Here is a 47,231-nt window from a genome sequence, read left to right on the forward strand (position 1 = left end):
CTCGACCCGATCCCCGTCTACGAACCGACCGACGACCCACCCGACGGCTTCCAGCGATTGCTCTACGGCCGCCACCCGGCCCACACCTTCGCGAAGACGCAGAACACCCCGGCGCTGCGTGCGCTCGCCCCCGACAACGAGGTCTGGGTGGCGAGCGCCGTGGCGTCCGAGCGAGGCATCGAGACCGGCGACCTCGTCACGCTCCGCAACCAGGACGGCATCCGCTCGCTCCCGGTCCGGGCCCTGGTGACCGAACGGATCCGGCCCGACGCGGTCTACATGGTCCATGGCTTCGGCCATGACGCCCCGCTGATGACCGGAGCCCATGGCGTCGGCGCATCCGACACGGCGATGCAGAGCCGCTACGCGCTCGACCCGATCTGCGGCGGCGCCGGCCTGCGGGTCAACTTCGTGCAACTGGAGGCAGCGTCATGACCCGCTACGCGATGGCGATCGACCTCGAACGGTGCCTCGGCTGCGAGGCGTGCATGGTCTCGTGCGCCGCCGAGAACGAGGTGCCGCTCGGCACGTTCCGGCTGCGGCTCCAGACGACCGTCGCCGGGCGCTTCCCCGACCTCGCGGCCGAGCACCGCATGGAGCAGTGCTTCCAGTGCGAGGACTCGCCGTGCCTCGGCGTCTGCCCGACCGGTGCCAACCACAAGACCGACGACGGCATCGTGCTCGTCGACCGCAACCAGTGCATCGGGTGCAGGGCCTGCGTCGTCGCCTGCCCCTACGGCATGCGCTACATGCACCCCGACGGCTACGCCGACAAGTGCTCGTTCTGCGACCACCGCGTCCGCCAGGGCCGCGACCCGGCCTGCGTCGAGACGTGCCCGACCGGCGCACGCGTCTTCGGTGACCTCGAGGACCCGCAGAGCGACCTGCGACGGGCACTCGGCGACGCGAAGCAGGTCACCCAGCTGCGACCCGAGACCAAGACCCACCCGCGGGTCTTCTACACCAACCCCACCCTCGGCGACCGGACCGGTCTGCGCACCGCGCCCGAAAGTGAGTGGTCATGACCAGCCTCATCGTCACCGGCACCGGCACCGACCGCGCCGACGACCTCGTCGTCGACATCGTCGGCGGCAACGAAGCGGTCTACCCGCACCTCGAGGCGTGGGAGTGGCCGATCGCGGCGTACCTCTTCATCGGTGGGCTCGCCGCGGGGCTGATGATCTTCGCCGGCGTCCTGGGCCGGAGGAGCACGCAGTTCCGCCGGTCGATCGCCATCGCCGACCGCTGGACGCCGTTCGTCCTCGTCGTCGGCCTGCTCCTGCTGTGGGTCGACCTTGCGAACCGCTGGAACGTCTGGCGGCTCTACCTGACGTTCCGCACGTCGAGCGCGATGTCGTGGGGCAGCTGGATCCTCGCCGTCGCGGTGATCGTCGCGGCCGTGCGGTTCGCGCTCCACGCCTTCGACCTCGAACGGGCGCCGAAACGGGTGCGTGGACGGCTGACGAAGCTCCGGCATTGGGGCGCACGATCGCGCCGGGCCCTCGACCTCGTGACGATCGCCGTCGGCATCGGCGTCGGCCTCTACACCGGTGTGCTCCTCAGCTCGATCTCGGCCCGGCCGCTGTGGGACTCGTCGCTCCTCGCGCCGCTGTTCCTCGTCAGCGGCACCGCGGCCGGTGGCGCGCTCCTGCTCGCGATGGCCGACGCCGACACGCGTCACGTGCTCGCACCGGCCTCGATCGCGCTCGGTGGCGTCGAGCTCGCCCTGCTCGCCGCCTACCTGTTCACGACCGGCGCCCGCGCCGGTGTCGCCGACTCCGCGCTCGACACCCTGTCGAGGGGCGGGTACGGCCTCGCGTTCTGGGGGCTGGTGGTCGCCGCCGGCCTCGTGATCCCCCTGTCGATCGAGATCTTCGATCGATTCCGCCCGCTCGCAGCGGCCTGGTCGCGCACCGCATCGGCGCTGACGCTGACCGGCAGCGCGGCGTTGCGGGCCGTGATCCTGTTCGGCGGCCTGGCGAGCGTCGCATGAACGACATGTTCCACCAGACGGTCCACAAGGAGGGCCAACCATGACACGCACACTGCTCCGCGCCGCTGCCCCCGTGGTGACGGTTGCGCTCCTGCTCGCGGCATGCGGTGATTCGGACGAGGACACGGCCGAGGCCGTCGACGTCGCCGACCCGCCGGCCGCGGCCGTGGAGGACGCCACCGATGATGCGACCGACGCGGTCACCGACGACGCGGCGGCGGTACCGGCTGTCGACGTGGCCACCGAGGTCGATTCCGTGATGGCGGGGCTGCCCGAGGGGTGGCTGGCGCTCAAGACGGTCGAGGACTTCGACACCGCCGTGACCCAGACCAGCCCGCTCGTGATCGATGTCCGCGAGGTGAGCGACTACGAGGCCGGCCACATCCCCGGAGCGGTCAACATCCCGATCCGGTCACTCGCCGACCACGTCGACGAGATCCCGATGGATCAGCCCGTCGTCGTCTACTGCGCCAGCGGCTACCGCGCCGCGATGTCGACGATCGCGCTCCGCTCGCTCGGGTACGACAACGTGCGGGCCTTCGGCGGCAGCTACAAGGCGTGGACCGCCGCCGAGCGCGAGGTCTCGACCGATCCGGTCGCCCTCCCCGCCGGCACTGCCAAGGACATCGCCCCAGAGATGCTCCTCGCCGTGTCGAACTTCCTCGTGCCGATGCCCGAGGGCTACCTCAACATCGGCGAGATCGAGACGATGCAGGGCGCCATCGACGCCGGCGCGTACGTCGTCGACGTCCGCGAGACCGGCGAGTTCGCCGAGGGTCACATCCCTGGCGCCGTCAACGTGCCGCTGCGGACCCTGATGGACGGCGGCCCCGACTTCCCGACCGACCGCCAGGTCGTCGTGTACTGCAAGTCGGGCTATCGCGCCGCGATGGCCAACGCCGCCCTCGGCGTCGCCGGCTGGGACAACATTCAGGCGTTCGCTCCGAGCTGGAACGCCTGGACCGAGGCGGGACTCGAAGTCGAGCTCTGACCTGGTGAGCCCGGCCGAGCCGGGCCGTCACCAGGCCACGCCCGGTGGGATGCCGAGGGTCGCGACGGAGGCCGTCAGGCACCCACCGGGTTCGACTGCGCTCAGGCGCAGGCGGCTCGTCGGCTCACGACAGCCGTGGCAGCGGCACGACCGCCCTGACCTGGCACGGGTGCATGCGTACAGCGTGGGTCGCCGGACCGACACGGCCGTAGGGTCACCTACATGGGAGTGACCTTTCAGATCTTCTCGATCACGCCTGATCGCCTCGATGAGTTCCAGTCCGACGCGGCTGCCGCTGCGGCGTTCACCATGGAGCACTACCTCCGGGACGTCACCGGTGACGACTTCGAGGCCGTGTGGCTCGACAAGACCGGGCTCGGCATCCTCGAAGCGTTCGGGATGGTCGACGGGAGTGCCGAGCCGCCCGCCAAGTGGTGTCTGGGCGCGGATGTGCTATCGCTCGGCGAGGAGATGGTCTGCCCGTTCCTGACTCCCGAGCAGACCACGGCCTTGGCCGCGTGGATCGCAACGGTGTCCGACGACGACTTCAGGGCGCGCGCCGGCTCGAACATCATGGACACCGACGTCGAGTACCTGGCAGGTGGGTTCGCTGCGTTGCGGGCGTTCTACGAGCGAGCGGCAGCGGCAGAGCGAGCCGTGCTCGTCTACGCCTCGCCCTGAGTCAGGTCAGCTGCGGCGGCGGCGGACTTCTTCGGTGATGGCGGGGAGCATCTCGTGGAGGTCGGCGATGACGGAGTAGCCGGCCTTCGTGACCATGTTGGCGGAGGCGTCGGTGTTGATCGCAAGGATGTTCTTCGCCGCCTTGGCGCCGACCCAGTGCTGGATCGCACCGCTGATGCCGCACGCGATGTACAGCTGCGGCGCAATGCGTGTGCCGGTCTGGCCGACCTGATCGCTGTGCGGTCGCCAGCCGTTGTTGGTCACGGCGCGGCTGCAACCGACGACGCCGCCGAGCTCCTTGGCGAGCTCCTCCAACGCGGCGAAACCCTCCTGGCTGCCGACGCCGCGGCCGCCGCCGACCACGACCGGCGCGGTCGCCAGCGTGACGCCACCCTCGACCACGTCGCGGTCGGTGATCTGCGTGCGCAGGCCGGACTGGTCGAGCTCGAGGTTCAGGGTCGACACGTTTGTCGCGACCGGAGCCTCGGCGGCTTCGACCGCGTGGTGGGCGATCGACACGATCGGCGTCGGCGAGGTGAGCGCCGCGTCTTCGTTGAGCGAGCCACCCCACTGGACGCGGGTCATCTCCCAGTCGTCGGCCACCTTCACGTCGAGACAATTGGCGACGAACGGCAGGTCGAGCACGGCGGCGGCATGGGCGAGCATCTCGTTGCCGCGGTCCGTGCCGCAGGCGACGATGCCGGCCGGCGATAGCTCCTGAGCTGCGGCGGCGATCGCGTCCCCGCACACCTCGGGGCTGTAGTCCGTCAACCAGTCGACCGGGACGACGTGGACCGTCTCGGCCCCGTACCGGGCGCACTCGTCCGCGAGCGACTCGTCGACGATCAGCAGCGCTTCGCACGTCGTGCCCAGTTGGGTCGCGAGCGAGCGGCCGAACGTCAGCGCCTCGCGTGACGCATCGGCCATCGTGCCGCGGTCGTGTTCGATGACGACGAGGAACCCTCCGCTCATGACAGCACCCCCAGCTCCTCCATCAGGTCGACGACCTTGGCGGCGGCGTCGGGGCCATCACCCAGCTGCACCGTCTCGGACACCTTCTCCTCGGGGCGCACCAGGCGCACCTTCGACTGGCCGCCCGGCTCGGCGTCGGACGACACCACCGACACGTCGAGCTTCTTCGACGCCAGCCGGCCCCGCATCGTCGGGTAGCGGGGCCAGGTGATGCCCTCCTTCACGCCGACCACCGCCGGCGGCGGCAGCTCGTAGACCTCCGAACCGGTGTCGATCTCGCGGCGGCACACGAACGACGAACCGTCGTCGGACAGCTCGACGCCCTTCAACCCCTGCACGATCGGCCGGCCGAGCGCCCGAGCGACCCGGATCCCGACCTGGAAGCCGCCGGTGTCGGCCGACTCGTTGCCCATGACGATGAGGTCGAACGGGCCGTCCTCGGACTCGATCGCGTGGATGGCTTCGGTGAGAGCCTTGGCCGTCCGCTGTGGGTCCCAGTCCATGGCGTCGACCTCGACCAGGGTGGCCTGGTTCACGCCGATCGAGGCGGCGTAGCGGCACTGCTCGTCGGCCTCGGGGATGCCGAGGGTGAGGACGTGGGATTCGCCGCCGTGCTGTTCGATCAGCTGGACGGCGAGCTCGACGCCGCACTCCTCGTGGGGGGACATGGTGAACCCGAGGTTGGCGGTGTCGACCTGCTGGCCGTCGGGGGTGACGTTGATCTTGGCGCCCGGCGCAGGGACTCGCTTCACGCAGACGAGGACGCGCATCAGGGCTGTCCTCCCAGGTCACGTTGTGTCAGACACAACCTGAACGGTCGCAGGCGTGGTCTGGCTTCGCTGGCACTTTCAGGTTGTGTCTGACACAACGTGACGGCGCGCGGCCTGACACTCACTTCTTCATCCGTTCGTTCGTCGGGTCGAAGGGGCCGTCCACTCCGACGACCTTCACGGGGAACTTCTCGTTCATGTACATGGCCTGCAGGTCTGTTCCGGGCTTGGCGAGATCCCTGGGCAGGTAGGCCATCAGGACCTGCTTGCCGACGCTTGGGCCGTAGCCGGCCGTCGTCACTCGGCTCACCCTTCCGTGGCTGTCGAGGATCACCTCTCCGTCCATCGTCATGATGGGTTCGTTGCCGCCCTGGAACCACCTCCGGCGGCCTTGGGAGTCGTGGTCGTCCTCGACCGTCAACGTGCACATCAGGACCTCGGGGTCGCCCTTCTCACGAGCGGCGACGTACGCCTCCTTGCCGATGAAGTCGGCGGCCTTCACCCTCGGCCGCGCCAACCCCGCCTCGAGCGGGTTGTACTCGCTCTCGAGCTCGGCGCCCTGGAGGCGGTAGCCCTTCTCGATCCGGCCCGACACGGCGTACACGCCCATGCCCGTCGGCCGCAGGCCGAACTCGCCGCCATTCGCCATCAGTGCGTCCCACACCTTCACGGCCTCGTCCCACGCGACGTAGAGCTCCCAGCCGGCGTCACCGACGTACGAGATCCGGAACAGCGTGACCGCGACGTCCTCGTCACCACACCGCAGCGTCACATCCACGAGCCCGCCGTACGGCGAGCCCTCCTGGCTGAGGTCGGCGTCGGTCAGCGTCGCCAGTAGCGCCGGCGCGTTCGGGCCCCACAGGCCGATCGTCGCGATGTCGCGCGACAGGTCGGTCACCGTGACCGAGCCGTCCTTCGGCATGTACTTCTGGATCCACGCCAGGTCGCGCGGCCCGTCGAAGGCGCCGGTCACCACCTGCACGACGTCCTCCGACACCCGCTGCATCGTCAGGTCTGAGTGGAACCCGCCGTCGGGCGTCAGGAACGGTGTGTACGTCGCCCGCCCCACCGGGCCGATCTTGTTCACGCACAGGTAGTCGGCGAACTCGACCGCGCCCGGCCCCGTCAGCTCGAAGATCTGGAACGCCGACAGGTCGAAGATCCCGCAGTTCTCCCGCATGTTGAGGTGCTCACCGACCGTGATCGGGCTCCACCAGCGGTTGTCCCACTCGACCTCCCGCTCCTCCACGCCATAGCGCTCGACCAGATCCGCATTGCTCGTGAACCACTGCGGCCGCTCGAACACCCGCGCCTGGAAGAAGAACGCCCCCAGCTCCTCCTCCCGCTCGAAGAACGGCGACACCACCATGTTGCGGCGCGACTCCCACTGCTCGGCGGGGTGCACGATGCCGTACGTCTTGTTGAAGTGCTCGCTGGCCCGCGCCCAGATGTGCTCGTCCGGCCGCTCCTCCGGATAGAACCGCGAGATGTCGGCGCCGTGGGCGTCGATCACCCGGGGGTACCCGTACGTCATCCACTCGGCGACGACCTGGGCCATGCCCGGCCCCTCCTTCACCCACACCGCGGCCGCCGACCACAGGTTGCGGACCTCGACCGTCTCACCGAGGCACGGCATCGCATCCGGCGTCAACGACAGGAGCCCGTTGATCGCGTACTTGATCTCGGCATCGCCGAGCATGTCCATCAGCTCGATCGCCTGCTCCATCTGCGGATCGAAGTCGTCCTGCGTGAACGGCATCTCGGTGGGGGAGAGCGCCGCCTCGTCGTTGGACGGGATGCTGTCGGGGTGATGGAGGATCGGCCGGTGGGCATACGAGCCGACCTCCATCGACCCCGACGACTGGCGCTCGTAACAGAACGTGTCCATGTCCCGCACGATCGGGTAGCCGATCTCGTTGTTGGTCTCGGCGAGGATGTCGATCGGACCGACGTCGGCCATCTGGTGCACCGCCGGCACGAGCGGGATCGTGGCGCCCGCCATGTTGGCGATCCGGTTCGACCACACGCCGCAGGCGATCACCGCGTACTCGCACTCGATCCGACCCTTGTCGGTGACCACCGCGGTCACCTTCTGGAGGCCGGTGCCTGGCTCGGGCTCGGTCTCGACGTCGAGCACCTCGGTGTTGGCGAACACCTGCATGCCCGTCTTGTCGATCGCCTCCTGCCGGAACAGCGTGCCCGTGTCGAGCGAGTCGACCACCGACACGGTGGGGCAGTAGAAGCCGCCGAGGATCACGTCCTCGCTGATGAACGGGACGAGCTCCTTCACCTCGGCCGGCGTCAGCAGCTTCGCCTCGACCCCCCACGCCGTGGCGCTCGTCATCCGCCGCTGCAGCTCGTCCCACCGCTCCTGCGTGCGGGCGACCTCGATGCCGCCGCTGTCGACGCTGCGGTCGAGGTCGCGGTACTGGTTGGCCGACTGCACGCCGAGCAGCGCCATCTCCTTGTTGTGGTCGACCGGGAAGATGAAGTTGCTCGCATGGCCCGTCGAACCGCCCGGGTTGGGCAGCGGCCCCTTGTCGAGCAGCACCATGTCGGTCCACCCCAGCCGGGCGAGGTGCCCGGCCAGGCAGTTGCCGACGATGCCGGCCCCGATGATCACGCACTTCGCAGAACTTGGCACCTCGCTCACCGTGAGCCTCCCCTCGCACGTTCAAGTTGTGTCAGACACCACGTGACACTTCGTTCACGTGGTGTCTGACACAACTTGAAAGTTGGACTGATATATCATGAATGTATCACGAGCAAGTCCTTGAGTGCACAGGCCTACGAGCGCATCCGGCGGATGATCGTCCGGCTCGAGCTCGCGCCCGGCGACATCGTCCGGGAGGACGCGCTCCAGGACCTGCTCGGCATCGGGCGCACGCCGATCCGCGAGGCGCTCCAGCGCCTGGCCCGCGACCAGTTCGTCACCGTCATCCCCCGGCGCGGCATGTTCGTCTCGTCGATCGACGTCGACGAGCTGGCGATGCTCTACGAAGCCCGCGCCATGCTCGAGCCCTACGCCGCCCGCCTCGCCTGCGTGCGCGGCACCGCCGATCACTGGCAGGAGATGGCCGACGTCATCGAGCGCTCACTGCGCGCCGGCATCCCGCCCGAGGACCTCCTCGCCGTCGACCGCCGCTGCCACGAGATCATCTGGAACGCCGCCGGCAACCGCTTCCTCACCGACACCCTCGACATGCTCTACGCCCAGAGCGACCGGGTCTGGCACATGTACCTCGCCGACGTCGCCGACACCCGCCACGCCGTCGACGAGCACATCGAGATCCTCGACCTCCTCCGCACCGGTGACCCCGACGCGTGCGCGGGTGCGCTGGAAGCCCACGTCCAGTCCTTCGACGACCAGGTGCGCGCCGCGGTCACCGGCCGCCTGGGTTCCCCCCTCGCCGGCTGATCTCGGCCGGACCGTTCGGTCAGTCGTGCCTGCTCGACGCCGCCCGCAGTTGTTCGATCTCGCGTTGCACGAGGTCCTCGCGGAGCGGATCGCGCCGGTAGACCTCGAACCACTGGCGGAGCACGAACATCCCCCAGATCGCCATCACGAGCACCGGCCACGGGAACACCCACTCGTCGGTGAAGCCGCTGACGATCCAGAGCGCCCAGAGGCCGATGTTGACGACCACGTAAGCGAACAAGTGTGTCATGAAGTCGCGCTTGGCCTTGACCCGCTTGACCGCAACCGCACGCAGCTCGTCGTCGGTGGGTTCGGGGACCGACGTGCCACCCGTCGGCATCGCCCTGGTGTTGGTTGAGACGTCGCTCATCTGCCTACCTCCTCCCGGAGTTCCGAGCTCGGATCCGTGGATCCATCTCCAGCGTCCGGCGTGAAACGTCGTCGCGTCCAGAGTCCTACGGCTCTTGGTCGATCGGCCGGCTCCTCTCACCCTCGCCGGCCGAGTTTGTCCTGGCGGGCCTCAGCTCCTGCCCGACGCCGCGAACCGGATCGTGCCGGTGAACCGGCGCTCGACGCCGACTGCCGGATCTTCGGCTCCGTTGCCGTCGCCCACTCCGTGAAGGAGCTGGTGGTGATGGCTTCCTGCACCCCGGTCCCCCGTTCGGTCTCACCCGATGAGTGCCGTGAACGCCGCCGTCGCACCACCACGAATCCAGATCCTTGCCGAGACGCCCGTCAGGAGTGACGAGATGTGCCACGGGGCCCAGCCGAGAGGCGGGGCGACCCAATCGTTGCGGTGCACGGAGTCGCCTGCGAAGCACGGCGATGAGCAAGCCGCTCGCCGCGCAAGGCGTACCTATCCGCTGAGCCCCTCGCGCGCATGCGCCTCGCGGGCAAACGCGATGGCCGGGCTGATCCGGTTCACCACCGACAGGAACCCGAGCGATGCCGTGGCCGGGTGCTCGGTACGCTCGCCCGATGGCCGAGCCGTTCGTCCCCGACGACTTCGAGGTGCCCGTCCATCTGACCGGGCCCGGCTTCCGGCTCGAACCGCTCGGGCCCGAGCACAACGAGCGCGACCACGACGCGTGGATGTCGAGCATCGACCACATCCGCGCCACGCCGGGTTTCCCCGACGGGTCGTGGCCGTCGCCGATGTCCGTGGAGCGCAACCGAGCCGATCTCGTCCGGCACGCCGACGACTTCGAACGTCGCGTCGGATTCACGTACTCGGTGCTGGACGGCGACGAGGTGATCGGTTGCGTCTACATCTACCCGAGCTCGCACGCCGACCACGACGCCGCCGTGCAGTCGTGGGTGCGAGCATCACACGCCGACCTCGATGCGGTGCTGGCCGGCGAGGTCGCGGCCTGGCTCGATCGCGACTGGCCGTTCACCCGCGTGGACGACCGCGGGCGCACCTGAATCGCCCGCCGACTCGCAATCGGCACCGCCATCACGGATCGCTCCGCTCTGCGCGCCACCGATCCGCTCACCGACATCGAGTTGCGAGATGTGCCTGGGGCTTCAGCGGATAGGTACGCCTTGCGCGGCGAACGGCTTTCTCGTCCCCTGCTTCGCAGGCGACTCCGTGCACCGCAACGATCGGGTCGCCCCGCCCATCGGCTGGGCTCCCTGGCACATCTCGTGACCAGTGCCGCGCCCGCCAACGTTGCCCTGTTCGCCGGCCGGACGCACCGCTGGCGTCGTTCCGGTTTCCTCGAGAGTGCGCACGGCAAGGCCGCCGGCACTTCCTTCGTCGCCGCGCCTTGCCAGCGGCACGTTCGACTCGGCGCGCAACAGCGCAAACGTTGCCGGTCGCGGCACTACGTCGCCGTCAGGACTGCGAGCAGGTTGCGCTGCTCGAAGGCGAAGCCGGCGGGGTGCGGCTCGGCCATGCGGTGGAAGCGGTCGCGCAGGTCGTCGCCGAGCTCGACGACGCGCTCGGCGCGGGCAGGGACGATGCCGACCAGTACCTCGACCCACGTGTCGAAGTCGTCGTAGACCGCTTCGCCGACGAACTCGCTGCGAGCGATCGGGCCGAACCCGGCGACGCCGTCGAGTGCCCGCTGCGCTGCCGCCCGCTCGAGCCGCTCGTCGACGACCGGCATCGCGACGATGTCGTCGGCCGCATCGGGGTCGGGTTCGACGACGTACAGCGTGCCGCCAGGCCGGAGCACGCGCCTGGCCTCGCTGAGCGCATCGGGCATCGCGTGCTCGGGGACGTGGTGCAGCGAGTAGACGAAGATCACCAGGTCGAACGACGCATCGGCGAACGGCAGGTCCTCGCCGGGAGCATCGACGTAGGCGTCGGGGTGCTCGGGATCGGCGGCGATGGCACGCTGCCGCATCACGTCGCCGCACTCGGCCCCGACCGGGCGTGCGCCACGTTCGCGCAGCCAGCGCACGAGCGCGCCGGCGCCGCACCCGACGTCGAGCACGTCGAGCCCGGCGACGTCGATCGTCTCGGCGAGCACGTCGGTCTGGGTCCGCGCCCCGCTCATGTTCCAGCGCCCGTCGCTTCGGGGCCCACGAATCGCCAGGCCTGCAGCTCGGCGCGGTACGGGTAGTCGAACCGGTCGCCGAGCGGCTCGACGACGGCTCGCACGTCGGCCACGACGCGAGCCTGCTCGCCACCGTCGAGCGCTCCGATGAAGCTGGTCGACAGCGTGCGAGCGACCACCCCGTCGGCGTCGGTCGCGACGGGATGGTCGCAGTGCCAGTCGTCGGCCAGCTCGAACCGCGCATCGCCCTCGATCGCGCGCCGCCACACCATGGACACATGACGCGGCGTGTCGCCGGCATGGCGCTCGATGATCTCGGTGACGGCGGCGACCCACGGCACCGACAGGTCGCGGACGTTCCACGCGGTGACGAGGTGGCCGCCCGGCACCAGCACGCGGGCGATCTCGTCGAGGGCCACGGCGTGGTCGAACCAGTGGAACGCCTGGGCCGCCAGGACGGTCGCGGCCTCGGCGTCGCCCACCGGGATCCGCTCGGCCGTGCCGTCGAGCACCTGGACGCCCGGTACGTGCTGCTCGAGCTCGTGCCGCATCTCGGCCACCGGCTCGACGGCCATGACCGCGACGCCGCGCTCGGCGAGGGCCCGGGTGAAGATGCCGGTGCCGGCGCCGAGCTCGATCGTGCTGCCGCCGCGATAGCGCTCGACGAACCGGTCGACGAGCTCGGGCGGGTACCCAGGTCGCGCGTCGCGGTACGTCTCCGCCCGCGCCGAGTACCCGCCGGCCGCCGAGCGATGGATCGTCTCGGTCACGCGCCCTCCAGGGGGCCGTGGGCGGAGCCGCGTGCGACGTCGAGCTCGACCAGCTCGCCGTGCGGCAGGCGCCATTCGAGCGCGGCCGCCGGTTCGAGTCGGAGCAGGTGCATCATCAACATCCTCGCGATCATCTCGTGGGCGACCACCAGCGGCCGGCGGCTGCGATCCCCGATCTGCTCGATCGCCTGCGCCGCCCGCCCGGCGGCATCGGCGTAGCTCTCACCACCGGGGAACCGCCAACGGTACTTGTCGCGGGTGCGCTGAGCGAGCACCCCGGGGAACCGCGTCTCGATCTCGGCGTCGGTGAGTCCGCTCAGGTCGCCGTGGTCCAGCTCGGCGAGATCGTCGAGCATGGTCACGCCGACGCCGATCCGATCGCCGACGATCACCGCGGTTGCGTGCGCCCTGCCCAACGGGCTGCTCAGCACCCGATCGACGGCGCGTCCTGCCGCCAGAGTAGCGATGCGCTCGGCGTCACGGTGGCCGTCAGGCGTCAGCGGCGAGTCGAGCCGGCCCTGCCGCCGGCCCTCGACGTTCCACTCGGTGCGCCCGTGCCGGGCGAGCAACCAGGTCGGCACGAGCCCACCCTGTCACGTGCGGCTCGTCCGACTCGCCATGGGAAGTCGGATGGACGCTCGATCGACGGGTGCGGCGATCGACCCCGACGCCGTCAACCCTGCAGCTCGGGCACCGATGCGACGATGGTGATGGCTGCGGTGAGACCCCAGAGCGACAGCGCGACGAACGCGATGCGAACGTCGCTCGGCGTGCCGATGCGGATGCCGCGGCGCATCGCGGCGACCCTCGTGCTGATGCCGCGGCCGGCGAAGTACAGGAACATCCCGCCCCCGACGAGCCCGAAGTAGGGCCAGGCCGGCGAGTCGACGATCAGCAACACGCCGGCGACGACCAGCGTCCAGAGGCTGAACGCGTCCCACCGCGCCTCGCCACGCACGTCGGCGTAGAAGGCCGGGTCCACGTCGGCCTCGGCGTCGGTCAGCGAGAGCCGCTCGGCGGTCGGTGGTGCGAGCCAGGCGAGCGTCTGCCCGGCCCACGCCAGCAACGCCAGCGCCAGCACCACGATGCCCCACACGATCGTCATGACACCTCCAACGAGATCGACGGACGGACCGGTCCACGTTCCACTCCAGTCCCGGAGAGCCGCGACGGCCAGGGTCGGAGGTCCTCGCCCGCCGGCCGACCTCTCAGCGGATGCGAACGGCGAGCGATCGGTCGGGTTCGCCGCAGCGCTCGGGATGCAGGATCGAGGCGATCGTCTCGACGCCGTCGACGACCCGCGGGCCCGGTCGCACGACGACGGCATCCGCGTCGATCGCCCAGACCTCGGCCTCCGGTGGCAGGTGCCCGCGTTCGATCACGTCGAGCGCGAGCCTCGTCGCACCGTCGAGCCGGTAGCCGCACGGCGAGACGATCACCACGTCCGCCCGGGCGGCCTCGATGACCTCCCACTCGAGCATCTCGGAGTTCGCTCCCGGGAAGCCGAGCACCGAGTCGCCGCCTGCCGAGACGACCATGTCGGGGACCCAGTGGCCGCCCGTGAACGCCGGATCGGTCCACTCCAGGACCATCGTCGGTCGGGCCGTCACGCCCTCGAGCCGCTCGGACACACCGTCGAGTCGCTCCCGCAACCCCGAGACGATCCCCGCCGCCCTCGCCTCGGCGCGTGTAACACGTCCCGTCTCGGTGATCGTGTCGAGCACCTCGTCGAGCGACATCGGATCGAGCGTCAACACGTCGGCCGAGCAGGCGAGGAACGCCAGCGCATCGTGGACCTCGCTCACGTCGACGGCGCACACCGCGCACAGGTCCTGCGTGACCACCAGATCGGGGTCGATGTCGGCGAACGCGCCACGGTCGAGCCGGTACAGGTCTTCGCCGGCGGCGATCCGCTCCCTCACGACACGGTCGATCTCGGCGGGGGAGAGGCCCTCGGGGAGCGCCGACGTCGACACGATCCGCTTCGAGCGGGCCTCGCCGGGGAAGTCGCACTCGAACGTCACGCCGACCACGTCGTCGCCGAGCCCGAGCTCGAAGAGGATCTCGGTGGCCGAGGGGAGCAGCGAGACGATCCGCACGGGCGGGATCGTACGGCCCGCTGCGTCGTCAGATCCGGTCGAGCAGCCGACCGAGCGGCGGCGGCAGGTCGGCCGGGTCGAGGAGGGCGGCCAGTGCCGCCGCCAGGCGCTCCTTGCGCCCGCTGCGGATCCCGAGGAAGCGGTGCAGCTGCTCGTCGACCGGGCGGCCGCGCTGAGCGGGCTGCTGCTGCATGACGCGGAACGTCCGGAGCTCGTCGTGCGCCTCGAGCACCCCGAGCGTGGCGTCGACGCCGACGGCGCGCAGCAGCTCGTCCTCCAGGTCCCGGTGGCAGACGAAGTAGGCACCGTCGCCGAGGGCACGGTCGAAGTAGGCGACCTCGGCTTCGTCGCACAGGCCGATCACGGCCACGGAGCCTGCGTACCGGCGGACGTGGTGGCCGACGTTCGTCGCGCCGCCCATGGCGACGACGGCGACACCTGCCAGATCGCGGCCGACCCGCCGCGCCAGCGCCTCGACCGCGGCGCGGTCGCTGACCCCCTCGACCAGGACGGCCGTGCGGATCCCAGGGTCGAGGTCGGGGACGTTCACGATGCGATCATCGCGTGCTGCCCGGCCGGATGCTGATGTGACACACGTCGATGCGCGGCCGCGGCGTGAACGCGCTGCGCGGCATGCTCGTCTCGACGTCCAATTGCCACGGCGATCCGCGTCGGAGCCGCTCCTGCCATCGTCGAGCGACCGCCCTCGGCACGATCAGGTCGGCGCGTTCGAGCCGGCTGGCCGGATGCGTCAGGCGGTCGAGCACCGCCGAGACGCCGTCGAACGGCGGGTTGGCCACCACGCGGAACGATCGGCCCGGCAGCCTGAGGTCGGTGATGTCGGCCCCGACGACCTTCACCCGGTGGTCGGCGAACCGGTCGCGGAGTCGCGCCGCCCGCGACGGGTGCAGCTCGAAGGCGATGACCCGTGCGCCGACCCGCACGAGATGGCACGTGATGGCACCGTCGCCGGCGCCGAGGTCGAGCACGAGGTCGCCCGGGCCGACGCCGCTCGTCACGACGAACCGGCGGGCGTGTGCGTCATCGAGCCGGTGCCACCCCCACTGGCGCCGGGACCGCGGAGCGCGCGTTGAGCGAGGTGTGCCCGGGGAACGGGGCGCGGCCCGCGGCCGTCGACCGGACACGGCGGACCATCGCTGCGAAGATCATGCGACGATGTTGGCCGCCCGAGCGGGCCGGAGTGAACCGGGTTTCGCGGCGCGGGGCTGCTGTCGTCAGCGCACGCAACCGGTGGCCATCGCGACGACCGGGTCGTCGTCGGCGCACGTGTCGCGGCCACGGAGGAGTGATTCGGCGAAGAACGACGCACCGGGCGGCGAGTACGACCCGCGGATCGTGACCTCGTAGCCGTCGCCGACGTGGCGCAGGACGGTCACGGTCACGCCGTGCACCGTCACCGACTCGCCCACGTCGACGACGTGCTCGAAGCCGTACGGCGCGCCGAGCGCCTGGCGCTGGATGCGCGCCGTGCTCAGCCCGCTCAGGCCGCCCGTGCGGTCGAGCTGGTCGACCACGTGGATCGCGACGCCCTCCGAGGCGAGGAAGTCGTCGTTGCCGACGGCCGGCTTCGCCTCGACGGTGAGCAGGCTGAGCGGTTGCGCCGGATCGGGGAGCGCCACCAGTTGCAGGCCGTCGCCGTTCGGCCGTTCGAGCACGTAGTTGGCCGTGCCGGAGGGGTGCGTGACCATCTGGCCGTCGCCGAGCCAGTCGCTGGCGAGGCGGTTGAACGCGAGCGTGTTGCCCGGGATGCACGGGTAGCTGACGTTGCCGACACGGCACCACCCCATCCCGTCGCTCATGACGTCGACCGGATTGTCGTACTCGTCGTCGGGCCCGATGTACGAGTGCGGCCAGTGGAGCGTGTGGCCGATCTCGTGCGCGATGACGCCGGGGTTCGGTCGGACCGAGATCGTGGCACCGCCCAGCCAGCTGCCGCGGCTCGATTGGTTCGGTGCCCAGTCGAGGACGGCGACGTCGGGCGCGCCCGACCCGGTGAAGATCGTGCCCGGCCCGGCGAAGCCGCCGCCGTCGAGCGTGGTGCCGGCGACGAGCACGTTGGTGTACGGGGCACCTGTGAGCTCGCTGGCTGCGTCGAGGCAGTCGAGGGGATCGCCGTTGCGGCCGACGGAGACGTTGCCGCGGGCGGTGAACACGACGTCGTAGCGGCCACCCGAGAGCTCGTCGAAGTACGGCTCGAGCTCGGCCTGGGCGAACGCGGCGAAGTCCTGCGACGTCGTCGTGTGCTGCTGCGAGCCGTCGAAGACGTTCGAGTCGACGGGGATCTCGCACACGTACACGGCGATGCGGTCGGTGCCGACCGCCCGGTGGAGGTCGGGCCGGCGGACGTGTGCGTTGCGGTACTGGGCTGCCGACGCATCCGCGGCCCGCGCCGGGCAGCCGGCGTCCGAGCCCGACGGTGCCGGTCCGGTCAACCAGCCGGCGATGTCGACGACGAGGTGGGTGGGGTTGCGGTTGAAGAGGCAGATGTCGCCGTCCGGTCCGAGCGCGGCGATGACGAGGTTCGCGGTGGTGCGCCCGGCCGTGAAGTTCAGGTTGGACGAGCCCGGCAGCGTCGAGCCCTGCGGGTGGCTGGTCACGAACCCGGGCAGGCTCGAGCCGGTGCTGGTGACGTTGAGCACGACGGCCGCCGCGTCGGCCGGGATGCCGGCCCGCCCGGCCACGTCGAGCTGCAGCGAGGCGCCGTCGGGCTGGATGCCGCCGCCCGCGAACCCGCCGTCGGCGGTCGGCTCGCCGTCTCGGGTGTCGAGCAGGCGGGTCGGTGCGGGCAGCGGCCGGAAGACGGTGTCGGGCAACACACCGGCGATGTCGACGACGAGATGGACGGGCGCCAACGTGTAGACGCAGACGTCACCGTCGGGGTCGAGTCTCGTCATCACGGCGTTGGGCGTCGTGAGGCCGGGCGAGTAGTTCACGTTCGATGCGTTCGGGCGTGGTGCATCGCACGGGAACACGGTCAGGAAGCCGTGGGCGCCGATGTCGGTCGCCGTGACGTTGAGGGCGACGGCGGTCGCGTCGGGCGGGACGCTGCCGCGCCCGGCGACCCGGATCTCGTACGTGGTGCCTGCGCCACGGCGCCCGGCGCCGACGAACCGACCGTCGACCGTGGCCTCGCCCGGCCGCGTGTCGGCGAGTCGCTCGGGTGCGGCGAGCGCCTCGAACGTCCCGGCCGGGAACTCGCCCGCGACGTCCGCGATCAGGTGTGACCCCGCGAGCGTGAACAGGCACACCGTGCCGTCGTCGGCCACCCGGGTCAGCACCGCGGCCGCGACGGTCTGGCCGCCGACGTGGTTGAGGTTCGACGTGTTGGGCTGCGGCTCGTCGCAGGGCCACACGGTGACGAACCCTGCGCCTTCGGGTTGGTCGACCGTGACGTTGAGCACGACCGAACCGACCGGAGCGGGCAGGCCGGCGCGGCCGGCGACCGCGAGCTGGAGCACCGAGCGGGCCGGCCGCTTGCCGATGCCCGAGAGCGCGCCGTCGACGGTCGGGCCACCCGCTCGGGTGTCGAGCAGCCGCTGCGGCGCGGGGAGTGGCTCGTACCCCGCCGCGGCGGCCGCGGGTTGTGCACCGGGCGACACGAACACCGCCGTCGTCGCTGCGACCAGGGTCGCGCTGACGAGTGCGAGGAGCCGACGCATACGGCTCCTCGTTGTAGCAGCGCCGACGTGCGACCGCTCCGCGGGACACGAATTCGGCGACGCGCCGGATCGACCACGGAACGCCGTCGTCGATTCGCGAGACTCCGGCGATGGATCCGCTCGGACTCTTCCGACTCGACGGCCAGGTGGCGGTGGTGACCGGCGCCTCGTCGGGTCTCGGCGCCCGGTTCGCACGGGTACTCCATGCGGCAGGTGCCACGGTCGTCGCCACCGCCCGACGCGGCGACCGTCTCGAGGCGCTGGCCGGCGATCTGCCCGGCCTCGTCACCCGCGTCGCAGACGTGGGCCTGGCCGGTGATCGCGAACGCCTCGTCGCCGACACCCTCGCGAACGAGGGGGCGATCGACGTGCTCGTCAACAACGCCGGCGTCTCGTTCACGGTCGGCATCGAACACGAGACGCTCGAGCAGTTCGAGCAGGCCATGCAGGTCAACACGACCGCGGTCTGGCACCTCACGAAGCTGGTCGTGCCGCACATGGTCGGGCGTGGTGCCGGCGCGATCGTCAACGTCGCGTCGATGCTCGGCCACGTCGGCTCGGCGCCGATCAAGCAGGCCAACTACTGCGCGAGCAAGGGGGCGGTCGTCAACATGACCCGTGAGCTCGCGCTCCAGCTCGGACGCAAGGGCGTGCGCGTCAACGCACTCTGCCCCGGCTACTTCCCGTCGGAGATGACCGAGAACATGGTCGGCGACGAGGGCAGCGAGCAGTACATCCGCACGTACTCGGCGATCCCGCGGATGGGCGAGGAGCACGAGCTCGACGGCGCCCTGCTGTTGCTCGCGAGCCGCGCCGGCTCGTACATCACCGGCCAGTCGCTGCTCGTCGACGGCGGCTTCACCGCCCGCTGAGGCAACGACCGGGCTCCAACCGTGCCGGGAGGGCGTTGATCTCGCCGGTCGACCGCGTCGGAGCCCGGTCGCGACCGGCGACGCCTGGCCGACCGCGCGGCTCGACGGTGGTGGGTGAGCGTCGAAGCGGCGGCGCTGTTGCGCCGCTTGCGGAGGCGGTGAGCTCGGTAGGCGCAGTCGGTCCGGCTTGGCCGGCCGGCGAAGCCCGTTCGAGAACGGTCGATTCAAGCCGACAGGCGCCGATCCCGATGATCTGACAGCATGAGTGCCGGTATGGACGTCTCCCTGCAGCCCGCCGCGGTCGAACGCGGGTCCGATGCGGTCGCCGCCGGGCAGACCGCCGACACAGCGGCGCGCATCACCGGCTCGGTCGGCGGCGTGCTCGCCGGTCGCACCGAGGCGATCGAGACCGCCGTTGCGTGCCTGCTGTCGGGCGGGCACCTGTTGATCGAGGACATCCCGGGTGTCGGCAAGACGCTGCTGGCGCAGGCGTTGGCGGCGTCGGTCGGCGGGTCGTTCCATCGCATCCAGGGCACGCCCGACCTCCTGCCCGGTGACGTGACCGGCACGATGTTGCCCGCCGGCGACGGGTTCGAGCTGCGCTTCCGCCCCGGTCCGATCTTCTCGAACATCGTCGTCTTCGACGAGCTCAACCGCGCCAACCCACGAACGCAGTCGGCGCTGCTCGAGGCCACCGAGGAGGCCGCGGTCACCGTCGACGGCGCCACCCGCGAGCTGCCCGCACCGTTCCTCCTGATCGCCACGCAGAACCCCGTCGAGATGACCGGCACCTACCCCCTCGGCGAGGGCGCACTCGACCGGTTCGCCGCGGTCGTGACACCCGGAAGGGCGGCAGCCGACGACGAGGTCGACGTGCTGACCGGCCGCCGCGGCCGCACCGTGCTCCAGGCCGTCGAACCCGTCACCGACATCGGCGACCTCCTCGCAGCGCGCCGTGTGGTCGCCGATGTCTACGTGGCCGACCAGATCGCCCGCTACGTCGTCGCCCTGCTCGAGGCGACCCGCCAGCATCCGCGCGTGCGCCTCGGCGCATCGACGCGCGGCGGTGTCGCACTCGTCGGTCTCGCCAAGGCGCGTGCGGCGATGGCCGGCCGCCACTACGTGGTGCCCGACGACGTGGTGCGCGTCACCGAGTCGGCGTTGTCGCACCGCGTGATCGTCAACGACGCCGGGTCGGTCGGCGCCGGCCGCGACATCGTCGCCGAGTGCCTCGACCGGGTACCCGCGCCGACCGCATGATCCGTCCTGTCGGGGTCTCGGCAGGCGGCCTCGGTCTGGCCGTCTCGTGGCTTGGCGGGTTCGCCATCGTCCGGATGACCGGCTCGACGCCGGTCGCGATCGTGCTCGCAGCGGGGTTGATCGCCTTCCTCGGCGCAGCCGTGGTCGGCGCGTTCGGCCTGCGCCACGTCTCGATCGGGCGCGTCTCGCTCCCCGACCTGTCGACGCAGGGCGACGAGGTCCCGATCGCGGTCGAGGTCGAGGCGCCGAGGCCCGTGTGGATCGTCGTGCGGCACGGCTCGGCGAAGGTCGCCTCGGGGTGGGCCGGCACGCACGGCTTCCGGGGGCCCGCATCGTTCCCACGACGTGCGGTGGTCACCTCGCTTCGCATCGATGTCCGCTCGGCGGGCACGTCGGGACTGGTCTGGTGGCGGCGGCGCTTCGAGGTCGACGTCGACGAGCACCTGGTCGCGCCCGAGCCCGCCGACGGGTCCGTGCCGGTCGAGCGGCGTTCGCTCTACGGCCGGGGCGAGCTCTCGGGGGCCGCCGGCGCGGTCGCCGGGCAGATCGACGGTGTCCGCCCATGGCGTGAAGGGGACAGCGAGCGGCACGTGCACTGGGCCTCGTCGATGCGGGCCGGCGAGCTCGTCGTCCACGACCGTCGACGCGACGTCGATCAGGAGTGGGTCGTCGAGGCCACGCACGGTCGACCCGAGCCCGACGCCGAGGCGGCCGCTGTGCTCGCCAAGCTCGAACAGGTGCTGCGAGCCGGCGGCGACGTGAAGGTTGCGATCGGCGACGGCCGGCCCGAACCGATCGCGAGCGTCGACGACGCCGCTCGGTGGGCGGCGCGGGCCGATCTCGGTCCCCGGCCGGCCCGACGCCGGACGCTGCGCGAGATCCGGTGGCGGACCGAACCCGAGACGTCGGCGTCGCTGTCCGCCCGCTGGTGGGCCGCCGGCGCGACAGCCGTCTCGATCGCGATGCTCTCGCTCACGCTCGAGCTCGGTCTCGTCGTGACCGTGCTCGGGCTCGCCGGGATCGCGGCCGGCGCCCTGGTCTCGGGCCGAGTGCTGGTGTCGGGCGAACCGGCGTCGCTGACGTTGCGATCGTTCGTCGCCGTCGGTGCGCTCGTGGCGTTCGTGATGGTGCTGGCTGCCGGCGGCCGGCTCGAAGGTCTGCTCGACGTCCTGCGCGGCCCACTCCCGATGCTGCTGGTGATCCTGATCGGGCTCCACGGCTTCGAATGCCACGACCGGCGCACCATCCGCGTGTCGCTCGGCATCTCCGGTGTGGTGATGATGTACGCCTCCGGCTTCCGGGTCGACGACTCGATCATCTGGTGGCTGCTGGCCTGGGCCCTGTGCTTCGGCGTCTCGATGGCCAAGCTGGCCGGTCCGACGGCGCGGATGCCGCTGACCCGAGCGAAGACCGCATGGCCGACGCGGGCGGCATCGATCGGCGTCGGCGCCGTTGCCACGGTCGGGCTGCTCGCGATCGTGCCCGTGCCGCGCGGCCCCGCCCATCTCACCCTGCCGACGTTCATCGATCCGATCCGAGACGTCACGACTCCGGGCGCGATCGTCGGCCCCGACGGCGACGTGCGCGACCAGGACTTCGACGCCGGTTCCGACACCGACGGCCTGCGTGCACCGCCCGGGCAGGCCGGCGGATACACCGGCTTCGCGCAATCGATGGACACGTCGGTGCGCGGCGATCTCGGCGACGAGATCGTCATGCGAGTGCGGGCGCCCGAGCCCGACTTCTGGCGCGGGCAGACCTTCGGCCGATTCGACGGACGCCGGTGGTACGCCGACGAACGCATCGGCAGGCCTCGGCGGGGCCCCAACATCGATGTCGCTCCGACGCTCGGCGACCGGCCCGACCCGGACGCGGTCGACGTCGAGCGCTTCGTGCAGACCTACTACGTCGAGGCCGACATGCCGAACGTCGTGTTCCATGCGAACCGCCCGGTCCAGGTGATCATCGACGCCGACGTCTGGACGCGCGAGGACGGCGCGATCCGGGCGTCGACCGTGCTGGGGGAGGGGTCGGTGTACACGGTCGTCTCCGCCAAGAACCGCGTCGATGCAGCGAGCCTTCGTGGGCAAGGCCTCGTCGGCGATCGGCTGACGCAGCTCGGGCGTGAGGTCTTCGCCCAGTACCTCGAGGTGCCCGAGTCGACGTCGCCGGCGACGATCGCACTCGCCGACGAGCTCGCTCGCGACCGGACGTCGACGTACGACGTCGTGCTCGCCTACGAGGCGTGGATGAACCGCAACGTCGAGTACGACCTCGATGCGCCCCTGCCCGACCCCGGGGAGGACGCCGTGCACGACTTCCTGTTCGACACGCAGCTCGGCTTCTGCGAACAGATCGCCTCGTCCCTCACGATCATGCTGCGCACCCAGGGTGTGCCGGCCCGCCTCGCCACCGGCTACGTCTCGGGGACCCGCGACCGCGTGGCGGGTGTGTTCGAGGTCCGTGCCAGCGATGCGCATGCGTGGGTCGAGGTGTGGTTCCCCGAGACGGGGTGGCAGGCGTTCGATCCGACCGCCGCCGTGCCGCTGGCAGCCGACGCCGAGATCGACTCGGTGGGCGCCGACCTGATCGAGGGTGCTGCCGGCTACGTCGGCGACAACACGACGACGCTGGCGCTGATCGCAGCACTCGGCGTCGCCGGCGTCGGCTCGCTCCGCGTGGTGCAGGTCGTCCGGCACCGACGCCGTCGCGGACGATGGGGGCTGCTCCAGGACCGCTTCGCGGCGGTCGCGACGGAATCCGGCGCCTCGGCCGGCGTGCCGAATCCGCAGCTCGCAGCGATCTGGAAGCAAACCGACGACGCCCGAGTCGCACGCGAGGTCGCCGAGCGCCTCGACCGCGTCGCGTTCGACCCGACGTTCGATGACGCCGACGATCATGCATACGACGAGACGCGCAAACTCGTCGGGATGCTGAGCGCACTCGACCAGTAGCCTCGCCGCGTGCCTCGATCACGCGTCCTCACGTTCGGGCTGATGACCGGCCTGCTGGCGTCGGGATACGGCGTGATGTTCACGGTGCTCGACGACTTCCGTGACGAATACGGCATCGAGGCCTACTGGCTCGGCCTGATCGTCGGGCTCGGCTTCCTCTCGGCGTTCCTCGCGCAGATCTTCCTCGCGCCGATCGCCGACCGCGGCCGCGCCCGGCAGCTCGTCGTCGTCGGGCTCCTGCTCAACACGGCCGGGCTGCTGGTCATGGCGGCGGGCGAGACGCTGATCCCTCTGCTCGCCGGCCGGTTCGTGTCGGGGATCGGGATCGGCATGGCGTTCCCCGCGATCCGTCGCATCGTCATCAACGCGGATCCCGCGAACCTCGGCAGCAACGTCGGCCTGCTGCTCGCAGCCGACGTGGCGGGCTTCGCCACCGGCCCGGTCGTGTCCGCGATCCTCGTCCCCGCGTTCGGCATCCCCGCGCCGTTCATCGTGATCGCCGCGCTGAGCGTCGTGTGCCTACCGGTCGTGTTCATCGTCCCGATCGTCGAGGCCGACGTCCCACCGACCTCCCGATTCGCGTTCGACCTGCTGCGGAGCCGCCCGATGGTCGCTGCCCTGATGATGGGGTCGGCGGTGTTCCTGATGATCGGCACGTTCGACGCGCTGTGGGTGATCGTGCTCGACGACCTCGACGCGAGCGAGTTCGTCGCCAACGTCGGCATCTCGATCTTCGCCCTGCCGCTGATCTTCCTCGGGTCGTACGGCGGCCGGCTCGCACAGCGGATCGGCCCGTTCCGCTGGGGGCCGTTCGGCCTGGTGCTCGGCGCCGTCTTCATGTTCCTGTACGGGGTGCTGCCGGCGGCATGGGCGATGCTGACGGTCGGGACGGTGCATGCCGTGTTCGACGGGCTCACCGTGTCGAGCACCGGCGTCGCCGTCGGGATCTCGGCGCCGCCCGACCGCCAGGCGGGCGCGCAGGGGATGCTCGGCGCGGCCGAGACGCTCTCGGGCGGCGTCACCGCCGTGCTCGCCGGGGTGCTCTACTCGGTGGGCGGGCGGACGCTCGCCTACACGGTCTGCGCGGTCATCATGGTCGGCCTGGCCGTCGGCGCGTACGCGATGGCCGGCGAGCAGTACCGGTCACGGACCGGCGGCACCCGGCCGATCGACCCCGATCCCGCCACCGCCGTGACCGGCCACGCGTGATGATCGGGCTTCGCCGACCGGCCAAGCCGGCTCGGCTTCGCCTGCCGAGCTCGCCGCCTCCGCGATGGCGCTTCGCGCCATGCTTCGACACTGCGAGCCGTTCGGGCTCGGCCCACCTCCGCCGTGCGACGCGGCCGACCGGCGAGACGGGCGCCTCACGACGGGGCGGCACGCACGGCCGCGAACTCAGCCCGAACGTTGCGCGGCGAGGAGGCTGCGGCGGACCTTGCCGGCGTCGTCACGGACCGGCTCGTCGACGAACTCGTACGTCGACGGGCACTTGTAGGACACGAGCCGCTCGGCCATGTGGGCTCGCAACCCGGCCTCGTCGACGCCGGCCGGCGCATCGACGATCGCGTGCACGCGCTCGCCCAGGTCCTCGTCGGGGATGCCGATCACGGCGCAACTCCGAACGGCCGGGTGTTCGTCGACGGCGGCTTCGACCTCGGCAGGGTAGATGTTGGCACCGCCGCGGAGGATCATGTCCTTGCGGCGGTCCGCGAGGTACACGTAGCCGTCCTCGTCCATCCAGCCCATGTCGCCCAGGCTCTCCCAGTCGGTCGAGCCCAGCTGCTTGGCTTCGGCGCCGAGGTAGCGATACGTCGAGTGGCGACCCCCGTCGGCGAGCATGTAGATCTCGCCCACTTCGCCCGCCGGGAGGTCGTTGCCGTGGTCGTCGACGACCTTCATCTTGCCGACGATCGGTCGGCCGACCGAGCCGCGGTGCTCGCGCCACTCCCGGCCGGTGATCCACGTGATCGCCTGGACCTCGGTACCGGCGTACAGCTCGCACAGCACGTCGGGGCCGACCCAGTCGATCCACTCCTCCTTGAGCCACGGCGGGCAGTGGGCGGCCATGTGGACCGCCACCTCGAGCGAGGACATGTCGGCTGCCGCTCGCACGTCGTCGGGCAGCTTCCACATGCGGTTCATCATCGTCGGCACCATGTAGAGGTACTTCGGCCGGTGCTCGGTGACCGCGTCGAGCACCGCTTCGGGGACGAAGCGCGGGAAGTTGACGACGTGGTTGCCGCCGACCAGCGCGAGCGACGAGATCGAGAACGGTGCGTTGTGGTAGAGCACGCCGGGGATCACGCACGTCGACCCGGTCGGCAGCGAGAATCCGGGCGCGTCGGTGTCGAACTCGCCCGCCACCGTCGCGAGGATGATCTTCGGTCGGCCGGTGCTGCCGCCCGACGTCGGTGCCTTCCAGTGGGTGGTGGTCGCGTCGGGAAGCTCGCCGTCGTCGTGCGAGGCGTCGGGTTCGAAGCCGACGGGCAGCGTGGTTCGATGCGGGATGTGGCCGTCGTCGACGCCGACGACGAGCTTCGAATCGGCGAGCTCGACGATCTCCTCCAGCTCGCGGTCGGGCAGCTTGGCCGAGACGGGTTGCGGCGTTGCGCCGAGCTTCCACACGGCGAACGCCGACTCGAAGAACGCCGTCGAGTTCGGCAGCGCGATCGTCACCAGGTCGTCGGCCCCGACACCGAGGGCGGCGAAGGCTCGTGCCAGCCGGTTGGTCCGTCGATCGAACTCGCGCCAGCTCAGCGTGACGTCGCCGCACGTCAGCGCGGGCTCGTGCGGACGCTCGGTGGCGTGCGTCGTGATCGCCCGTGAGATCGACATCGTCCCCATGGCCGGGGATCGTACGACGGTCGCGCCGTGGTGATCGGATCAGCGCGGCGGCTGGACGGCACCGAGGTCGTGGTGGGCCGACCAGCGCTCGATCGAGCCGTGCGTCGACCAGAACCCATGGGGGCAGGCGAGGTCGTCGATCAGGTGCTCCATGGCAGGACCGAAGCTGCGTCGGGTCGTGCGCGCGTACTCCATGGCGTCGTCGAACGGCCTGAGCTGGAACCCGTGGGCCGTGAGGTCGTCGTAGAGGTCGCGGAACAGGTCGGTGTTGTCCTGCGCGTCGAACGCCTCGACGTACGGGGTCAGATCGGCGCCCTTGGTCACCTCGCGGAAGATCGCCTCGGCGCGGCGGAGGAACCAGTACGCGTTGCCGTCGGTGGAGCCGACGATGATCTGCGCGTGCAGCGCCGCGTCGCACAGCAGGCCGAGTGCGGTGACCCAGTTCTGGTGGCGGTCGTGCGAGCGGAACAGGGCCAGAAGCGGCACCGTCGAGTGGGTCTCGAGGATGCCCGCCGCCCAGAGCTCCCACCGCTCGAACTGTGCGTCGATCTTCCGCGGATCGGCGTCGGGCGCCCACGCCTTGACGAGGGCCGTCGGCGTGATCCGGTCGGACGTGCCCGCGTCGAGCGTCATCAACATCCGCTCACGATCGGAGTAGGCGCCGTACAGCGACGGCAGGTAGCCGATCACCAGCGCCATCGTGATCACGCCGAAGAAGGCCTCGAGGATCGCCCCGGCGCGGGGGACGATCTCGCCGGGAACGATCTCGCCGAACCCGACCGTGAAGAACACGACGCCGGAGTAGTACCAGGCGTCGGCCAGCCCGCCGATGCTCGGGATGTCGCCGAGCCCCCACCACACGAGTCCGAAGCCGAAGACCTGCAGCAGCGCCCAGGCGAACAGCAGCTCGATGATCAGCAGCGAGCCGAAGATCGAGAGCAACCGCTCGCGTGCGGTCGACTCCTCGTCCATCCGCCGGGCGATGCCGCGGATCACGACGAACGTGCTCCGCCCGATCACGCGGGACGGCCACCATCGCCACGCCGACGTCATCGTCGAGATCAACGTGTTCACGAGGTCGGCGAGTGCGACGAGGATCATCGCGACGCCGAGCACGACGGCCACGAGCTCGATCATCCGCTCATCCTCGCAGTCGACGTGACGCACGGCCGGAGATCGGCGATGGGCGCCGCACTAGCGTCGCCGGGCATGAGCGTTCGATTGGGTCTCCTCGCTGCGTCACGCATCGCCGACCGGGCCGTGGTGGCACCGGCCCGCGACGTCGACGGTGTCCGGTTGATGGCCGTCGCCGCCCGCGATCGGGCCCGCGCCGAAGCGGCGGCGGAGAAGTGGCGGCTCGACCGGGCGTTCGGCTCGTACGAGCAGCTCATCGAGTCCCCCGACGTCGATGCCGTCTACATCGGTACGCCGGCGTCGTTCCACCGGCCGTGGGCGATCGCGGCGATCGAGGCCGGCAAGCACGTGCTGTGCGAGAAGCCGTTCGCCGCCAACGCCGACGATGCGCGCCTGATCGCCGACGCGGCACGGTCGAGCGACGTCGTCGTGATGGAGGCGTTCCACTGGCGCTACCACCCGTACGCCGGGCAGATCCGGTCGGTGCTCGACTCGGGTGCGTTGGGGCGCATCGATCGGATCGAGGCCGTGTTCGACATCCCCGACGGATGGATCCCACGCGACGACATCCGCTGGGACCTGTCGATCGGCGGCGGGGCCACGATGGACCTCGGTTGCTACCCGATCCAGTGGGTGCGCTTCGCGGCGAGCGAGGACCCGTCGGACATGCCGGACGTGGTGTCGGCCGAGGCGGTCTGCCCGGTCGAGGGCGTCGACGGCTCGTTGCGGGCCGAGCTGCGGTGGCCGTCGGGCGTGACGGGTTCGATCCACTCGTCGATGATCGCCGACGGCGACGATGTGGCGGCGTGGCTGCGGGTGACGGGCGAGCGGGGCACGATGCTGGCGACGAACCCGCTGGCGCCGCAGCAAGGCAACGCGACGCTCACCGTCGAGACCGAGTCGGGGTCGACGTCGGAGGAGATCGAGCGATCGGCGACCTACTTCCACCAGCTCATCGCCTTCCGCGATGCGATCGTCGACGGAGCACCGTTCCCGACCACGGCCGACGACGGCGTCCGCAACATGGAGATCATCGACGCCTGCTACCGGGCAGCGGGCCTCGAACCGCGGCCGGCTGTGTGATCGGCGGGTTGCCGGCTACCAGACCCAGCGGGTGGCTCTGGCGGCGAACTCGTCCTCGCGCTCGATGACGGCGAGCGCTCGCTCGGGCGTCACCTCGAACACGAGGTTCCGGCGCAGGAACGGTGCGCCCAGGTCGGGGGCCATCGGGCGGTACTTCGTCAGGTAGCGCTCGATCCAGGTGTCGATGCGGTCGGCGTCACCGTCGGGGTCGAGCCGGCTGGCCACGCCCTCGATCGAGATGCACTCGACCGTGTCGTCGATCGCCACCACCACCTGCGGGTTCGCGGCAAGGTTGCGGGCCTTCCGCGCCGTCGGTGCGCACGAGAAGCAGAACCGATGATCCTCCTCGGACCACACACCCCAGACCGGCAGCGAGTGGGGCCGCCCGTCGGCGCTGGCCGTCGCGAGCCAGTAATTGCGACCGTCGAGTCGCTCGCGTGCCCACGACCAGGGCAGTGCCTCCCAGTCCGGCGTGTCGACGCCGTACGCCGCCATGTCGGGCCGTTGCGCGATGGGTTCCGGCATGTCGCGACGGTACCCGACGTCGATCGTCGGTCGGTTCGTCGATGGATTCGCGCAGGTGTCGGGCGGTCGATGAGCACCCCGTCACTGGAATGCGGGTGGCTCCCACGTCCTGCCGGGCGCCGACGAGGGATCCACCGGCTCCTCGTTGCCTCGTCTCCACGTCCGGGGAAAGATCCACACAGCGAGAGCGGCAGGAATCCCGGCGAACAGCACGGTCGTGAAGAGAAAGGCCACAAAGAGCTCGGTGCGCGACGAAATGCTGTTGTCCGGCGAGTCGAGGTCGTACGTGAACACGCCGATCACCGAGATGAGCAGCAGGAGGGCGGCGATGGCAACGAGGATCCACGCCGTGACCGTCCGAATCCTGGTCGGCCACCGGTCGGGGAGTCGCTGGGCGGGCGCTGACTCCTTCTCGGTGAGTGTTTGGTAGTAGTCGGCTTCTGCGTCCTCCTTTCGGATCCGAGCCTCGGCTTCAGCCTCCTCGCGTTGCTGTGCGCGTACGCGCTCGGCCTCCTGCTCGCGCTCCTGCCGGTCGCGCTTCACTCGGACCGCGTTCGCCCGCGCCTCCTGCTCTCGCGCCTCGAGCTCTGCCCGCTCACGTCCCGCCCGAACCTCTGCCCCGATCTGCTGCAGCGACGGCGCGAGCCGCGCCACATCGCCGGCAAAGGTCTGGTTCCTCACCGAGAACGCGTTCCGGAAGGCGAGGTCGGCGATGTCGTCCGGCAGGCCGTCGGCGTGGGGCGGTTCAGCGTCCTCGACGAGCACGGGGACGACATGGGCGTCCGACCTGAGTGCGGCGGCGACCTCGAGCCGGTGGGTGTCCGAGACGCTGTCCAGTCGTCGACGGCCCTGCGAATCGGTGACCGTGAGCCAGCTCCTCCCGATCACCACGAGCACGACGTCGGACCTGGCGAGCGTCTCGTCGATCACCTGTCGATAGTCGGCGCCCGGTGGGATGTCGTCGATGTCCATGAAGATCTGGTCGTCACCGTCGCTTCCGAACCCGTGGCCGCGGAGATGGTCGACGAGCCGGCCGGACGCGGAACTGGAGTCGTCGCGGCGATAGCTCACGAACAGACTCACCCCCACCCAGCGAAGTCTCGCGCAGTGGCTCTCGGTCGGACGCGGAATTCGTGTCACTCCGCAGCCACGACGGCTCGACGGCTCGCGAGTTCCGTGGCAGTCACGACGACATCCGTGGTCGTTTCGTCTGCCGCGGAATCCGGTTGATGCGTGTGCGGCAGCGAGAGCGACGAGTTCGGTCGTTTCGTCTGCCGCAGAGTCATCGTCGGTGGCGGCTGTGCGGACTCAGCTCAGCTTCGGCACGCCGCTGTCGTGGTGCACGGGGCGGTCGCAGCAGTCGGCGGCGAGCAACTCGGCGATGAGCACTGCGTCGTCGGACGTCGCGAAGTGGCGGCCACCGACCGGGTCGAGGCACGCCATGATCGCCCGTTCGGGCTGCATCTCCCGATCGAACGTCACGGTGTACGTCTCGAGCGTCGTCTCGGCCGGGTCCGACTCGGGCGTCGGGCGCGACGGCAGCGCATCCACCGCGGCCTGGACGTCGCTGGTCAGGAAGCCCTCGCTCGGCGGCTCGGCCGCGAGCACGAGCGAGCTGTGCTTGGTGAACGATCCACCGTTGCCGGTGAGGAACGCCCGCTCGGCCGGGGCCTCGCGCAGCAGCCTCACGGCCCTCGTGAGCGGCAGCAGGCAGTAGCAGTTCAACGGACCGGCGGCGAACGTCAACCCGCCGGTGATCGTGAAGGGGCGATCGAGGGGTACGCCGAGCTCGCGCTGCGCCACCTGCACAGCGACCGGGAAGCACGAGTAGAGGTCGACCAGCGCACACTCGTCGATGCCGACCCCGGCCAGCTCGAGCGTGCGGGTCCCCGAGAACCTCATGGCCGGCGACTCGTCGAACGCCCAGCGGTTCGTCGGGTACCAGTGATCGGCGGCACCGACGCCCGCCCATGGGAAGATCCAGCGGTCGCGCGGCACGCCGGCCGCTTCGGCGGCCCCCGCGGAGCAGATCACGACCGCGCCGCCCTGGTCGACGTCGAGGTTCGACGTCATCAGCTTCGGGTACGGAGAAGCGACCGGCCGGTTCGAGGCCGAGACCGTCGCGATCTCCTCCGCCGTCACCGGCTCACGACTCCATGCGTCCGGGTTGCCGGCGGCGACCTCGCTCGCCGTCGCCCACAGTGTGGCGATGCGGGCGCGGTGCTCGTCGACGTCCTCGCCGAGCCGGTGGCGCAGCGCGGTCTCGGCCATGGCGTAGAACCGGGCGACGGTCTCGATGCCGGCCGCGCGCTCGGCGTCGGTGTTGAGGGGCCGGTCGCCGCCGAACACCTCGTCGGGTCGTGCGCCTTCGGGCTCCGGCACGTACGCCGAGCGCTCGCCGCGCACCCGGTCGGCGCGGCGGGTGCGCATCGTCTCGGCCCCGCAGACGACGGCGACGTCGAGGTCGCCGCGAGCGATGCGCGACGACGTGTCGATCACGAGGTCGTAGACCTGGTTGCCGCCGACGGTCGTGATCGTCGTCCTGGCGTCCAGGGCGCCGAGGCGGTCTGCCACCAGCCGACCCGGGTCCCGGTACGGCCACACACCCCACACCACCCGGACCGACTCGATGCGGTCGCGCACAGCCGCCGAACCGCTGTCGGCCAGCGCTGCCTCGGCACACCGCATCATCAGGTCGATCGGCTCGGATCCACGGTCGCGGTCCTTGATCTGCCCGGCGCCGACGATGACGGGGGTGCGTGGGTCGATGCTGCTCACAGGGTCTCCGGTGGAGGGTCGTTGGCGGTCTCGTCAGTCTGACCGGCAGGTACGGACAGCGGTGCATCGAACGACCCGCGGGCCGCGGGGACCGGGTGGCGTGCGGCAGCCGTACCCTGTGGCGGCGATGACCGAGATCCGGATGTTCTCCGCCAAGTCCTACGACCGGGTGGGCTTCGATGCCGCCAACGCCGACCACGGCCACGACATCGTGTACCTCGAACCGCGCCTCGACTGCCAGACGGTCGGCCTCGCGGCCGGCGCCGAGGTGATCTGCGCGTTCGTCAACGACGACCTGTCCGAGCCGGTCATCGACGCGCTCGCCGCCGGCGGCACGTCGGTGATCGCATTGCGCTGTGCCGGCTTCAACAACGTCGACCTCGACGCCGCGCGCCGCCACGGGATGACGGTGGTCCGGGTGCCGGCGTACTCGCCGAACGCCGTCGCCGAGCACACGCTGGCGATGATCCTGGCGCTCAACCGTCGCATCCACCGGGCGTACAACCGCGTCCGCGACGGCAACTTCTCTCTCGACGGCCTGGTCGGATTCGACCTCGCCGGCAAGACCGTCGGTGTCGTCGGTACCGGCAAGATCGGGGCGATCGTCGCCCGCCTGCTCTGGCACCTGCGGTGCCGGGTGCTGGCCGTCGACATGTTCGAAGACGAGCACCTCCTCGGCCTCGGTGTCGACTACGTCGATCTCGCGACCGCGCTGAGCGACAGCGACATCGTCACCCTCAACTGCCCGCTCACCGACGACACGCACCACATGATCGACGCCGACTCCATCGCCACGATGAGACGTGGTGTGATGCTCGTCAACACCGGCCGCGGCGCACTCGTGGACACGGCAGCCGTGATCGACGGCCTGAAGTCTGGCCACATCGGCTCGCTGGCGCTCGACGTCTACGAGGAGGAGAGCTCGCTGTTCTTCGCGGACCGCAGCGAGGAGATCATCGACGACGACGTGTTCGCCCGGCTCCTGACCTTCCCGAACGTCTTGATCACCGCCCATCAGGCGTTCCTCACCGACGAGGCGCTCTCGGCGATCGCGACCACGACGTTGGCCAACGTCGCTGCGGTGACGTCGGGCGAGCCCTGCGACAACGTCGTGGCCTAGGCGTCGTCGGCGTCGAACGGCCCCGATCCGGCGGAAGCCTGGCGGGTCGAGCGGGGGTCGACCCGCCAGGCCGCTGAGCGTTGCCGCCTCGGGAGCGACACCGCCCTGTTCGCGACGCCGGCGGGCGCGTCGCGACATGACAGACGCTGCGACAACGGAGAAAGTCGCGCCCAACCTCTCGATTCCGGCAAGATCGTCTGCCACCGAGAGTTCCGGGCGTGAGTCGTCGTGTTCGCGCGAACGGTTCTAGGGTCGCCCCGATGTCCTCGCGCAACTCGATCGCCGGCATCCTCGCCAGCGTCGTCATCGGCGCGCTCGTGGCGCTCGCCGGGAGCGACGGCAGCGTCGATGTCGGGTCCGTCCCCGTCTTCGCGCTGTGCGGGCTGCTGTCGTTCGTCGTCAATTGGGTCGTCTTCGTGCCGTCCAACATCGCCAAGACCGAGCACTACTTCGACCTCACCGGCAGCGCGACCTACCTCACGCTCGTCGTCGTCGCTGTCGCCCTCAGCGATGATCTCGACACCCGTGCCGTCGTCGTCGCCCTCATGGTGGCGGTCTGGGCGCTCCGGCTCGGGAGCTTCCTGTTCATGCGGGTCCGGCGCGCCGGCAAGGACGGCCGCTTCGACGCCATCAAGCAGGACCCGCTGCAGTTCCTCATGACGTGGTCGCTCCAGGGTCTGTGGGTGCTACTCACCGTGGCGTGTGCGCTCGCCGTCATCACCGGCGAGGAGCGCGAGTCGTTCGGCGCCTTCGCCGTGGTCGGAGCGATCATCTGGGTCGCCGGCTTCGCGATCGAGGTCGTGGCCGACCGGCAGAAGTCGGCGTTCAAGGCCGACCCCGCCAACGAGGGCCGGTTCATCACCACCGGGCTGTGGGCATGGTCGCGCCACCCGAACTACTTCGGCGAGATCACGTTGTGGACCGGCATCGCCGTGATGGCGCTCCCGGTGCTGTCGGGGTGGCGGTGGGTGGTGCTGATCTCGCCGGTCTTCGTGACGCTGCTGCTGACCCGCGTCAGCGGCATCCCGATGCTCGAACGCCGCGCCGCCAAGCGCTGGGGCGACGACGAGGCGTTCCAGACCTACACCCGCACCACGCCGGTCCTCATCCCCCGACCGCCGAGATAGACACGAGGAGTCACGTGGCCGACATCGTCGACGACAAGCGCAGGTTCACGGTCAGCGAGCTCACGGGCGCCGACCCCTACAAGCTGTCGACCGGCTTGATCGTGCCGCGCCCGATCGGCTGGATCGGCTCGCTCTCCGCCGACGGCGTCCCGAACCTCGCCCCGTACTCGTTCTTCAACTGCGTCAGCGGCGTCCCACCCATGTTCGTCTTCTCGCCGGGCCGTGGTGGCCGGAAGGACACCCTCGCCAACGTCCGGGAGGTCGGCGAGTTCACGATCAACATCGTGACCGACGAGGTGGCGGTTGCGATGAACGACACCGCCGCGACGCACGAGGCCGACGTCGACGAGTTCGTCGAGGCCGGGCTGACGGCGGTGCCGTCGGCCTCGATCCGCCCGCCGATGGTGGGCGAGTGCAAGGCCAACATCGAGTGCGTCGTGAGCGACATCATCGACATCGGCGACGTCGAGCACGGCAACGCACTCGTCATCGGAGAGGCAGTCGAGTTCCACGTCTCCGAGCGGCTGCTCGACGGTACCCGCGTCGACCAGGCGGAGCTGCGCGCCGTCGGGCGGCACGTCGGCAACGCGTACAGCCATGCGACCGACCTGTTCGAGATCGTCCGCCCGCCCTGACCGCCCGGGGGATCAGCCGATCGGCGCGGCCCCGCGGGGTCTCACCGAGCGTCGAGGTACGGCTGCAGCCCGGCGAGGCTCGAGGCGAACAGCCGCTCGAACCGCCACCGCATGACGGGCCTGAGCGGCCGCATCCACGGCTTGAGCTCGACGGCGAAGCGGTAGACGATCTTCGTCCCGTTGCCATCCGGCGTGAGCTCGGCGAGCTCGACGACCGTCTCAGCGATCGGCACGTTGGCGTCGACCAGGGTGAAGCCCCAGCGATGCGGCTCGTCCCAGGCGATGATCCGCTCGTTGACCTTGAACAGGTCGACGTGGATCCAACGCGTCGAGCCCACACCGGTCCGTGCCTCGGACGTGGTGCGACACGCCTTGCAGGACCGGAACCAGTCGGGCCAGCTCTCGTTGTCGGTGAGGACGTCCCACACCGCCTGCGGCGGTTGCCGCAGGCTGAGCTCGGTGGTGATCACGAGCGGTGCGCGGTCGACGAAGTCGACATCGGCCTGGGTCATCGACGGCATGCGACCGATCCGTGCTGCGGGCTCACCGGCTGACGAGGGCCGAGGTGCCGTGTCGCCGGGTTCGCACCGTCACGGGTCACCGCGTCAGGGCGCCGGTCGATCGTCTGCGGGCGAGCAGCGTCAGCACCAGGCCGGTCGCGAGGAGGCCGAGGGCGGCGAACCCGATGTTCGAGGTGTCGTCGCCTGTCTCTGGGAGGACGCCGGCCACGGTGGTCGGTGTGGCGGTCGTCGGTGCCGCCGTTGTCACCGGTGCGGCGGTCGTCGGCGACGCCGTGCTCGTGGTCGGGGCGACCGTCGTCGTGGTCGTGGTGGTCGTGGACGTCGTCGGCGTGCCGGCTGCGAAGTCGTAGGTCACCTGTGAACACGTCAGCGTCTCGGCGGTGTCGAGGAACGGAGCGAACGCTGGAGTCAGATCCTGGGGCTGGTTCCCGACCGGGATCTGCACGGTCGGGACCTGCGCGAAGTCCGTGACGCACGGGAAGGTCGGGACGTAGTAGGTCGTCGCGCCTTCGACGACGCGAACCGTGAACATCGGCTTGACGTCGAGCGGTGCCGCGGCCCCGGTGTCGAGCTCGACTGCGAAGTCGATGTCGCTCGGCCCGGCGGGCAGTGCCGCAGCGGTGGCGTCGGGGAGCTCGAGGATCAGGAACTTCGTGCCGGCCTCGGCGTCGATGGCCACGCCCGGCGTCACCGGGAAGCTGGCCGTCTCGGTCACCACGAGCGGCTCGTCGGCACCTGCGTTGTTGAACACGGCGGACACGACCGTGACGCCGTCGGGAACTTGGAGCACCAGCGGGTCGATGATCGCACCGAGCACGCCGAACTCCGAGAGCAGTTCGAAGCTCGAGACGTAGGTGCGTCCGGCGGGGCTCCCGTCGGGGATGCGGTACGTGCAGCCGTAGAACTGCGGCGTCTGTGTCAGGAAGTTGCAGCGACTGACCTCGACGTTGGCGTTGAAGCGCACCCGGCCGCCGTCGTCGACGTATCCGGCGATCGAGCGCAGGAAGCATCCGCTGAGCAGCAACGCGGCAGCGAGCGCGAGTGCGGCCGAGCGCACGATCACCGGACCTCGCCGCACACCTCGTCCCGCTGTCCGTTGATCGAAGCCCTGCATGGTCCCACCCTCCACGTCGCCCGCGATTCGCGGCTGCACGGTACTGCACCGCCGCCGTGCTGTCACTCGATTAAGACCGGCCCGCCGGTGACAGCGAGCTGGGCCGCCCGTCGACGCGATGACGACGTGGCCAATTCAGGTTGTGTCTGACACAACGTGAAATCACGCGACGGCGCTGCGGCTCGCTAGGCCTTCGTCGCCACGATCAGCACCGAACACGGCGCTTGGTGGGCGATCGAGTTCGGGACGCTGCCGAGCAGCCGCCGGGCGCCGGTCATGCCACGGTTGCCGACGATGATCAGGTCGGCACGAACGTCCTCGGCGACGCTGCACACCGCGTCGGCACCGGTCTTCGAGACCACATGGGTCTCGACGGTCAGGCCGGACGAACGGAGTCGCTCGGTGTCGGGCGCCAGCGCTCCACGGCAGGCCTTCTCGACCTCGCACGGATCGACGTCGACCCCGACGCCGTGCGGTGACGCGATTGCCACCGGCGACCCGCACCCTTGGACGACGTGCAGTTCGGCACCCGTGGTGCGGGCGAGCGTCGCTGCGTGCTCCACGGCCGCCTGTGCGCCGGGGGACCCGTCAGTCCCCACCACGATCCGTTCGTACACCGTCGCCCCCTGACCGGCCGCGATCGCTCGTCGGGGCCTTGCACGAACGTAGGGGAGCGAGTGTTGGTGAGCAAGGGCCGGCGATCGACGGGCCGATAGGTTCCGGGCGTGACGCAGCAGGCGATGACGGCGCTCGTCGTGCTCGTGCCGGCCGCCGACCCGGTCGTCGAGCGTCCTCGCCTCGCGCTCGATGCCGGTCGCTCGCTCGGGGTGCCGGCGCACGTGACGGTGCTGTTCCCGTTCATGCCGCTCGACCAGATCTCGCACTCCGTGGACGCGGACCTCACCGCGCTGTTCGCGGCGGTCCCGGCGTTCGACGCCAGCTTCGACGCCATCGGTTGGTTCGGATCGGCCGTGGTCTACGTGCGGCCCGAGCCGGCGGCGCGGTTCAGCGACCTGACGGCGCGCATCGTCGGCCGATGGCCGGACTGGCCGCCCTACGAGGGCAGGTTCGACCCGCCGGTGCCGCATCTCACGATCGGTGACAACGGCGACGCCGTCGCGTTGGCGGCTGCGGCTCGGGAGGTCGAGGCGGCGCTGCCGATCTCGTGCCGGGTGAGCTCGGTCGCGTTGTTTCGAGGCACCGACGACGCCGACAGCTGGCAGCACGTGCGGGACTTCGCTCTCGGTTCGTCAGGGGTCGCCTGAGCACGGCCAGATCTCGAACTCGCCGTCGTCGCCGAGCGTGCCGCAGAATCTGTGTGGAGGCACCTCATGAACGTTCGCTGGTCGCACTGCGTGCTGCGAGTCCGGGATCTCGACGCGATGGCCGACTTCTACTGCGACGCGCTCGGCTTCCGGGTCGCCGATCGCGGCGAGGTCGGTCGGTCGACCGAGATCGTCTTCCTGAGCGGGAGCTCGACCGACCACCACCAGCTCGCCCTGATGCAGGGACGCACGTCGGTCGAGGCCGGCAGCCTCGACCACAACGCCTTCCGGGTCGACTCGATCGACGACGTCAAGGCGGTGCACGACTGGGTCGCCGCCGACGACCGCGTCGGGCCGGGGTTCCCGGTCACGCACGGCAACGCGGTCTCGGTGTACTTCGCCGACCCGGAGGGCAACGGGATCGAGGTGTTCTGCGACACGCCGTGGCACGTCCGGCAGCCCCAGATCTCGTCGTGGGACCCGACGCTGAGCGCCGACGAGGTCCTGTCCGCCGTGCGGGCGGAGTTCGAGGCCGTCGACGGATTCATGCCGATGGAGCAGTACCGCGAGCAGCAGGCCGAGGCGTTCGGCGAGAGCGGGTGACGGAACCGGCGGTACGGTCCACCGGATGACGACCAACACGCAGGTCCTGCTCGCCGAGACGCCCCGCGGCAAGCTCGACGAGAGCCATTTCGAGATCCGCGCCGGCGACGTCCCGCCGGTCGCCGACGGGCAGGTGCTGGTGCGGAACGTGCTGTTGTCGATCGACGCCGCCAACCGCGCGTGGATGCAGGGCGCCACCTACAAGTCGGCGGTCGAAGCTGGGCAGGTCATGCACGGCTACGCGATCGGCGAGGTCGTCGACACGAACAGCCCGGCGCACTCGGTCGGCGACGTCGTCGCCGGCGAGCTCGGCTGGCAGGAGTACGCCGCCATGGACGCCGCACAGGTGCGGCCGGTCGGCGATCACCGGCCGCTGACGCATCACCATTCGGTGCTCGGCATCGCCGGCATCACGGCGTACCACGGTCTCCTGACGCTGTTCGGCATCGACGAGGGCGAGACGCTGCTCGTGTCGGCCGCCGCCGGCTCCGTGGGCTCGCTCGTCGGCCAGATCGGCAAGATCAAGGGCGCCCACGTGGTCGGCATCGCCGGCGGGCCCGAGAAGTGTGCGTGGGTGGTCGACGAGCTCGGCTTCGACGCCTGCATCGACTACAAGAACGAGCGACTCTCGGCAGCGTTGCGCGAGCGGTGCCCCGACGGCGTCGACGTGTACTTCGACAACGTCGGCGGCCCGATCCTCGAGGCCGCGCTCTTCGCGATGAACCTGCACGGCCGGATCTCGTGCTGTGGTGCGGTCTCGCAGTACGACAGCCCGTCGCCGACCGGCCCGCGCGGTGTGCCGGGCCTGATCGTCACGAAGCGGCTCACCCTGCGCGGCTTCATCGCGATGGACTTCCCCGAGCACGACGCCGCGGCGATCGCCGACCTCGGCGCCTGGGCGGCCTCCGGGCAGCTGCAGGTCGTCGAAGACGTCGTCGGCGGCCTCGAGCACGCACCGCAGGCGTTGATCGGCCTGCTCGCCGGTGAGAACCGCGGCAAGCGCATGGTCCGCGTCGGCCCCGACCCGGCGTGACGCGCGCAGCGACCCGCGAATCCGGCGGAATCGGGTTGCCGCCCACTTGTACCATCGCGAGATGGACGACCTCCTCGAGCGCGAGGCCGAGCTGGGCGTCCTACGCGACGCAGCCGATCGAGCCGCCGGCGGGTGCGGCACCGTCGTGCTGCTGTCCGGCGAGGCCGGCATCGGCAAGACGCGGCTGATCGGGGACTACGTCGGGGGGCTCGTGCTCCGCTCGGCGGTCGGCACGTGCGACGACCTCATCTCGCCGCTGACCCTCGGGCCGTTCCGCGACATCGCGCGGAGCGCGAGCTCGGATCTCGAGGGCCTGGACGCGCGGAGCGATCGCGAGACGATCATCGAGTCGCTGCTCCGAGCGATGTCCGACCCGGCCGACCCGCTGGTGCTCGTCGTCGACGATGCCCAATGGGCCGACGATGCCTCGCTCGACATCGTGCGCACGATCGCCACGCGCATCTCGCGGCTGGCGGGTGTGCTGATCGTCAGCTATCGCGCCGCGCCCGCCGACGAGAACCCGTCGCTCACGCGGCTGCTCGGCGGGCTCACGGGCCCGGACTGCGTGCGCCTGCCGCTCCGACCGCTCTCGCACGAGGTCGTCCGCCGGCTCGCCGTCGATGCCGGCATCGACCCGAACGAACTCGTCGCCGCCGCAGGGGGCAACCCCTTCTACCTGTCCGAGGTGCTCGCCTCGGCGAACGACTTCGCGCCGTCCTCGCAGGAGGCCGTGCCGCACAGCGTCCGCGACGCGGTCCTCGGGCGGCACCGTCGTCTCGGGGACCGAGCGCAGCGCTGTCTCGAGCTGTTGGCCGTGATGCCCGTCGACGTCGGCACGTCGTCCCTCTCGATGGCCGGCGTCGCCCCCGACGATCTCGACGAGGCCGAGCGATCAGGGATGATCGCCGTGGTCGGCGGGCGGGTGTCGTTCCGGCACGAGCTCGCCCGGCGAGCGATCGTCGAGACGCTGTCGGGCTCGCAGCAGCAGCACCTGCACCAGCGCGTCCTCGCGCTCCTCGATGCCACCGGCGCCGACTCCGCCCGACTGGTCCACCACGCCGTGAACGCCGGCGCGACCGAGGTGGTCGTGCGCCAGGCGCCGCTGGCCGCGGTCGAGGCGGCCAAGGCCGGTTCCCATCGCGAGGCGATCCGCATGGCCGAGCTGGCGCTGGAGCGCAGCGCCGACCTCGTCGCGTCGACTGCGCGCACACTGCACGAGCTGGCTGCGCACTCCTGCTACGTCAGCAACCGTTTCGCCGACGGTGTGCAACATGCCGATGCCGCGGTCGAACGCGCCGAGGACGACCGGCAGCGGGCCCGCGCGCTGACCCTCGCGGCTCGCATGCGCCTGATGACCGCGCGGCCCGAGCGGGCGATCGCGGAGGCGAGACGAGCGGTCGAGCTGCTCGAGCCGTTCGGGGCGACCGACGACCTCGCGCTCGCACACAGCGTCGTGGGTCGCCACGACGCCACCCGCGGGCACTTCGAGTCCGGCCGGGCTGCCTGCGAGCGCGCGCTGTCGATCGCGCTCGAGCGTCGGCGCGACGACATCAGGGCGCTCGCGCTCAACTACCTGGGGATCTGCCGGATCGGGGCGGGCGACGATGCCGGCCTCGACGATCTCGAAGGCGGACTGCAGCTCGCCCGTGCGATCGACCACGGCGAGTACCAGTTCCGCATCGCGAACAACCTCGGCGTCAGCCTGATGGGGCTCGGGCGGCTGCGGGAGGCCGCTCCACACATCGAGTTCGCCGAGCGCATCTCACGCGAGCACGGCATCGATCACGGCGCGTTCCACGCCGGCACGCACGCGAACACGCTCCGCTTCTACTTCGGCGACTGGCACCGCGCCGAGCTCGGGTTCCGCGAGCTGCTCGCCAAGAACGACGAGGGCGTGACGCTCGCCGCGTTGCTCGCCTACCTCGGCCGGATCCTCGTCCGCCGTGGGGACGAGGATGGTCGCGAACTGATCGATCGCGCGTGGGCGATCGCCGAGCGCACCGACGAGATCAACCGGATCGCCGCGGCAGGCGCCGCCCAGCTCGACGTGGCATGGCTCGACGGCGACGACGCACGCGTGCGCACGCTCGCTCGGGACCTCGCCGAACGCGCAGACCGCAGCGGCAACCGCTACCTGCTCGGCGAGGCAGCTCGCGCCATGGCCCGTGTCGAGGGGCCGTCGGTACCGGCCCGCAGCATCCCCGAGCCCTTCGCCGTGGGCATCGGTGGCGATCATCTCGCGGCAGCCCGCCTGTGGCACGACCGCGGTCAGCCGTATGAGCGAGCGCTCGAGCTGGTCGAGACCGACGACGAGCGGCTGCACTCGGAGGCCCTGCTCGTGCTCGAGGAGCTGGGTGCGTCCGCCACGGCCAGGCGGTGCCGCCACATGCTGCGCGAGCGGGGCGTGTCCGGGGTCCCGCGCGGGCCCCGACCGACGACTCGCTCCAACCCGCTCGGCCTGACGCGGCGTCAGGAGGAGGTCGTCGGACTCCTGGCCGGCAACCTGACGAACGCCGAGATCGCGGAGCGATTGGTCATCTCGGTCCGCACCGTCGACAACCACGTTGCGGCGATCCTCACCAAGCTCGGTGTCGAGTCCCGCCGCGACGCGGTCGCGGTGCATCGCAGGGCGATTCAGAAGGTGTAGTCGCGGCAGGAGTAGGGCGACGAGGGCTCGTTCGACAGCGTGTCGAGCCCGCGGTCCATGATGAACAGCGGCTCGAGGTCGTCGCCCTCGATCGAGTTCGTGATGCCTGCCTTGCCCTTCACGTGGTCGATCGCCTTCTCGAACTCGGTGTAGAACGCGTCCATGGTGCGTCTGACGGCGCGGTAGTCGATCTCGCCCTCGTCGTCGAGCCACGTGCCCGCCGACGTCTCGACGTCGGCGCGGAGGTCGCTGCTGAACTCGGGCAGTGCGATGCCGGCGAACACCAGGTCGCCGAACTGTCGCTCGGCCTCCGACTTCGACACCAGCGAGCCGCGGTTCGTGACGACCGTGGCGTAGAGCTCGCCCCAGCCGGGCTCACGGACCAGCGCATCGACGTTGAACGCCCGCTCGAAGTTCGCGTAGTCCGACACGGTGAAGTAGCGGACGTCGGCCAACGGGTCGGCGAGCAGCTCGAGGATGCACCCGTAGGTGGTCGAGTTGCCGAGGTACTTGTTGCCGTCGTTCGAGAAGTACTCCGAGGTGCGCAGCGCGACGCCGATGTCGTGCAGCTGGCCCATCACCTGCTCGCGTGCGTCGGCTTCGAGCGACCTCCGCGCACTCGGCCCGAGGCTGTAGGCGTGCAGCCCGGCGAGCGTCAGCCAGCCGAGGCTCGCCGACTCGAAGTCCGTGTCGGTGCGATCGATCTTCCACGACCCGACGTCGCGGAAGCCCGAGTCGTCCTTCAGCCCGGAGCGGATGTAGACGTAGATGCCGTCGACGTGCTGGTGGAAGCGGCCGAGCGCCTCGACATCGCCGCGGCCCTCGAGCTCGGCGCGGTAGCGGTGGTAGTGGTCGACGATCGGATCGTCCGGGTTGCACTCGAGGTTGGCCGCCTCCTCTCGCGACAGTCCGATCAGCTCGAACAGCGTGTCGCCGTCGGCGCCCGGGTACTCGGTCGCGTAGGCCTGCTTGCGGTTGGCGATGCACTGTCGGACCATGACCCCCTGAGCGGCGGACCGCATCAGGTCCGCCACCCGGTCGTCCGATTCCCGCAACCGCTCCTCGACGCCGCTCATGCCGCCTCGGTCTCGGTCTCGGTTTCGGCGTCCACGGCACCCACGCCGAACACCTGGGCGAAGATCGCCGCCTTCGTCTCGTCGGCGGCCTCGACGATGTCCAGGGCCGTCGCGACCCTCCGGTTCTCGAGCACCCGTGCCGCGTTGTCGTGACGTTGCGTCGCGACCCGCTCCTGCTGGAGCTCGATCGCATACTCGTCGAGCGCCTCGCCGCCCCCGAGCATCGCGTCGACGATCACGCCGTCGGTGCGCAAGCTGACCACGTTGCCGGCCATCACGATGCCCGGCACCTCGAACTCGCGGCCCGACGGCAGCGTGTAGACCGACTGCTTCGACGGGTCGATGCTGTGGACCGCCGTGATCGAACCGTCGAGCTCGGGATACTTCGTCGTCTTGACGAAGTCCTGGTGCAGTTCGCCCGCGTCGTCGACGATGTTGCCGAGCGCGAACAGGATCGTCGCGCGGATCTCGTCCTTGTACGAGTCCTTGGCGACGCAGTAGTCGAGCAGCTTGTCGAGGTCGGGGAGCGCGACCTCCATGCGAGTCTCCTCGTAGCCGTTGTAGAACGCGACGCGGACGTCGATCAGGTGGAGGATGCTGACGTACTCCTGGATCAGCTGCCGGAAGCCGAGGTTGAGCGTGCGGCTGATGTTCACGTTCTCGATCTCGCGCTCGATCGAGGTCTCCTCGCCCTCTTCCGCGCTCACCTCGGAGGTGGTGTTCACCTCGACGTCACGCTGACCGGAGGCGGTGGCGGCGTGCTTCTCGGACGCCGACGACACGTTCGACGCGAATGTCTCCCGCGCCGAGTTGGTGCTCCCCGACGCGCCGCCGCTCACCGACGCCGATGCGACGCCCCAGTTGCCCGACGCCTCGGCCTCGACGTTCCAGGCGGAGGTCTTCTCCTTGGCCTGGGTGTCGGAGTTCTCGCTCTGGACCGACGTCTCGAACGTGTCCTCGGTCGTCGTCGTATAGGAGTCGAACAGGCTGTGGGTCTGGCTGACCTTCGACTCGATGTTCTTGTACGACTTGATCGAGATCTTCTGGCGCTCGCCGGGGTGCAGCGTCGACGTGTTGATCGTCCGGCCGGCGCCGTAGTCGGCGGTGTAGTTCGACATGCGGTAGGTCTCGACCAGGTAGATCGAGGGCGTGTGGTCGGCATCGATCGGCGTGTACACCACGGTGGCGCCGCCGCTCGCCGTGCTCACGACCACGGGCCGCTTGCCGTCGGCGAGGTTGGCCGAGACGACATCAGCGTCGAGCCCGAGCACCGTCGCGAGATCGACCTGCTCGGTCGCCGTCGAGCGGGTGGTGGGCTTCGATCCGCCTGTCGTCGACCGGTCCGCGGCGAGGCGCGACCTCGGGCCGGGATCCCCGGGTTCCTCCGGCCCCGAGCCGATGGGGTCGAGCGGGCCGGTGTCGAGATCGGCGGCCTTGATGTCCTTGAGGTAGCGGTCCTTCTCGGTGTCGATCGGCATCTTCCCGATGTCGACGAGAGCGTCGTTGATCGTGCCCTGGATGATGTCCTCGACCCAGCCGGGATCCGGCTCGGTGTCGTCGGCCGGAACGTCGTCGTCGGTGACGATCGGGTCCTCGCCGGCGAGCTCGAGGAAGTACTCGGTGGGGAAGTCGAGCTCGATGAGGTTCCGCCCGAAGTAGAACGTCGGCTCGGGAACGTCGTAGCGCAGCACCGGCGCCTGGCCGGCCTGGTCGAGCTTGATGAGCGGTTCCGTCACGATGGTTCTCCCGTCTTGTGTGTGATCGTGCGAACGTACGGGTTCGCACAGGCCGCCGTCATCGGTGATCGATGCTCATTTCGGCGCAACGCGTCACTCAGATTGGGGTCGCGCCGAGGTGTGAGCCGCGGGCGACGGTCCCGTGCCCGGTCGATCGGTGCCAGACGACGCCGCGAGGGCCGGCGTCGCGAGCCGAGCCCGGCTCGGCGGGACGAACCCGCGGCCTGGAAGACTGGAGGCATGCCCTCGAACTTCGTGCTCAAGACGGCCAACCAGATCCACAAGACGCTGATGACGGTGTCGGGCGGCCGCCTCGGGTGGAGCGTCGCGAACATGCCGGTGGTCGAGCTGACCACGACCGGCCGCAAGAGCGGTCAGCGCCGTTCGACGCTGCTCACGACGCCGTGGTCCGACGGCGACACGATGGCGATCGTGGCCTCGGCGGGGGGCAACGATCAGCATCCGGCGTGGTACCTCAACCTGCGCGACGACCCCTCGGTCACGGTGCGTACCGAGTCCGGCACCCGCGAGATGACCGCCCGGGTGACCGAGGGCGACGAGCGCGCCGACCTGTGGGAGCAGATCACCTCGACGTACCGCAACTACGCCGACTACCAATCGAAGACCGACCGCGAGATCCCCGTCGTCCTCCTCGAACCGGTCGAGTGACCGACGAACGACACCAGAAGACGAACGACACCAGAGGAGGAATCCGATGGCCCACCTGCATCCGCGAGGTGTGAACCACCTGGCGCTGTCGACCACCGACATGAAGCGTCAGCTCGCGTTCTGGTGCGACGCGCTCGGCTTGCCGCTCAAGGCGCTCTACTGGATGCACGGCGTCGAGGGTGCCTACCACGGGTTCGTCGAGCTGGCGCCCGACAGCTACGTCGCGTTCGTCCAGCATCCGAACAACGACAAGGACGTCGAGTTCGGCGTCAGCCATGCCGACGGCCCCGGCGGCGAGGTGCGCGGCGGCACGATGCAGCACGTGGCCTTCCACGTCGACGCGTTCGACGAATTGCTCGAGATGCGCGACCGCCTTCGTTCGAAGGGGGTCCAGGTGCTCGGCCCGATCGACCACGGGTTCGTCCAGTCGATCTACTTCGACGGGCCAGAGGGTCTGAACCTCGAGATCACCTGCGGCGCAGGCATCGACGAGCGCGCCTGGATCGACCCCGAGGTGACCGGTCTGTGCGGCATCACCGATGAGGAGCTCGAGGTGCTGAAGCACCCCGGCCCGTTCGAGCGTCCGGCCGCCCGGGTGCCGCAGCCGACCGAACCCCACCCCGAGAGCGTCCGGGCCCAGCGCGACCCGCGACGTCACGCCGCCGTGATGGGCATGCCCGACGACGTCGTGTGGGAGCGGTTCAGCGAGACGACGCCGCCGGTCGAGCCCGACGGCTGAGTCACTGGTAGCTGACGTACCTCGGCTGCGGATCGTTCGCCATCGTCTGGCTCGGCGTGGGCGTCGGCCGGTCCTCGTCGTAGAAGTTCTTCCAGCCGGTGAACGCGCCCGCAGGGAGGTCGTCGACCATCCGCCCCCAGGAGCCGCGCTTGAGCGTGAGGCTCCCGAAGCCGTCCATCTGGAGCAGCACCTGCACGTTCTCGGTGCCCCGGATCAGCTGTTTGCTGGTGATCATCGAGTCAGCGAACTGGTGAACGATGCACAACTTGGGCGGGAGGCGGTGGCGGCGGATCAGGTCGTCGAGGTAGTCGATCGTCTCGTTGACCTCGGCGCCGTCGACCGATCCGATCCGCCCGCCGCCCGGCCGTTGGTTCGGGCCGACGCGCCACTCGGGGTCGAGCGCAATGCTGGCGTGGCGGACCAGCCACAGCGCCTCGTACTGGCGCGCCTGGTCGGGGAAGCGGGAGCGGCCGGGCTGGAGGTCGAACACGACGTGCATGTCGTTCTCCGCCGCGGCCTCCAGCCACGGCGCGAATCTCGTCGGGGTGAACTCGTTCGAGTAGTCGCCGTCGGGACCGGCCGACGAGGAGGCGACCGAGGCGAGGATCTCGAACGTCGGGACGACCCGCCGTCCGAACCCCTCGTAGCCGGCGGCGACGTCGGCCGCGCGCCGCACGGCGCCGTCGACGCCCTGCTCGCCGAGCGACCCGAGGATGCTGTTGCCGGGGAAGCCGTACAGGGCCACGTAGAGCGCTTCGCGGTCGTATGCGCCCGGCGGGGTGGGCGGGGCGAGCCGCTCGGCCTGCTGGTCGACGCGCGCCGGTTCGTCGAACTCGCCGGGCCCGATCGACGGCTGCGCAGGGGCCTCGGGTCTCGCGTCGGCGGGTGTCTCCGCCACGGCGGCCGCGGTCGCCGTCGTCGGCCTCGGTGGGGGCGAGGACCGACCCGACGACGACCGCGTCGACGACGGTCCGGGCAGGCTCGTGCCCGACGTCGACGAGGCGGTTGTCGAGCACCCGTGGGCTGCGAGACCCGCCGCAGCGCCGAGCGCGATCCCGAGGAATCGGCGCCGGCCGACCGCCGCTTGCTCGGTCGGTTCGGGGTGCGAGTGATCGCGGGATCCCGGCATGGCATCCCACCTTCGCGCACGCGGCGCGTCGCCCGGGTTCACCCCGGTGGTGGTCCGGCGGACCGGGGGTAGACCGTGGGTGGACCGTGGGTGGACCGGGTGCCGGTCAGTCGCCGCCGGCTGCGAGCCGACGCTGCTTGTCGGCGAGCAGCTCGCCGCCGGCCATGAAGTCGGTCGCAGGGAACTCGGTGATCCAGACGCGGACCGACTCGCGGGGCGCGCCGAGGTGGTCGACCATCGCATCGGTCATCGCCGCCATGAGCGCCCGCTTCTGCTCGGATGTGCGGCCGTCGGCCATCTGGACGTGGACGAGCGGCATCAGCTCGCCGCCACCAGCGTCGACGCGATCTGGATGATCTGGTCCTCCTGGCCTCCGACGAGACCGCGGCGACCACACTCCATCAGGATCTCGGCACCCGAGACGTCGTAGCGCTCGGCCGCCCGGTACGCGTGCTTCAGGAAGCTGGAGTACACGCCGGCGTAGCCCAT

The 47,231-nt window shown here is 70.4% G+C and carries 45 protein-coding genes and 1 pseudogene; 21 read left to right on the forward strand and 25 right to left on the reverse strand.

Features of this window, described 5'->3' with window-relative positions:
* The 5 genes from QNJ12_RS08995 to QNJ12_RS09015 all read left to right on the forward strand — a co-directional run.
* A partial coding sequence (locus tag QNJ12_RS08995) for a molybdopterin dinucleotide binding domain-containing protein (protein WP_300621857.1) occupies positions 1-435 on the forward strand: 435 nt, incomplete at its 5' end.
* On the forward strand, positions 432-1,025 hold the full coding sequence (locus QNJ12_RS09000; RefSeq protein WP_300621859.1) for a 4Fe-4S dicluster domain-containing protein: 594 nt from the start codon (positions 432-434) through the stop codon (positions 1,023-1,025). The genes QNJ12_RS08995 and QNJ12_RS09000, both read left to right, overlap by 4 nt.
* Positions 1,022-1,993, forward strand: coding sequence for an NrfD/PsrC family molybdoenzyme membrane anchor subunit (gene nrfD / locus QNJ12_RS09005; RefSeq protein ID WP_300621862.1), 972 nt, complete (start codon positions 1,022-1,024; stop codon positions 1,991-1,993). Before QNJ12_RS09000 ends, nrfD begins: the two co-directional genes overlap by 4 nt.
* 40 nt (positions 1,994-2,033) lie before the next feature.
* Entirely contained in the window at positions 2,034-2,984 is a 951-nt protein-coding gene (locus QNJ12_RS09010) for a rhodanese-like domain-containing protein (RefSeq protein ID WP_300621865.1), read from the forward strand.
* Between the two features lie 222 nt (positions 2,985-3,206).
* Complete coding sequence (locus tag QNJ12_RS09015; protein WP_300621868.1) at positions 3,207-3,665, forward strand: DUF1877 family protein; 459 nt, start codon at positions 3,207-3,209, stop codon at positions 3,663-3,665.
* Between the two features lie 6 nt (positions 3,666-3,671).
* On the opposite strand, the gene QNJ12_RS09020 is transcribed toward QNJ12_RS09015, so the two are convergent.
* From QNJ12_RS09020 to QNJ12_RS09030, 3 genes are all read right to left on the reverse strand, one after another.
* On the reverse strand, positions 3,672-4,637 hold the full coding sequence (locus tag QNJ12_RS09020; RefSeq protein WP_300621870.1) for an electron transfer flavoprotein subunit alpha/FixB family protein: 966 nt from the start codon (positions 4,635-4,637) through the stop codon (positions 3,672-3,674).
* Entirely contained in the window at positions 4,634-5,407 is a 774-nt protein-coding gene (locus tag QNJ12_RS09025) for an electron transfer flavoprotein subunit beta/FixA family protein (protein WP_300621873.1), read from the reverse strand. The genes QNJ12_RS09020 and QNJ12_RS09025 overlap by 4 nt, the downstream gene beginning before the upstream one ends.
* Positions 5,408-5,528: 121 nt before the next feature.
* On the reverse strand, positions 5,529-8,051 hold the full coding sequence (locus QNJ12_RS09030; RefSeq protein ID WP_300621876.1) for an FAD-dependent oxidoreductase: 2,523 nt from the start codon (positions 8,049-8,051) through the stop codon (positions 5,529-5,531).
* A 129-nt stretch (positions 8,052-8,180) separates the two neighbouring features.
* Here QNJ12_RS09030 and QNJ12_RS09035 point away from each other — a divergent pair, with 129 nt between their 5' ends.
* The gene (locus QNJ12_RS09035; RefSeq protein WP_300621879.1) at positions 8,181-8,825 is read left to right on the forward strand and encodes a GntR family transcriptional regulator; all 645 of its coding nucleotides are present in this window, start codon (positions 8,181-8,183) and stop codon (positions 8,823-8,825) included.
* 19 nt (positions 8,826-8,844) lie between these two features.
* Here QNJ12_RS09035 and QNJ12_RS09040 read toward each other — a convergent pair whose 3' ends face one another.
* Positions 8,845-9,195: a 2TM domain-containing protein gene (locus tag QNJ12_RS09040; RefSeq protein ID WP_300621881.1), complete on the reverse strand. Its 351-nt coding sequence runs from the start codon at positions 9,193-9,195 to the stop codon at positions 8,845-8,847.
* A 608-nt stretch (positions 9,196-9,803) separates the two neighbouring features.
* On the opposite strand from QNJ12_RS09040, the gene QNJ12_RS09045 reads away from it, so the two are divergent.
* Complete coding sequence (locus QNJ12_RS09045; RefSeq protein ID WP_300621883.1) at positions 9,804-10,250, forward strand: hypothetical protein; 447 nt, start codon at positions 9,804-9,806, stop codon at positions 10,248-10,250.
* 401 nt (positions 10,251-10,651) lie between these two features.
* Here QNJ12_RS09045 and QNJ12_RS09050 read toward each other — a convergent pair whose 3' ends face one another.
* From QNJ12_RS09050 to QNJ12_RS09085, 8 genes are all read right to left on the reverse strand, one after another.
* On the reverse strand, positions 10,652-11,329 hold the full coding sequence (locus QNJ12_RS09050; RefSeq protein ID WP_300621885.1) for a class I SAM-dependent methyltransferase: 678 nt from the start codon (positions 11,327-11,329) through the stop codon (positions 10,652-10,654).
* Positions 11,326-12,099: a class I SAM-dependent methyltransferase gene (locus QNJ12_RS09055; RefSeq protein WP_300621887.1), complete on the reverse strand. Its 774-nt coding sequence runs from the start codon at positions 12,097-12,099 to the stop codon at positions 11,326-11,328. Before QNJ12_RS09055 ends, QNJ12_RS09050 begins: the two co-directional genes overlap by 4 nt.
* Positions 12,096-12,680: a histidine phosphatase family protein gene (locus QNJ12_RS09060; protein WP_300621889.1), complete on the reverse strand. Its 585-nt coding sequence runs from the start codon at positions 12,678-12,680 to the stop codon at positions 12,096-12,098. The genes QNJ12_RS09055 and QNJ12_RS09060 overlap by 4 nt, the downstream gene beginning before the upstream one ends.
* Positions 12,681-12,772: 92 nt before the next feature.
* Positions 12,773-13,204 carry a hypothetical protein gene (locus tag QNJ12_RS09065; RefSeq protein WP_300621891.1) on the reverse strand — a complete coding sequence of 144 codons (432 nt, stop codon included), beginning with the start codon at positions 13,202-13,204 and terminating at the stop codon, positions 12,773-12,775.
* A 103-nt stretch (positions 13,205-13,307) separates the two neighbouring features.
* Positions 13,308-14,198 (reverse strand): ABC transporter substrate-binding protein, encoded by an 891-nt coding sequence (locus QNJ12_RS09070; protein WP_300621893.1) that lies wholly within the window; start codon positions 14,196-14,198, stop codon positions 13,308-13,310.
* Between the two features lie 28 nt (positions 14,199-14,226).
* Positions 14,227-14,748: a TOPRIM nucleotidyl transferase/hydrolase domain-containing protein gene (locus tag QNJ12_RS09075; protein WP_300621895.1), complete on the reverse strand. Its 522-nt coding sequence runs from the start codon at positions 14,746-14,748 to the stop codon at positions 14,227-14,229.
* Between the two features lie 7 nt (positions 14,749-14,755).
* Positions 14,756-15,343, reverse strand: coding sequence for an rRNA adenine N-6-methyltransferase family protein (locus QNJ12_RS09080; RefSeq protein WP_300621909.1), 588 nt, complete (start codon positions 15,341-15,343; stop codon positions 14,756-14,758).
* A 90-nt stretch (positions 15,344-15,433) separates the two neighbouring features.
* The gene (locus tag QNJ12_RS09085; protein ID WP_300621911.1) at positions 15,434-17,878 is read right to left on the reverse strand and encodes a hypothetical protein; all 2,445 of its coding nucleotides are present in this window, start codon (positions 17,876-17,878) and stop codon (positions 15,434-15,436) included.
* A 110-nt stretch (positions 17,879-17,988) separates the two neighbouring features.
* On the opposite strand from QNJ12_RS09085, the gene QNJ12_RS09090 reads away from it, so the two are divergent.
* From QNJ12_RS09090 to QNJ12_RS09105, 4 genes are all read left to right on the forward strand, one after another.
* The gene (locus QNJ12_RS09090) at positions 17,989-18,750 is read left to right on the forward strand and encodes an SDR family oxidoreductase (protein WP_300621913.1); all 762 of its coding nucleotides are present in this window, start codon (positions 17,989-17,991) and stop codon (positions 18,748-18,750) included.
* 261 nt (positions 18,751-19,011) lie between these two features.
* Positions 19,012-20,010: a MoxR family ATPase gene (locus tag QNJ12_RS09095; RefSeq protein WP_300621915.1), complete on the forward strand. Its 999-nt coding sequence runs from the start codon at positions 19,012-19,014 to the stop codon at positions 20,008-20,010.
* Positions 20,007-22,964, forward strand: coding sequence for a transglutaminaseTgpA domain-containing protein (locus QNJ12_RS09100; RefSeq protein ID WP_300621916.1), 2,958 nt, complete (start codon positions 20,007-20,009; stop codon positions 22,962-22,964). The genes QNJ12_RS09095 and QNJ12_RS09100 overlap by 4 nt, the downstream gene beginning before the upstream one ends.
* A 9-nt stretch (positions 22,965-22,973) precedes the next feature.
* The gene (locus QNJ12_RS09105; RefSeq protein ID WP_300621917.1) at positions 22,974-24,173 is read left to right on the forward strand and encodes an MFS transporter; all 1,200 of its coding nucleotides are present in this window, start codon (positions 22,974-22,976) and stop codon (positions 24,171-24,173) included.
* A 186-nt stretch (positions 24,174-24,359) separates the two neighbouring features.
* Here the strand turns inward: QNJ12_RS09105 and QNJ12_RS09110 are convergent, their stop codons facing one another.
* A complete protein-coding gene (locus QNJ12_RS09110) occupies positions 24,360-25,808 on the reverse strand; it encodes an AMP-binding protein (protein WP_300621918.1) in 1,449 nt (482 codons plus the stop codon).
* Between the two features lie 39 nt (positions 25,809-25,847).
* The gene (locus tag QNJ12_RS09115) at positions 25,848-26,945 is read right to left on the reverse strand and encodes a potassium channel family protein (protein ID WP_300621919.1); all 1,098 of its coding nucleotides are present in this window, start codon (positions 26,943-26,945) and stop codon (positions 25,848-25,850) included.
* Between the two features lie 72 nt (positions 26,946-27,017).
* Between QNJ12_RS09115 and QNJ12_RS09120 the strand changes: the two genes are divergently transcribed.
* The gene (locus tag QNJ12_RS09120) at positions 27,018-28,025 is read left to right on the forward strand and encodes a Gfo/Idh/MocA family oxidoreductase (protein ID WP_300621920.1); all 1,008 of its coding nucleotides are present in this window, start codon (positions 27,018-27,020) and stop codon (positions 28,023-28,025) included.
* A gap of 15 nt (positions 28,026-28,040) precedes the next feature.
* Here QNJ12_RS09120 and QNJ12_RS09125 read toward each other — a convergent pair whose 3' ends face one another.
* The 3 genes from QNJ12_RS09125 to QNJ12_RS09135 form a co-directional block, all read right to left on the reverse strand.
* The gene (locus QNJ12_RS09125) at positions 28,041-28,550 is read right to left on the reverse strand and encodes a pyridoxamine 5'-phosphate oxidase family protein (protein WP_300621921.1); all 510 of its coding nucleotides are present in this window, start codon (positions 28,548-28,550) and stop codon (positions 28,041-28,043) included.
* An 81-nt stretch (positions 28,551-28,631) separates the two neighbouring features.
* A complete protein-coding gene (locus QNJ12_RS09130; RefSeq protein WP_300621922.1) occupies positions 28,632-29,639 on the reverse strand; it encodes a toll/interleukin-1 receptor domain-containing protein in 1,008 nt (335 codons plus the stop codon).
* A 219-nt stretch (positions 29,640-29,858) separates the two neighbouring features.
* On the reverse strand, positions 29,859-31,328 hold the full coding sequence (locus QNJ12_RS09135; RefSeq protein WP_300621924.1) for a hypothetical protein: 1,470 nt from the start codon (positions 31,326-31,328) through the stop codon (positions 29,859-29,861).
* A gap of 142 nt (positions 31,329-31,470) precedes the next feature.
* On the opposite strand from QNJ12_RS09135, the gene QNJ12_RS09140 reads away from it, so the two are divergent.
* From QNJ12_RS09140 to QNJ12_RS09150, 3 genes are all read left to right on the forward strand, one after another.
* Positions 31,471-32,448 (forward strand): 2-hydroxyacid dehydrogenase, encoded by a 978-nt coding sequence (locus tag QNJ12_RS09140; protein ID WP_367281770.1) that lies wholly within the window; start codon positions 31,471-31,473, stop codon positions 32,446-32,448.
* A gap of 260 nt (positions 32,449-32,708) precedes the next feature.
* Positions 32,709-33,575 (forward strand): DUF1295 domain-containing protein, encoded by an 867-nt coding sequence (locus QNJ12_RS09145; protein WP_300621926.1) that lies wholly within the window; start codon positions 32,709-32,711, stop codon positions 33,573-33,575.
* A gap of 14 nt (positions 33,576-33,589) precedes the next feature.
* Complete coding sequence (locus QNJ12_RS09150) at positions 33,590-34,210, forward strand: flavin reductase family protein (protein ID WP_300621927.1); 621 nt, start codon at positions 33,590-33,592, stop codon at positions 34,208-34,210.
* A 41-nt stretch (positions 34,211-34,251) separates the two neighbouring features.
* Here the strand turns inward: QNJ12_RS09150 and QNJ12_RS09155 are convergent, their stop codons facing one another.
* The 3 genes from QNJ12_RS09155 to QNJ12_RS09165 form a co-directional block, all read right to left on the reverse strand.
* Positions 34,252-34,722, reverse strand: coding sequence for an SRPBCC family protein (locus QNJ12_RS09155; RefSeq protein ID WP_300621928.1), 471 nt, complete (start codon positions 34,720-34,722; stop codon positions 34,252-34,254).
* A gap of 85 nt (positions 34,723-34,807) precedes the next feature.
* Positions 34,808-35,794, reverse strand: a complete 987-nt coding sequence (locus tag QNJ12_RS09160; RefSeq protein WP_300621929.1) for an LPXTG cell wall anchor domain-containing protein — start codon at positions 35,792-35,794, stop codon at positions 34,808-34,810.
* Between the two features lie 236 nt (positions 35,795-36,030).
* On the reverse strand, positions 36,031-36,447 hold the full coding sequence (locus QNJ12_RS09165; RefSeq protein WP_300621930.1) for a universal stress protein: 417 nt from the start codon (positions 36,445-36,447) through the stop codon (positions 36,031-36,033).
* 123 nt (positions 36,448-36,570) lie between these two features.
* On the opposite strand from QNJ12_RS09165, the gene QNJ12_RS09170 reads away from it, so the two are divergent.
* The 4 genes from QNJ12_RS09170 to QNJ12_RS09185 all read left to right on the forward strand — a co-directional run bounded on the left by QNJ12_RS09170 (position 36,571) and on the right by QNJ12_RS09185 (position 41,393).
* Positions 36,571-37,110: a 2'-5' RNA ligase family protein gene (locus tag QNJ12_RS09170; protein WP_300621932.1), complete on the forward strand. Its 540-nt coding sequence runs from the start codon at positions 36,571-36,573 to the stop codon at positions 37,108-37,110.
* A gap of 66 nt (positions 37,111-37,176) precedes the next feature.
* Positions 37,177-37,713, forward strand: coding sequence for a VOC family protein (locus tag QNJ12_RS09175; protein ID WP_300621934.1), 537 nt, complete (start codon positions 37,177-37,179; stop codon positions 37,711-37,713).
* A gap of 25 nt (positions 37,714-37,738) precedes the next feature.
* Positions 37,739-38,746 (forward strand): NADP-dependent oxidoreductase, encoded by a 1,008-nt coding sequence (locus QNJ12_RS09180; protein WP_300621935.1) that lies wholly within the window; start codon positions 37,739-37,741, stop codon positions 38,744-38,746.
* Between the two features lie 61 nt (positions 38,747-38,807).
* Positions 38,808-41,393 carry an AAA family ATPase gene (locus tag QNJ12_RS09185; RefSeq protein WP_300621937.1) on the forward strand — a complete coding sequence of 862 codons (2,586 nt, stop codon included), beginning with the start codon at positions 38,808-38,810 and terminating at the stop codon, positions 41,391-41,393.
* On the opposite strand, the gene QNJ12_RS09190 is transcribed toward QNJ12_RS09185, so the two are convergent.
* Both QNJ12_RS09190 and QNJ12_RS09195 read right to left on the reverse strand, forming a co-directional pair.
* Positions 41,381-42,469, reverse strand: a complete 1,089-nt coding sequence (locus QNJ12_RS09190; protein WP_300621938.1) for a hypothetical protein — start codon at positions 42,467-42,469, stop codon at positions 41,381-41,383. The genes QNJ12_RS09185 and QNJ12_RS09190 overlap by 13 nt on opposite strands.
* Positions 42,466-44,205 (reverse strand): hypothetical protein, encoded by a 1,740-nt coding sequence (locus QNJ12_RS09195; protein ID WP_300621941.1) that lies wholly within the window; start codon positions 44,203-44,205, stop codon positions 42,466-42,468. The genes QNJ12_RS09190 and QNJ12_RS09195 overlap by 4 nt, the downstream gene beginning before the upstream one ends.
* A 240-nt stretch (positions 44,206-44,445) precedes the next feature.
* Between QNJ12_RS09195 and QNJ12_RS09200 the strand changes: the two genes are divergently transcribed.
* On the forward strand, positions 44,446-44,874 hold the full coding sequence (locus QNJ12_RS09200) for a nitroreductase family deazaflavin-dependent oxidoreductase (RefSeq protein ID WP_300621953.1): 429 nt from the start codon (positions 44,446-44,448) through the stop codon (positions 44,872-44,874).
* Between the two features lie 46 nt (positions 44,875-44,920).
* On the forward strand, positions 44,921-45,613 hold the full coding sequence (locus QNJ12_RS09205) for a VOC family protein (protein WP_300621956.1): 693 nt from the start codon (positions 44,921-44,923) through the stop codon (positions 45,611-45,613).
* Between the two features lies 1 nt (position 45,614).
* Here QNJ12_RS09205 and QNJ12_RS09210 read toward each other — a convergent pair whose 3' ends face one another.
* The 3 genes and pseudogenes from QNJ12_RS09210 to QNJ12_RS23715 form a co-directional block, all read right to left on the reverse strand.
* Positions 45,615-46,742, reverse strand: coding sequence for a hypothetical protein (locus tag QNJ12_RS09210; protein WP_300621959.1), 1,128 nt, complete (start codon positions 46,740-46,742; stop codon positions 45,615-45,617).
* 106 nt (positions 46,743-46,848) lie between these two features.
* The gene (locus QNJ12_RS09215) at positions 46,849-47,061 is read right to left on the reverse strand and encodes a 2-hydroxymuconate tautomerase (protein ID WP_300621962.1); all 213 of its coding nucleotides are present in this window, start codon (positions 47,059-47,061) and stop codon (positions 46,849-46,851) included.
* A pseudogene (locus QNJ12_RS23715) lies at positions 47,061-47,231 on the reverse strand (4-hydroxy-2-oxovalerate aldolase); the annotation flags it as partial. The pseudogene QNJ12_RS23715 and the gene QNJ12_RS09215, both read right to left, overlap by 1 nt.

The organism is Ilumatobacter sp. (assembly GCF_030065885.1).
GTDB lineage: Bacteria > Actinomycetota > Acidimicrobiia > Acidimicrobiales > Ilumatobacteraceae > Ilumatobacter.

Coding starts and splice junctions, on each gene's coding strand:
- QNJ12_RS09000 (WP_300621859.1), top strand. CDS start 432: ATGACCCGCTACGCGATGGCGATCGACCTCGAACGGTGCCTCGGCTGC.
- nrfD (WP_300621862.1), top strand. CDS start 1,022: ATGACCAGCCTCATCGTCACCGGCACCGGCACCGACCGCGCCGACGAC.
- QNJ12_RS09010 (WP_300621865.1), top strand. CDS start 2,034: ATGACACGCACACTGCTCCGCGCCGCTGCCCCCGTGGTGACGGTTGCG.
- QNJ12_RS09015 (WP_300621868.1), top strand. CDS start 3,207: ATGGGAGTGACCTTTCAGATCTTCTCGATCACGCCTGATCGCCTCGAT.
- QNJ12_RS09020 (WP_300621870.1), bottom strand. CDS start 4,637: ATGAGCGGAGGGTTCCTCGTCGTCATCGAACACGACCGCGGCACGATG.
- QNJ12_RS09025 (WP_300621873.1), bottom strand. CDS start 5,407: ATGCGCGTCCTCGTCTGCGTGAAGCGAGTCCCTGCGCCGGGCGCCAAG.
- QNJ12_RS09040 (WP_300621881.1), bottom strand. CDS start 9,195: ATGAGCGACGTCTCAACCAACACCAGGGCGATGCCGACGGGTGGCACG.
- QNJ12_RS09045 (WP_300621883.1), top strand. CDS start 9,804: ATGGCCGAGCCGTTCGTCCCCGACGACTTCGAGGTGCCCGTCCATCTG.
- QNJ12_RS09050 (WP_300621885.1), bottom strand. CDS start 11,329: ATGAGCGGGGCGCGGACCCAGACCGACGTGCTCGCCGAGACGATCGAC.
- QNJ12_RS09065 (WP_300621891.1), bottom strand. CDS start 13,204: ATGACGATCGTGTGGGGCATCGTGGTGCTGGCGCTGGCGTTGCTGGCG.
- QNJ12_RS09085 (WP_300621911.1), bottom strand. CDS start 17,878: ATGCGTCGGCTCCTCGCACTCGTCAGCGCGACCCTGGTCGCAGCGACG.
- QNJ12_RS09090 (WP_300621913.1), top strand. CDS start 17,989: ATGGATCCGCTCGGACTCTTCCGACTCGACGGCCAGGTGGCGGTGGTG.
- QNJ12_RS09095 (WP_300621915.1), top strand. CDS start 19,012: ATGAGTGCCGGTATGGACGTCTCCCTGCAGCCCGCCGCGGTCGAACGC.
- QNJ12_RS09100 (WP_300621916.1), top strand. CDS start 20,007: ATGATCCGTCCTGTCGGGGTCTCGGCAGGCGGCCTCGGTCTGGCCGTC.
- QNJ12_RS09110 (WP_300621918.1), bottom strand. CDS start 25,808: ATGGGGACGATGTCGATCTCACGGGCGATCACGACGCACGCCACCGAG.
- QNJ12_RS09115 (WP_300621919.1), bottom strand. CDS start 26,945: ATGATCGAGCTCGTGGCCGTCGTGCTCGGCGTCGCGATGATCCTCGTC.
- QNJ12_RS09120 (WP_300621920.1), top strand. CDS start 27,018: ATGAGCGTTCGATTGGGTCTCCTCGCTGCGTCACGCATCGCCGACCGG.
- QNJ12_RS09125 (WP_300621921.1), bottom strand. CDS start 28,550: ATGCCGGAACCCATCGCGCAACGGCCCGACATGGCGGCGTACGGCGTC.
- QNJ12_RS09140 (WP_367281770.1), top strand. CDS start 31,471: ATGTTCTCCGCCAAGTCCTACGACCGGGTGGGCTTCGATGCCGCCAAC.
- QNJ12_RS09145 (WP_300621926.1), top strand. CDS start 32,709: ATGTCCTCGCGCAACTCGATCGCCGGCATCCTCGCCAGCGTCGTCATC.
- QNJ12_RS09155 (WP_300621928.1), bottom strand. CDS start 34,722: ATGACCCAGGCCGATGTCGACTTCGTCGACCGCGCACCGCTCGTGATC.
- QNJ12_RS09175 (WP_300621934.1), top strand. CDS start 37,177: ATGAACGTTCGCTGGTCGCACTGCGTGCTGCGAGTCCGGGATCTCGAC.
- QNJ12_RS09180 (WP_300621935.1), top strand. CDS start 37,739: ATGACGACCAACACGCAGGTCCTGCTCGCCGAGACGCCCCGCGGCAAG.
- QNJ12_RS09185 (WP_300621937.1), top strand. CDS start 38,808: ATGGACGACCTCCTCGAGCGCGAGGCCGAGCTGGGCGTCCTACGCGAC.
- QNJ12_RS09190 (WP_300621938.1), bottom strand. CDS start 42,469: ATGAGCGGCGTCGAGGAGCGGTTGCGGGAATCGGACGACCGGGTGGCG.
- QNJ12_RS09200 (WP_300621953.1), top strand. CDS start 44,446: ATGCCCTCGAACTTCGTGCTCAAGACGGCCAACCAGATCCACAAGACG.
- QNJ12_RS09205 (WP_300621956.1), top strand. CDS start 44,921: ATGGCCCACCTGCATCCGCGAGGTGTGAACCACCTGGCGCTGTCGACC.
- QNJ12_RS09210 (WP_300621959.1), bottom strand. CDS start 46,742: ATGCCGGGATCCCGCGATCACTCGCACCCCGAACCGACCGAGCAAGCG.
- QNJ12_RS09215 (WP_300621962.1), bottom strand. CDS start 47,061: ATGCCGCTCGTCCACGTCCAGATGGCCGACGGCCGCACATCCGAGCAG.